Genomic DNA, 57671 nt, shown 5'->3' with positions numbered 1-57671 from the left:
ACCGACCCCTCTACCGTCCGATCGCTGAGAGCGCTTTCAATCCACCCCTCCATCCCCCACCCCGAGGTGGACCACTCATGAAGCACCGCCCTCTGCGCAGACCGGCCGCCGCCGTGACCGCGCTCGCCCTGGCCGCCGCGGCCGCCCTGACCGCCCTGACCGGGGCCGGCAGCGCCGCCGCGGCGGCGACCGTCCCGGTCGGACTCGGCGGCTACAGCGACAGCCGCCCGGCCGGCACCGTCGGCCCGAGCAACTCCGACGGCGCCCCCGTCACCCCCAAGGTCACCGCCCGGACGGCCGGCCGCGCCGCGCCCACCAACGACTGGTGGTCCTCGCTGATCTACCAGCGCTACGCGGGCAACCCGTACTCCGAGAACATGTACGCCCACCCGTTCACCTTCAAGGCGCAGGCCGCCGGACTGGAGGTCGGCTACCCGACCACGCCGACCGTCACCCCGGACGGCCGCCAGTACGACTTCACCCACACCCGGGACCTCACCCTCGGCGTGGCCGGGCTCAACTCCCCGGACACCAGGGTGGACGGCTGGTCCGACTGGACGGTCACCCCCTCCTGGTCGGACGGCGCGCACACCTTCACCGCGACCATCGGGCACGGCCTGCCCTACGTCTACGCCCACGCCACCGGCGGCGCCGCGCAGGTCACCGCGGCCGGCACCCCCACCGTCTTCGCGGACCAGGGCAACGTCCTCGGCATCACCGTCGGCGGCCACCACTACGGCCTGTTCGCGCCCACCGGCACCGACTGGACGGTCAACGGCACGACGCTGACCGCCGCCCTGGGGTCCAAGGACTACTACTCGGTGGCCGTCCTGCCCTCGCCGGGCGACCTCGCGCTGTACCGCGACTACGCCTACAGCTTCGTCACCGACACCAGGGTCGGCTGGCAGTACCAGGCCGCCGCGGGCACCCTCGCCACCACGTACACCGCCACCACGACCCCCCAGGAGGGCACCCGGACCGGCACCCTGCTGGCGCTCTACCGCCACCAGTGGACGGCCACCGCGGACCAGCTGACCGCGCTCACCTACACCTCCCCGCGCGGCCTGATGAAGGTCCGCCAGGGCGACGGCTTCACCACCGTGCAGAGCGTCAACGGCGTACTGCCCTCACTGCCGGACACCGGCGGGACCGACCGGGCGGCCCTGGGCGCCCTGGTCCGCCAGGCGGCCGACGCCGCCGACCCGTTCCAGGGCGCCACCGACACCTACTGGACCGGCAAGGCGCTCGGTCGGCTCGCCCAACTCGTACCGATCGCGGACCAGTTGGGTGACGCAGCGACCAGGGACAAGCTGCTCGGGCTGATCAAGGGCCGACTGCAGGCCTGGTTCAAGGGCGGCGGATCCACCGGCTTCGCCTACGACGCCGACTGGAAGACCCTGATCGGCTACCCGGCCTCCTACGGCACCGACGCCGAACTCAACGACCACCACTTCCACTACGGGTACTTCGTCCAGGCCGCCGCCACGGTGGCCCGCTACGACGCCGCGTGGGCCGCCGACGCGGCCTGGGGCGGGATGGTCAAGCTGCTGGCCAAGGACGCCGCCAACGCCGACCGCGCCGACACGCGCTTCCCGGTGCTGCGCAACTTCGACCCGTACGCCGGCCAGGGCTGGGCCTCCGGCCACGCCGCCTTCGCGGCGGGCAACAACGAGGAGTCCTCCTCGGAGTCGCTCAACTTCAGCTCCGGGCTGATCCTCTACGGCTCCGCCACCGGCGACACCGCCCTGCGCGACCTCGGCATCTACCTCTACACCACCGAGGCCAACGCGGTGCAGCAGTACTGGTTCGACGCCGACCACAGCGTCTTCCCGGCCTCCTTCGGGCACGACACCGTGGGCATGGTCTGGGGCAGCGGCGCGGCCTACTCGACCTGGTGGACCGCCGCCCCCGGCATGATCCACGGCATCAACGTGCTTCCGGTGACGGGCGGTTCGCTCTACCTGGCGCGCCGCAAGGACGTCGTCACCGCGAACCTGAACGAGCTGCGGGCCAACAACGGCGGCACCTTCACCGACTGGCGGGATCTGCTCTGGGAGTTCCAGGCGCTCGCCGACCCGGCCGCGGCCAAGGCCAACTGGGATTCGGGGAAGGACGGTTACACCCCGGAGGAGGGCGAGTCCAAGGCGCACACCGACCACTGGATCCGCAACCTCGCCGTGCTCGGCACCCTGGATCCGGCCACCACGGCGGACAGTCCGACCGCGGCGGTGTTCGCCAACGGCGGCGTCCGGACGCACGTGGCGCACAACTACGGCACCGCCGCCCGCACCGTGCGGTTCTCGGACGGGTACAGCCTGACGGTGCCGGCCCGTTCGACCGCCAGTGAGCGGGGCTCCTTCCAGGACGGCGGGACGGGCGGGGCCTCGCCCTCGCCGACGGGCTCGCCGACCGCCTCGCCGACCGCCTCGCCGACCGCCTCGCCTTCGCCGACCGCGACCCCGACGGTGCCGTCCTCCACCGGGAACACCTTCTACCTCCAGGCCTCCGGCGCGCTCACCACGGCGTACGGGTCCGGCGCGGCGGTGGACACCCTCCCCTCGGCGGGCGGCACCAACCACGACGGCACGCCCTACCAGGCCAGGAGCTACGAGATCCGCAATGTCACCGGCACCCTGCGGCCGGGCGCCGGCACCGACTTCGACCTCTTCGTCGACGCCGGCGGCGCCGTCGGGCTGGGCCAGCAGGCCCGGGTCTCCTACGACCTCGACGGTAACGGCACCTTCGACCGGGTCGAGACCTACCGCTACTTCGCCACCGACCCGGTGGACGGCTGGGAGCGGTACTCCGGGGCGGGCGCCGGGCCGGTGTCGGCCACCGGGACGGCGGGCAACCTCGTCCACGGCACGGTGCGGCTGGAGGTCTGGTCGGCGATCGGCAGCGCGCCGGCCCGGCTGAGGGTGGCGGCCACCCAGGCGCAGGGCAGCCAGTCCGTCCTGCGGATTCCTTACAACTGACCGGTAACCCAAGCCTGTTCGGGCCCCGGCCGATGACCTCGGCCGGGGCCCTTCGGGCGGGCGCCCCCGGCCCGGGCCGGGGGCGTGCTCACTCGAGGAGGGCCGCCCGCCTCAGGCCGAGCCGCGGTGCACCAGGTGCACCGGGGTGATCACCGAGGTGGGTCCGCCCACCCGCAGGCCGGGGCCGCCCGCCGCGGTGCCGTGCTCCTGAGCCAGTCGGCGCAGCAGCAGCCTGGCCATCAGACGGCCCATGCCCTCGATGTCCTGCCGGACGGTGGTGAGCGGGGGGTCGGTCCAGGCCGCGATCGACTCGACGTCGTCGAAGCCGACCACGGCCACGTCCTGCGGCACCCGGCGGCCGGCCCCCCGCAGCACCCGCAGCGCACCCGAGGCCATCGCGTCCGAGGCGGCGAACACCGCGTCCAGATCCGGCCTGCGGGTGAGCAGTTCGGCCATCGCGCGGCCGCCGCCGTCCGGGGTGAAGTCGCCCTCGGCGATCAGCGCCGGATCTCCGTCGGGCAGCAGGTCGCGGTAGCCGTCGAGGCGGTCCACCGAGGAGGTCTGGTCGAGCGGGCCGGTGATGGTGGCGATCCTCGTCCGGCCGAGCGAGGCCAGGTGCCCGACGGCCAGCCGCGCACCGCCGCGGTTGTCGCTGTCCACGTAGACCAGTTCGCGTTCGGACTCCGCGCCCGGCCAGCCGGGCCGCCCGCCCACCACGAACGGCAGGCCCACCCGGCGGGCCATCTCCGGCAGCGGGTCGGCCCGGTGCAGGGAGAACAGCAGCGCCCCGTCCACGTGGCCGCCGGCCAGGTAGCGGCCGACCCGGTCGTAGTCGCGCTGGTCCTCGATCAGCAGCAGCACCATCTGGTTGTCGGCGTCGGACAGTTCGCGGCCGATCCCGCGCAGGTGCTGGGCGAAGAACGGGTCGGAGAAGAGCCGGCTCTCCGGCTCCGCGACCACCACCGCGACCGCCTGGTTCCGCCGGGTCACCAGGGTGCGGGCGGCCAGGTTGGGCGCGTACCCCAGCTCGTCCACCGCCCGCTGGACCTTCTCCCGCAGCGACTCCCGGACCCCGGCCCCGCCGTTGACCACCCGGGACGCGGTGGCCCGGGAGACCCCGGCCCGTTCGGCCACCGACTCCAGTGTCGGCCGCGCCGTGTGCTCCGCCACCCTGGGCTCCTCTCCCGGAAACGCTTCGCCCCCAGAGCCTATCCGGATACCGGGCGCGGCGTGAGAGCGCTCCCAGAACTGTTTCGGGGAAACCGGCCGCGCTCCGCCCCCACGCCGGGCGGCACCGGCCGGTGCGGGGTGTCGGCCGCCCCCGCGCGCCCCTACACTGCTGAACCCGCACGGTATTACCGGCCGGTAAGGACGAGGGAGTTCGCATGGCTGACAAGCGGATCCACGCATTCGGCGACGACGCGCTGGGCGAGCACGACGCCGTGGCGCTGGCGGAGCTGGTGCGCACGGGCAAGGTCGCTCCCGGGGAGCTGGCCGCCGCCGCGGCGGAGCGGGCCCGGCAGGTCGAGGGGGAGCTGGCGCCGGTCGCGTACGCGGTCTACGAGCAGCCGCGCAGCGCCCCGGCCGGCGCGGGCGGTGCGCTGTTCGGCGTGCCCACCTATCTGAAGGACAACGTGGACCTCGCGGGCCTGCCGACCGGGCAGGGCAGCGCGGCGTTCCAGGCCCGCCCGGCGCGGCGCAACGCGGGGTTCGCGGACCAGTTCCTGAGCACCGGCCTGGTGGTGCTGGGCAAGACCAGGCTGCCGGAGTTCGGCCTCAACGCCTCGACGGAGTTCGCCGACGCGCCGCCGGTGCGCAACCCGTGGAAGCCCTCGCACTCGCCGGGGGCCTCCTCCGGCGGTGCGGCCGCCCTGGTCGCGGCCGGCGTGGTGCCGATCGCCCACGCCAACGACGGCGGCGGCTCGATCCGGATCCCGGCGGCCTGCTGCGGACTGGTCGGCCTGAAGCCGACCCGCGGGCGGACGGTGGCCAACGGCCAGGGCAAGCGGCTGCCGATCGACCTGATCACGGACGGCGTGGTCACCCGCTCCGTCCGCGACACCGCCGCCTTCCTCGCGGCGGCCGAGCGGCACTACCGCAATCCCGCACTGCCCCCGCTCGGACTGGTGGAGGGCCCGGGGGAGCGGCCGCTGCGGATCGGGCTGGTGCTGGACTCGCCGATGGCCACCACCGACGAGCAGACCCGCCGGGCCGTCGAGGAGACGGCGGCACGGCTGGAGGGGATGGGCCACCTCGTCACCCCCGCGGCGCTGCCGTTCGGGGCCGAGTTCGCCCGGGACTTCACGCTGTACTGGGGCTACCTCGCCTTCCTGATCGCCGCCACGGGCAAGCTGGTGCTGGACCGCGGCTTCCAGGCCCGGAAGCTGGACGGCCTGACCCTCGGGCTGCGCCGCCGCTTCCAGCGCGAGTTCCTCCGGACGCCGGGCGTGCTGCGCAGGCTGCGGCAGGCGGAGCAGACCTACGCGGGCCTGTTCCGCGAGCACGACGTGATCCTCTCGCCGGTGCTGGCGCACGTGGCCCCGCCGATCGGGCACCTGAGCCCGAACGTCGCCTTCGAGGAGCTGCTGGACCGGCTGAACCGCTATGTGGCCTTCACCCCCGTCAACAACGTGACGGGCGGCCCGGGGATCGCCCTGCCCGCGGGGGAGGCGGCGAACGGCCTGCCGATCGGCGTCCACCTCTCGGCGGCGAACGGGCGGGAGCGGATCCTGCTGGAGCTGGCCTTCGCGCTGGAGGCGGAGCGGCCGTGGCGGCGGATCCAGGACCTGCAGAACGCCCGGACCTGAGGCGCCCGGCCGGGGTCGCACCGGGGCATCCGCCGCCTCGCACCCGGCCGAGGCCTGCCGGCCGAGGCCCTACAGACAAACCGCGGCGCCCTTCGTATTCTCGCCCGCATGAGGCTATCGCGAGCGCGACGAATCGGAACAACTCTTGCCGCATTCATCGGAGTTGGCATGCTGTGGGCGGCCCCGCCGGCCTCCGCCACGGTCTCCGGGGCGAGCCTGTCCGTGGACCGGCACACGGCGGCGGCGGGCACCCTGGTGACCATCAGCCTGTCCCTGACCAATACCGAGTCGACCGACATCAACTTCGCCTACGAGTTCATCCAGCCGACCTGGCCCGAGAACGAGGCCCTGAACACCTACGCCATCGTCTCGTGCGACGGCGACACCGTCGACTGCACCCACACCGACAAGCAGGCGTCACTCCACCTCAACGCACCGATCCCCCCGGGTGCCACCCGGACGGTGACCCTGGGCGTGCAGATCGCCTCGGACCTGTCCTGCTCGGGGCAGCGCAACCTCAACTGGGCGCCGTACATCTACTACGAGTTCGACAACGCGACCCAGGTCAAGGACGAGATCTGGATGTACGGCCTGCCCTCGCTGCAGACCACGATCTCCTGCCCCGTCCCGTAGCCCTGGCACCGAGCCGGCTGCACGGACGGCGGCGTACGGGCCCGGGCCCGTACGCCGCCGTCCGCCGGTCGGGTCGGGGACGGGCTACCGGGAGCGCTGCCGTTCGATCAGCGCGGTTCCGGCGACCGCCGCCACCGCGCCGGCGGCCAGCAGGCTGCCCCGGGAGCGCCAGGACAGCATCGACCACCGCGACTGGGCGGAGAGGATCGAGCCGGTGCTCAGGAAGGAGCCGGCCGAGAGGAGGGAGAGCGCCGAGCCGACCGAGCCGATCGACAGGACGCTGCCGACCGACCCCACGGAGAGCACGGACCCGACCGATCCGATCGAGAGGGTGGAGCCCGCCGAGGCGATCGACAGCACGGCGTCCTTGGACCAGAGTGAGCGAAACGAGCCTGAATGCTGGGACATGGGTTGATCGTACGATGCGCCCCCGGGCTCCTGCCGGTCACCCGGGACGGGTGCTGACCGGCCCTCAGCTCTCCGGCCCCGACCGGTCCGGCGCCCGCCCGGCGCTCATCCGGAGCTCGTCCGGCGTCAGCCCGGGCCGGGTGCGGCGACCGCGCGGGCCGCCCGGACCTCGTCGCGCAGCGGCGCCAGCACGCCCGTCGGCTCGTCCGGCCCGTCCGCCTCCTCCGGTGCCCGGGCCAGGGTGCCGCTCGACCGCACCGCCTCGGCGAGCTCCCGCAACTCGCCCCCGATGACGGCGACCTCCTCGGCCCGCGGGGCGGGCGCGCCGTGGTCGACCCTGACCCGGGTGGCGGTGGTGGTGTCGACGATCCGCTCGACGGCGATGACCAGCGGCCACCAGGCCGCGGCGCGTGCCCCGGTCGGCGGCGGCTCGGTCAGCGCCCGCTGGAACTCGGAGCGCACGGTGGAGAGGTCGCGGTAGAGCCGGCGCCGGTACTTCAGCCGGGCCGTCTGGTCCGGCCGGGGCTCGAAGGCGAGGGCCACATAGGCCGCCGTGTCCGACACCGCGTCGGCGAGCCGGTCGCCGATCCGGGTGTGCCAGGACTCCGGCCACAGCAGGTAGCCCGCGACGAGCGAGATCGCACAGCCGATCAGCGAGTCGTAGAGCCGGGGCAGCACCAGGTCGAAGCCCTGGTGGTTGAGGAGGTCGGAGAGCAGCAGGATCACCGGGGTGATCGCCGCGGTCTGGAAGGCGTAGCCCTTCGCGGAGACGGCCGGGATCAGCGTCGCGAGCAGCATCATCACCGGCACGTCCCACCAGCCGTGCGGCACCGCCGCGAGGACGGGCATGGCGATCAGCAGACCGGCCGCGGTACCGAGGGCGCGTAGGACGGCCCGGGAGAAGACCGAGCCGAAGTCGGGCTTCATCACGAACGTGACGGTCAGGGTGACCCAGTAGGAGCGGGGGACGGCGATCACCGACACCAGGGCCTGGGCGAGGCCGATGCACAGCGCGAGCCGCAGCCCGTAGCGCCAGGACGCCCCGGACAGCATCACGGCCCGCAGCGCGCGCCGGGTCCGGATCCGCACGGGGGCGGGCCGGCCCAGCCGTTCGGCGACGCCGTGCAGGTCGGGCCCGGTCTCGTGGACGACGGTCGCCGCGTACCGCAGCGCGTGGTCCACCGCCCGCTCGGTCGGCCCCTCGGGCTCCGGCAGATCGAGACGCGCCGCTCCGGTGCGGCCGGCCCCGACGGCGGCGGCGAGCTCGCGGGCGGCCGCCGGGTAGGCGTCCGGCAGCGGTCCGAGCGAGGACGGGCGCAGCTTCGCCGAGGTGGCGGCCTCGACGACCGGGATGACGGCGTTCAACTGGGCGAGCAGCCGCACCAGCCCGGGGGAGCGCCCGTGCCGACGGGTGCGGTGCGCGAGCAGCAGGTCGTAGGACTCGTTGAGGGAGTGCGTGACGGACTGTCGCTTCTCGTCGTGCGCGGGCGTGCCGGCCGCGGCGAGGAACTCGGCGACGGCCCGGTACGTCCGGGCGACGGCGGTCCGCTCGGGGACGCCGCCGCGCAGCGGCCAGGCGAACAGGGCGAGGAGGAGCACCAGTACGCCGCCGAGGGTGAGCAGCAGGGGAGCCTTCCACCAAGGGGTGGGCATCGGCAGGCCGGCGCCGACCACCGCGTCGAGCAGGAGCAGCAGGCCGGAGGCGGAGGCGACCGCGCCGATCGAGGAGATCATGCCGGAGACCAGCGCGATCAAGGTCAGCACGGCGACGGCGACCCAGCCCTCCCCGAACACCAGGGTGCCGAGGGCCACCCCGAGCGCGCCGAACAGCTGGGGAACGGCGATGTTGAAGACCCGCATCCGGTAGGCGTCGGCGGTGTCGCCGATGACGGCGGAGAGCGCGCCCATCGAGACCAGCGCGCCGTACGAGGGCCGGTCGGTGGCGAACCCGACGGCCAGCGGCGCCGAGAGGGCGACCGAGGCGCGGGCGACGGCCGCCCAGGGGATCGGCGCCGACCGGGGGCGCAGGCCCGCGGCGAGCCAGCTGGGTGGTGCGAGCCGCGCGGCCCGAGCGCTCCGTGCCATGGGGCCAACGTACGGCCCCGGCGTCCGCTGGGCCCGGCACGCGGACGGCGCGGCGTCCGGGTTGCGCGGCGCGTCCGACCATAGGTGCGGCCAGCCTGGCCTCGACCGGCGAGATTCGGACACATGAAGGCTGAAATCGTGTTTCAGCTTCAAGTGCAAGGTTGGAATTAGATATTCCGCTCGAATCCATGGCAGTATCTGGGGCGTGAAGCGTGAAATGTCACATTGCTTCACGGTGTCATCCATTCCTACGAACGGGAAGCATTCGATGAACCGGCTCCTCGCCATCCTCGCCGGCACCGCCGTCCTGACCGCGGTCGGCGCGGCTCAGGCCACCGCTCGGCCCGCCTCCGAGACCGCCTCGTCCATCCCCACGAGGACCTGCGTCTCCGGCTACCAGGGCATCCTGCTCACCGAGCTCTGCGCCGACGTCGACGGCGACCTGATCACACTGACCGGCCACGCCGCCCCTGCCAGCATCACGTGGACGGAGCGGGCCGTGCCCTTCCGGCTCTCCGCCTCCGTGGCCGGCGGCGCCGAACTCGGCACCGACACCCCGAGCGCCGTCATCCCCAGGGGCGGCCGCTGGGTGGGCCGGGTCTCCGGCGCCGTCCCGTGCGGCTCGACCGTCGAGGGCACCTTCCTGGTGACGCAGTGGGGCTGGCCGCCGTCGACCGCCACCATCTCGGTACCCGTCCCCTGCTGACCCCCGCCCGACACGCGGCCCCCGGCCCGGCCCGCCCGGCCACGGCCCGGCTTTGATCGCGAGGCGTGACGTCGGTTGTTTGTGGGTTTGGGGGCCGCCCTGAACCGCGGACGGGCGATGTTGATGACGCACAGATGTATGACATGCCATCTGCATGCGTATCTCGTGCCGCCATCCGTCCACCCTCTGGTCGACTTCGGGCGGCTATCTCACCACGGGTGGTTACACCGCCTGGTTGGGCCCCAACCAGGGTAATTTCAGCCAGTGGGCCCGGGTTTACTGACCGGTCCGTGCCGGGCGGCCGAAATTCATTTCGGCCGCCCGGTCGCTATTGTTGTCGGATTGGCTGGGTAAGCCTGCGGTTTGTTGGATCCGAAAGTCCGCCACGGATTCCTGGTTCGACGACTCCGGGTTTCCGGTGAACACCCGAAGCACCTCAGTACACCGCGACCCTGGAGGGCTCCTGGACGGACCGGGCAGCGGCGGTCCCGCTGCGGGTGCCGGGACGCTAACCCCTGACCTGCGCGTCAGGGTCAAGGCGGCGGCCCGGAGCGGTGTCTGACGGCCGGTCGGCGCGGCGATCTCCTAGAGTCGCCTGCGGCGCGACCGTACGACCGTACGACCGATCCACCGCACATACGTACAGCACGAGAGGCAGCAGACCCATGAGCGAGCAGGCACCCGAGCCGTTCGAGCCGGTCAACGAGGACTGGCAGACCGCACTGGTGGTCGTCGCCCACCCCGACGACATGGAGTACGGCGGGGCCGCCGCGGTGGCCCGCTGGACGGCCCAGGGCAAGAAGGTGGTCTATCTGATGGTCACCAGCGGCGAGGCCGGGATCGACTCGATGAGCCCCGAGGAGTGCGGCCCGCTGCGCGAGGCGGAGCAGATCGCCTCCGCCGCCGTGGTCGGCGTCGACACCGTCGAGTTCCTCGGCCACCCGGACGGCGTGCTGGAGTACGGTCTGCCGCTGCGCCGCGACATCGCCCGGGCGGTCCGCCGGCACCGGCCGGACATCGTGATCACCAGCAACTTCCGCGAGACGTACGGCGGGACGTTCCTCAACCAGGCGGACCATATCGCGGTCGGCCGCGCCACCCTGGACGCCGTCCGGGACGCGGGCAACCGCTGGGTGTTCCGCGAGCTGACGGCCGAGGGCCACGAGCCGTGGAACGGGGTACAGGAGGTCTGGGCGGTCGCCTCGCCGGAGTCCCGGCACGCGGTGGACACCACCGAGCACTTTGACAAGGGCGTCGCCTCGCTGGAGGAGCACCGGGCCTACCTGGCCGGCCTCGGCGGGGCGATGGCCGACGCACGCGAGTTCCTGGAGGGCATGGGCCGGGGCGCCGGCAGCCGGCTCGGGGTGCGCTTCGCCGTGCCGTTCGAGGTGTTCCCCCTGCACTGACCCCCTGCGGAGGTCTTCTGTACCGACCCGCCGAAAGGGGGCCTGCCCGCGCACCGGGCAGGCCCCTGCGGGTGTGCGGACCGCGCGCCTAGGCGCGCCCGGTGCCGTTGCGGCGGCGGTGGCGTAGCAGCTGGCGCACGGCGAGTGCCGCGCAGAGTGCGCCGAGGCCGATCAGGAGCCACAGCTGGTAGCGGATCGCCGTCCGGTACACCGTGCCGATGTTGGCGCCGGCCAGGTAGCCGAAGGTCGACCAGACGCCGACCCACAGGGCGGCGCCGAGCAGGTTGAAGGGCTGGAAGCGGCGCCAGGGCATCTCGGTGGTGCCGGCGATGATGCCGTTGGTCTGGCGCAGCCCGTCCACGAAGCGGGCGACGGTGACGACCTTGCCGCCGTGCCGGGCGAAGAAGCCGTCCGCGCGCTCCATCCGGGCCGGGGTGAGCAGCACGTAGCGGCCCCAGCGGTGCACGAAGGCGCGGCCGCCGGTGCTGCCGATCAGGTAGCCGAGGCTGTTGCCGAGGACGGCCGCGCCGAAGGCGATCGCCACCACGGCCGCGAGGCTCAGGTGCCCGGTGCCGGCGTAGACGGCGGCCAGCACCAGCATGGTCTGGCCGGGCGCGGGGATGCCGCAGTTGTCGAGCAGGACGAACAGCGCCAGGGCCGGGTACCCGTAGTGGTCCAGCAGGGGCGCGAGCGCGGCGAGCGCGCCGGGGAGCGGGGTGCCGGGTGAGGAGGGGGCGGTGGAGAGGGAGGGGGCGGAGAGTGCGGACAACGCGACTCACCGCCGCGCGCGGGTCGGGCGCGGGGCGGCGGGTACGCGGGTCAGTGGGTCTTCTCGCCGGGTTCGACGATGCAGTCCGGGCCCGGGTAGATCAGGCCCTCGTGGCCGTCCTCGAAGCGGACCATGTACGGCGGCTCGCCCCCGGCGCCGCGCACCTCGATGATCTCGCCCTTCTGGTCGACCATGCCCACCGCCCTGCTGTGGATGTGGAGCTGGTCACCTACCGCTGCGTGCATGGGCTGCTCCTCCGGTAGTGGCGGCTTCGGTGGCTGCTGTGCTGGTTCCAGACTGTGCTGCTTCCACTGTGCTGCGGCGGCGGCGGGCTCGCAACGGCTCGCCCGGGTGCCCGCCGCGCCGACGTCCCCGTCAGCGCGGCGTGAGCGGTCCCCCGACCGGCCCGGTGAGCTGGTCGGCGAGGTAGCAGCGGACGAGGCGCTTGCACTCGGCGATCAGAGCCGGGTCGCCGTCCGGGTCGCTGCGGAAGGCGAGCTTGAGGACGGCGTCCGCCGCCTCCAGGGCGACCCGCAGCCCCAGCGTGAGCGCCGCCGGGTCGGACGCGGCGAAGACCTCGCCCCCGAGGGCCTGGAGGCGTAGGGCGACGGCGGTGTTGTTGTCCAGGTCGGTGTCCAGCAGATGCCGGTCGTCCCGGACCCCGGCGGGCACCAGCGCACCCGCCAGGCCGAAGTCCACCTGGCCGAATCCGGGGACGGCCCGCTTCATCGCGACGAACTCGTCCACCGCGAGGTCGGTGAACCCGGCCGGTCCGACCGGTGCCTCGGCGAACAGTCGGCGGTCCAGCCGCTGGAGGTAGAGCTCCAGGTTGCGGACGGCCAGCGCGGCGAGCAGGTCCTCCTTGCCGGAGAAGAACTGGTAGAGCGTGCCGATCGGCACCTGGGCGCGGTGCGCGACCTCCTTGGTCGTGAGTGCACCGGCCCCGACCGCGTCGAGCAGATTCGCGCAGGCGTCCAGGATCCGCTCGCACCGCTCCTGGCTGCGCTGCTGGACCGGCCGCCGCCGGGCCGCGCCCGGCCGTCCGACGGCCTGGTGACTCCTCGTGTCCGCGCTCATGGGCCCACTGTGCCGCATCCGGTGTTCCACCGGCGAATCATCCCGGTGAACTCTCCTGCCCGCAGGACGCCGACCCCGGCACGCCGGTCGCACGCCTCTCACCGCCGTACGGCACGGCGCCCGGCGGGCGTTGACCGGCGGCCGTTGACAGGCGGCGGGGCGGGTCGGTGTAATCCGGGGGCGATTGCGGCCGGCCGCGGGGGCCGTGCCCCGGAGGAAGGCAGGGCGGCATGGGTACGGATGTCGGGTCGACCGGGGTGGGGAGCGGCGCGATCGCCGGGCTCTACGAACGCGACCACACCTGCCGGACGCTGGGGATCGCCCTGGAGGAGGTGGCCCCCGGGCGGGCGCGGATGCGGATGACCGTCGCTGAGACGATGGTGAACGGCTTCGGGATCGCCCACGGCGGCTACCTGTTCCTGCTGGCCGACGCGGCGTTCTCGTACGCCTGCAACAGCCACGGCCCGGTGACCGTCGCCCAGGCCGCCCAGGTCACCTTCCTGTCCCCGGCCGCGGTCGGGGACGAGCTGGTGGCCGAGGCGCAGGAACGGTCGCGCTCCGGCCGGACCGGGATCTACGACGTGACGGTCCGCCAGGCGGGCGGGCAGGACGAGGGTGGGCAGGACGAGGGTGGAAAGGTCGTCGCGGAGTTCCGCGGGCAGAGCGTGATGCTGCCGGGGCGGCCGTTCGGGGACTGACCGCGCGGGACGCGCCGCCGGGGCGGGCGGCAGGTGCCACCCGCCCAGGCGGCGGTCAGGCGGCGGTCACGCCGGCGGGCGCTCGTCCAGCACCTGCTGGAGCTTGCCGGTCCGCGGGTTGGTGACCAGCTCGGAGCGCGGCACCCACTCGACGGTCAGGTGGTGGACGGCGCCGGCCGCCACCTCGGCCGGGTAGAGCGGCCGGGCCGCGTAGACGGCCTCGACGAGGCGCCCGCTCAGCTCCTCGGGCGGCTGCTCGGTGCAGCCCAGGCGCAGGATGAGGCCGTCCCGGCCGTCCCAGCGGCGCTGGACCAGTTGCATCCCGGAGATGTACCGGTCGGGGTCGGCGGCGATCAGCACGGCGCGGATCTCCTCGGTCGGCATCGCGACCGTCCCCACCCGGGCGCCCTCGACGGAGCGGCCGACCAGGCGGAACCGGCCGCGTGCGGGGTCGACCCACTCGGCGCGGTCACCCGTCGGGTAGCGCAGGATCGGCATCAGGGTGCGGAACAGGTTGGTGACCACGACCCGGCCGGGCACGCCGACGGCGGTGATCGGCTCGCCGGTCACGTCGTCCACCAGCTCCACCACCGTGCGGTGCGGGAAGGCCTCGTGGACGCGGACGTCGTCGCCCGGGACGGGGGCGCCGACCAGCCCGGCGTCGACCGAGGCGTAGCCGAGCGAGGACACCGCCGCCTTGGGGAACGCCCGGGTGAGGATCGGCCGCAGGTCGGCGAAGAGCAGGTCGCCGCCGAAGAGCAGCAGCTCGACCGAGTCGGCGCTCTCGCCGCGCTTGACCAGGCACTCGGCGACCGAGCTGAGCTTCATCGGCTCACCGGCCAGGACGTGCACCCCGAACCCGGCGATCAGGTCGGCCACGTAGTCGTCGGGCGCGGTGCCGCCGACCGGCAGCCGGACGTTCTCCACCGGCGCGTGGTGCAGGGCGTTCTCGATGTAGAGGAAGCCGCCGTAGAGCTCCCCGGCGCAGAACAGGTTGGCCACCCGGTGGCCCGGCCGCAGCCCGGCCTGCACCATGCCCGCGCCGAAGGCGCTCACCGAGTCGGCGTGCTCGGTGCGCGTCCAGGGGGAGAACTTGGGGACGCCGGTGGTGCCGCCGGTCTTGTAGACGCCCGCGTCGCTCAGCGGGCCGGTGAGCAGGCGGTTGTCCGGCCAGGTGTTGGCGGCCCAGAAGGCATTCTGGTCGATCAGGGGCAGCTCGGTGAGGTGCGAGATCGTCCGCGGCACGTCGCGGTACGTCTCCGCGTAGAAGGGGGAGTTGGTCCGGGCGAAGTCGACCAGGTCCTGTAGCGGTTTCGCGGGCACTGCTTCTCCTGCCTCTGGCTGTGGTCCGGTCGTCTAGCTGTGGTCCGGTCGGCCGATCCAGGTGCGGGCGAGCCGTTGCACGCCTGTGCCGTCCCGGTCGGTCAGTTTCTGGTCGAGGTACGCGGCGGCCCAGGGGCCGGTGGGGACGCGGAAGGGCGGCCGGTCGGCGCGCAGGGTGTCCACCACCACTTCGGCGACCTCCCGGGCCGACTGGCCGGCGGCCTCCCAGCCCTGCCCGCCGACCCAGTCGAGGTAGTCGCCGAAGGTCTGTGCGTAGGGGCCGGAGGCCGCTCGGATGGTGGTGCGGTCGATGTCGGGGAAGACCCCGAAGTCGGTGTCCGGTACGAAGCCGGGCACCACGACCGACACCCGGACGCCGTGCGCCCCGGCGACCGGGGCGAGGCTCTCCATGAACCCCTCGACGGCGAACTTGGCCGCGCAGTAGGCCTCGTTGAACGGCTGGCCGACGAGGCCGTGCACGCTGCCGATGGTGACCAGCCGGCCGCGGGCGGCGCGCAGCAGCGGCATGGCGGCCCGGCTGACCGCGATCACGCCGAAGAAGTTCACCTCCAGGTTGGCCCGCAGCGCCTCGGTGGTCGACATCTCCAGGGTGGGGTCGAAGTTGGAGACGCCGGCGTTGTTGACCACCGCGTCCAGCCGCCCGTAGGCCTGCCGCACACCGTCCAGGCAGGCCGTCACGGAGGCCTCGTCGGTGACGTCGAGGCGGTGGACGTCCACGGTGGCGCCGGCCCGGCGGACCGCGTCGAGGAGCGGTCCGGCCCGGCCGGGATCGCGCATCGTCGCCACCACGGTGTACCCGGCCCGGGCGGCCTCGACCGCGGTGGCCAGGCCGATGCCCGAGGACGTCCCGGTGATCAGCAGGACCGGGTGCTCCGCCGCGGTCACGGCGCGCTCTCCGCTAGTGCGGGGCCGTCGGTCGCGGAGCCGTCGGTCGCGGTGCCGTCGGTCGCGGTGCCCAATGCCGCCGGATCACCGTCGCTCCGCGGCTTCGGCTCGCGGGCGGCGGCGTCGAGCAGCGGCTGGATCCCCAGGGCCGGGACGAAGGAGAGCGCCGCCAGCAGCGTCCCGCCGGCCATCACCGCCCGGGCGGCGCCGAGGATGCCCAGCGGCCCGGTGAGCAGGGAGACGGCCACACCGCCGACCAGCGCGGCGAGCGGGATCACCCCCCAGGTGACGGTACGGAAGGCCGCGTGCATCACGCCCTGGTGCTGCGCCGACATCCGGGACTGCCGGGTGGGTGCGCTGCACACGTTGATGCAGGACATGAAGAAGCCGTAGCAGCCCATCGTCACCGCGATCACCGGCCCGGCCGGCAGCGCGGGTGCGGCGAGCACGCCCAGTCCGACCAGACAGTGCAGCAGCAGCGCCCAGGCCAGCGTCCGCCCCAGTCCGAGCCGTTCGCTGATCCTCGGCGCGACCACCGCGCCGATCAGCGCGCCCACCGCCGCGACCGACATGGCCGCGCCGAACACGCCGACGGAGACGCCGAGTCCGCGGTAGGCGAGCACCGGCAGCACGGTGACGAAGACCGGGCCGCCGCAGTTCAGCGTCACCGCCGCGACCACCACCCGCCGGAGCACCGGGTCGGCCCAGTTCAGCCGGAACCCGGCGGTCAGCCGCTCCCCGATGGAGCCGGGGACGACCGTCCGCTCGCCCCAGGGCGGCATGAAGCGGAAGCAGACCGCCGAGACCAGGTAGCTGGCCGCGTCCACCAGCAGGGCGGCCACGCCGAACGCGCTGTAGAGGCCGGCCGCGATGGACGGCCCGGCCACCTCGCACACCGAGCCGCTTCCCTCCAGTCGGGAGTAGGCGCGGACCAGGTCCTTCTCCGGGACGACGGCGGGGACGGCGACCAGGTACCCGACGTTGAAGAAGATCGTGGCGCCGCTGATCACCGCGACGCAGGCGAACAGCAGCGGGGTGGAGAGGAAGTCCTGCCAGTAGGCGAGCGGGATGACCGCCACCGCCGCCAGCCGGATCAGGTCGCAGGCGAGCATGGTCCACCGCTTGTCCCAGCGGTCCACCAGCACCCCGGCGACCGGTCCGAGCAGCGGGATGCCCAGGTACTGGGCCATCGCGACCACGCCGACCTGGAGCGCCGAGGCGTGCAGGGCGAAGATCATCAGGGTCGGTACCACGAAGAGGGTGACCCGGTCGCCCACCGTGCTGACGGTCTGTCCGGCCCAGAACAGGTCGAAGCCGCGCCCGAGCGGGGCCGGCCGGCGCGGCTTCACGCGTCCTCCCGGACCACGAAGGCGGCGGTCTTGCCGGTGCGGTCGTTGCTGACCAGCTCGTCCACCGTGCGGACCCGGAAGGACTCCGGGTCGTGCTGGAAGGCGGTGCTCAGCGTGAAGGTCGCGGAGAACAGCTCCTTGCGCAGCCGGTCGGTGTCCGGTGCCGAGTCCGGATCGGTCAGCAGCAGCACGTCCACGCCGGTCGCCCGGCCGCCCCGCTCGGTGACCAGGACCTGGGCCCTGGCCACCCCGGGCTCCTGCTCGACCCGGGCGACGATCTCGTCCACGTGCAGGCCCAGGCCGCGCAGTTGCACCACGGCGTCGCGGCGGCCCAGGACCCGCATGGCCCGGCCGGGCCGGCCGCACGGGCAGGCGGTGAGCTCCCCGGCGTCGCCGGTGCGGTAGCGCAGCACCGGGTTGAGCATCTCCGGGTTGAGCGTGGTGAAGTCCAGCAGGCCGTCCGGGCCGACGTGCACCAGCTGCTCGGGGAGGGTGTGGAAGGTGTCCGCCGGGCAGTCCGGGGTGTTGGTGCCGACCACCCACGTCTCGGTGCTGCCGAACATGCCCCAGCGCCGCGCGTTCGGCGCCACCGCGGCCATGTCCTCCTCCAGTTGGGGCTGCCAGGCCTCGCCGAGCCAGAGCACCTTGCGCAGCGCCGGCAGCCGTACCCCGGCGGCCCTGGCGTTCGCGAACCAGAGCCGCAGCACGCTCGGCGTCCCGCCGATCGCGGTGACCCCGCGGGCGGCGAAGAACGCCAGCCAGTCGGCGTACTCGTCCCGGGTGACCGAGCCCAGCGCGATGATCCGGCAGCCGCACAGGTCGGCCAGGGCCGCGGCGAGGAAGTGCGCGCCCCACATCCGGCCGGCGCCCCAGGCGTTGACGAAGACGTCGTCGCGGTCCAGCGGCCGCCAGTGCGCGTACACGCCCTCCATGTAGAAGCCGGTCGGCGCGTAGCCGACCTTGGGGGCGCCGGTGCTGCCGCCGCTCTGGAAGAGCCAGGTGGCGGCCTGTCCGGCCTGCGGTTCCAGGTGGGCCAGCGCCACGTTGAGGTCGTCCTTCACCAGCGGCGGCAGCGCGGCCAGGCCCTCCAGGGTGGCCGGTCCGCCATGTCCGTCGTAGCGCGGTGCCAGCTCGGGGACGGTTCGCAGCCGTTCCAGCGAGTGCCGGGCGACGTGCAGGTGCGGCTCGGCCGCCTCCGGGGGCAGCGAGAACACGTCCGTCATCGGGGTTCCGTTCCTGGGGTGGTCGGGGTGGTCGGGGTGGTGGGAAGGGTCGGGGCGGTGGCGAGCGAGGAGGTGTAGGGGCGGCCCGCGGCGGCGAACGGGTCCGCCGGGCGGGCCCCGTCGGCGAGCCACTTGGCGTGGCCGTCGCGGTAGGCGGTGAAGCGGGCGCGGGTGATGTCCCGCTGGAGGGTGCGGTCCGGGTCGTCGAAGTCCGGGGCGATCACCCCGTCCGGTTCGAGTTCGGAGAACCAGTACCGCTCGCCGTCGAAGAGGAAGTCGACGCAGAAGAACGGGATCGGCAGCCGTTCGGCGAAGTAGGCCGTCGCAGCGGCCAGTTCGGGTGGCACCGGCGGGAACTCCATGGCGCCGCCGCGGCTGGCGTTGGCCACCGGGGAGCCCGGCTCCGGGGTCCGCTTCATCACGGCCACGGGCTCGCCGTCGACCACGTACACCCGGTAGTCGACCGTGCCGTCGCCGAGGTACGGCTGGACCACCAGCGTGGTGTCGCCGCCCTGGGCCAGGCTGGCCAGCCCGCGGACGTCCTCGGGGCCGCGGGCCAGGTTGATCCCGCCGCCCCCGCACCAGCCGGACGGCTTGACGATCGCCGGGTAGGTCATGCCCCCCAGCGCCACCTCGTACAGGTGCTTGCTGATGTCCCGTCCGGTGCCGATCCGCACCGAGGGGATCGGCTGTACCGGGGAGCCCTCCAGGTAGAGCAGCGTGGCCAGCTTGTCGTTGCCCAGCAGCGAGACCTGCGGGGGGAACGGCAGGTAGAAGCCCGCCTGCTCCAGCACCGCGTACAGCGCGTACTGGTTGAAGACGTCCGCCGACTGGTAGGGCAGCGAGTAGAGCGCGGTGATGAAGAGGGTGTCCTCCGGGGTGACGAGCTCCTCGTCGACGTAGACCCGCGTGCGGCCGCGGACGGTGGCGTCCACCGTCACCGCGTCGGGCGCGTGCCTGGTCCAGCGCAGCCCGAGCTCGGCGGCGGCCTCCGCGTACAGCTCCCAGAAGAAGTGCTCCCACGTCGCGGTCATCCGGGTGGACTCCCGGTCGGGGAAGATCCAGCACATCCGGCGCAGCGGGCCGGTGTCGTTCGCGGGGGTGTCGTGTGTGGGGCTGGGGTTCACCACTGCTCCTTTCCGAGGCCTCTCCGGTCCGTCCGGGGCCTTTCCGCGGTCATGGGCGTGCCGGGGCCATGGGCGTGCTGGGGGCGCGGGCTGGGGCGTCCCGAGGTCATGGGCACCGGTCGGCGAAGCGCTCGGCCCACCGGCGGCGGCCGGGCTCGGGCAGGGTGTCCACCGGGTCGTAGTACGGGTGGCGCCGGTTGAGCACGTCGTCGAGGTCGCCGTCCTCCGCCTCCCGCGCCTCCAGGCCGGTGCGGTAGTTCTTCGTCCAGTACGAGATGCCGAGTTCGCGGTCGTAGGCCACCGCCTGGTGCACCCAGCGCTTGCCCAGGTTCGGGACGTCGCAGACGATCCGCGGGGTGGCGTAGCCGGGCAGGTAGCCCATGATCGCCTCCTGGAGCCGCTGCGCCTCGTGGACGGACGTCCGCCAGTGCTCGGCGTTCGGGATCATGTCGCAGAGGTAGAAGTAGTACGGCAGGACGTTCGCCTCGCCCTGGAGCGCGAAGCAGAGGTCCAGCAGGTCCTCCGGGGTGTCGTTGACCCCGCGCATCAGCACGCCCTGGTTGCGGACGTCCCGCACGCCCGCGTCCAGCAGCGCCCGGGCCGCCTCGGCGACCAGCGGCGTCACCGAGCGCACGTGGTTGGCGTGGGTGTGCACGGCCAGGTTGACCGAGCGGCGGGCCGCGACCGCGGCCACCCTGGCCACCCCCTCGACCACCCGAGGTTGCAGCCAGTGCTGCGGGAGGCCCACCACCGCCTTGCTGGCGAGGCGGATGTCGCGCACCGACTCCAGCTCCAGCAGCCGCAGCAGGAAGGCCTCCAGCCGGGGCCAGGGCACATTGGCCAGGTCGCCGCCGGAGACCACCACGTCGCGCACGGCCGGGCTGCGCTTGAGGTAGTCGAGGATCTGCTCCTGCCGGTCGGCCGGCCGCAGCGTCAGTCTGGCCTTGGCCACCTGGGGGGTGGAGTTGCCGACCAGGTCCATCCGGGTGCAGTGCCCGCAGTACTGCGGGCAGGTGGAGGTCAGCTCGGCCAGCACCTTGCCGGGGTAGCGGTGGGTCAGGCCCTCCACCACCCACATCTGCGCCTCGTGCAGCGAGTCGCGCTCGGCGTACGGGTGGCTCGGCCACCGCGGGTGCCGCTCCGAGCGGACCGGCAGCATGTAGCGGCGGACCGGGTCGGCCAGGAACGCGTCGGTGTACCCCTCCGGGTCGGTCGGGCCGTGCGGCGCCATGGTGTTGAGCATCTGCGGCGGCAGCAGCATCGACATCGTGGCGAACCCGGCCTGGTCGGCGGCGAGGTCCGCGTAGAACCGGTCGGTGAGCAGGCCGCCGACGACCTCCCGCAGCTGGCGGAGGTCCTTGACACAGTGCGCCCGCTGCCACCGGGCGTCGCGCCACTCGGCCGCGCTGACGTCGCGCCAGCCCGGCAGCCGCCGCCAGTCCGGCTCGGTCAGCGGGGTGCGCAGGTACTGGTACGGCTGCCGGATCGCGTGGTGTTCCATCGGGTGCTACTGGCCGGTGAAGAGGGTGGCGAAGCGGGTGCGCAGCTCGCGCTTGAGCACCTTGCCGGTGGGCCCGAGGGGGAGGTCCTCGGGCCTCCGGGCGATGCGGACCGCGGCGAGCGCGGCCAGCCCGGCCTGCGCCAGCGCCTTGTTGGCGGCCTCCTGGACCTCCTCGGCGCTGCTCGCCGCCGCCTCGGCCTGGAGGCGGACCACGGCGATCGGCCGCTGGCCCTCGCCGGGGCCGCCGGGCACGCCGACCACCGAGCAGTCCTGCACCAGGTCGGCGCAGTCGGCCAGCAGCACCTCCTCGAGCGGGAGGCTGTAGACCGGGCCGGCGGTGGTGTCGATGACGTCCACCGTCCGGTCGAGGTGGTGGAACCGGCCCTCGGCGTCGCGGCGGGCCACGTCGCCGGTGAGCCAGTACCCGGCCAGTTCGAAGCTCGCGGTGAGCCTGGCGTCGTTCCAGTAGCCGGGGGTGCGCGACGGGGTGACCACGCCCAGCATCCCGACCGTGCCGTCCGGCACCTCCTCGCCCTGCTCGTCCAGCACCGCCGCCTTGAGGACCACCTCCAGCGGCTTGCCGACGCAGCGGTCGTCGCGCGCGGTCTCCGGTGTGGTCACCTGGCCGAACAGCGCCATGCCCATCTCGGAGGAGCCCAGCCCGTCGATGAACTGCGAACCGGGGAGGGCGGGTTGCCCGGCCTTCTCGCTCGGCAGCAGCCACGGCCGGATCAGCCCGGCCGGGCGCTCGCCGAGCTGCACCAGTCGGCGGATGTGGCCGTAGTGGGCGCTGTCCCCGGTGTTGAACCAGGAGTGCACCCGGGCGGCCCCCCTGACCGGGAGCTCGCCGGTGGCCAGCTCGACGAACGTCCGCGGGAAGGAGGCGACCATGGTCGGCTGGAAGGCCTCCATCACCGGCTCCACGACCGTGCGCCGCCAGTCGGACATCACCACGGTCGGCAGGCCGAGCAGGGTGGCGGTGAGGAAGTAGCTGAGCCCGCCGGCGTGGGTGTGCGGCATCAGCGACATCAGCCGGTCCGAGGGCTCGGCGGGGAAGCGCACCATGCGGGGCTGCTTGCCGTCCCAGAACTGGCGGTGCGCCAGCATGGTGGACTTCGGGGTGCCGGTGGTGCCGGAGGAGTGGATCAGCGCGACCACGTCCTCGGCGGCGTGCCGGTACGGGTAGTCCTCCGGGAGCCCGGCGGCCCCGGCGTCGAAGGCCTGGACCTCGGCGGCCAGGGCGATGAAGCCGGGGCGGCGCTGCGGGTCCTCGCGGTAGGCGGCGGCCAGCCGGGTGGGGTCGTCCGCGACCACGCCGACCACGCCGACGTGGTTGAGGTAGCGGACCATGACGTCGTGCCGCATGGCGTCGTTGACCAGGGCCGGGACGGCGCCCAGCGCGGTGAGCGCGAGGAAGTGCAGCAGCGGCTCCAGGCCCTCGGCGACCACCACGCCGACCGGGTCGCCGGGGCGGACGCCGTTGGCCCGGTACCACTTGGCGTAGCGGTCGCGTAGGGCGGCGAGGTCCAGCAGGCTGTGCCCGCGCAGCACGACGGCGCCGCGGTGGTCGGTGTGGTGGGTGAAGGCGAAGGGCACGGCGCGGTTCGGGTTGACCGCGATGGCCTGGTCCAGGAAGTTGCCGGCGCCGAGGGCGGGCTCGGTCATCAGCTGTTCTCTGGCGGCGAGGGGGGCGATGGACGTCTGGTCGCTCATGGCGGACTCCCAGGGAAGGCGGCCCGGGCCGGGTTCTTGTGGAACCGGGGGCAGGTGAGAGGGGAACTGGTGTTCGATTCAAGGGGTGGCGGTGATGGCAGTGGTGCGGGCGGTGGTGGTGCGGGGGCGGGGCGGGTGTCCGCGCTACCGCCGGGCTGCCGCCGTCACGGCTGGCGCCCGGCCGTCACGGCCGGGGCGCCGCGGGGCCGTTCGGCGGCCCGGCGAGGACCTCCTCGACCACGCGGTGGCCCGAGCGGATCGCCCCCTCCATCAGTCCGAAGTACTCGGTGCTGGTCTCGGTGCCGGCCCAGTGCACCCGGCCGTGCGGTGCGGTCAGCGCCGGACCGAGCCGCAGCCAGTCCCCTGGGCCGAACAGCGCCGCGTAACAGCCCCTGCTGTACGGCTCGTTGACCCAGTCGGTGACGTGGAAGCCGATCGGCTCCGGGAGCATCGGGAACAGCCGCGCGGCCTGCCCGACCGCCGCCGCCCGCTGCCGGGCCGGGTCGAGGGCCGCGAACCGGTGCGCCTCGGCGCCGGTGACGAAGCCCGTGAGCACGCCCACACCGCCCTCGGCCGGCGAGTCGTCCACCGTGGACAGCAGCGGGCCCTCGGAGTTCACCGACCAGCCCGACAGCCCGTGCCCGCGCCAGACCGGCTCGGGGTAGACCAGGTTGACCTTCACCGCGCAGCCGCGGGCGGTCCGTCCGCCCGCCCGCCGCACGGGTGGCGCCGGGTCCTGCTCCAGGGCGTCGGCCAGCAGCGGCGGCAGCGCCACCACCGCGACGTCCGCCCGGTACGCGCCGTGGACCGAACGGACGGTGACCCCGTCGGCGTCCTGGTGCACCGCCTCGACCGGCTCGCCGAGCCGTACCCGGGGGCCCAGGCGCTCGGCCAGCCGCTCGCAGACCAGGTGCGCCCCGCCCGCGATCCGGTCCTGCTGCGCGCCGCCCTCGAAGGCGTTGAGGTAGCGCAGTCCGCCGCCGGAGCGGAGGTAGAACGCCATGTGCAGGACCGACAGTTCGGCCGGGTCGGCGGCCATCATCTCGCCCAGGAAGAGCGGGAGGAAGAGCCGGGCGTCCGGGTGGGTCAGCTGCTCCCCGGCCCACTCGGCGACGGTCGTGGTGTCCAGCCGCTCGGCCTCCGGGGTGAGCCAGGGCGCCTCGGGCCGGACGGCGGCGGTCAGTTCGTCCAGCAGCTCGAACAGGTCGCCCAGGGCGACCGCGTTGAGCGGGGGGAACCGCCCGTCCCGGGTGGCGTCCGCGCCGCCGAGTGCGAAGCGGCTGGCGCCGGACATCGTGGTCGGTGTGGTCTTGAGGTCCAACCGCGCCATCGTCGCGAGCAGTTCGGTGTGCCGGTCGCCCAGGTAGGCGGCGCCTGCGTCGATCCGGCGGCCGGGTGCGACCTCGATCCCGCGGGTGCGGCCGCCGACCCGGTCGCGGGCCTCCAGGACGGTGACGTCGATGCCGCGGGCCGCCAGTCCGGTCGCGGCGGTGAGGCCGGCCAGACCGGCCCCGACCACGACGGCGGAGGTGACGCCGCCTGATGTGCCCGCTGCGCGAGCGGTGGCCGGTGGCCGGGCGGGGGAGTCGTCGCGGCCGGTCATCGGGCGGTCGCGATTCTTGCGGCGAGCGCCCGTGGGGTCGGTGCGAGCAGGAAGTCCTCGAAGGCCAGCTCCACCCCGCTGCGGCGGGCGACCGCGCTCAACACCCGGGTGGCGACCAGGGAGTCGCCGCCGAGCAGGAAGAAGTCCGAGTCGGCCGTGACGTCCTGGCACTCCAGCACCCGGCCGAAGATCGCCACCACGTCCTCGACGGCGGCGCCGGGGTGTGCGGCGGCGGGGTCGGTGGCGGCTTCGGTGCCGGTTCCGCTGCCGGTTTCGGTGCCGGTGGTGTCAACGCTCATCGAAGGTCTCCTTTGACCTGGGCGTCGGGCGAGTGCCGCCGGTGCGAGCCCGCCCGGTCGACTTTTCCGCTCGCGGTGTGCACGAGCTGCGGGACGACGGTGATCCGGCTGGGTACGAGGTGGCCCGGCACCCGCTCGCGCAGGTACGACCGGACGTCGGCGTCCAGCGCGCCGGGGGCGGCGCCGGTCCGCGCCACCACGTAGGCGACCAGGGCGGCGCGGCCGGCCACCGTCGCGCCGACCACGGCCACCGCGTTCACCTCGGGGTGGCCGGCGATATGGGCCTCGACCTCGGCCGGGTCCACCCGGATGCCGCGGACCTTGAGTTCGTGGTCCAGCCGGCCGCGGTGGGTGAGCAGGCCGTCCGGCGCGCGGCTCACCCGGTCGCCGGTACGGAAGCAGCGCTCGCCGTCGACGACGGTGAACCGGGCCTCGGTGGCCTCCGGCAGGCCGTGGTAGCCCAGTGCCACCGAGGGGCCGCCGATCAGCAACTCGCCCTGCCCGTCGATCCGTTCGTCGACGTGCGGAAGGGCGCGGCCGATCGGCGCCGGCGCGCCGCCGGACCAGTCGGGCGCGGGTGGGAGCGCCGCCGGGCCGTGCAGGTCGACGGCGTGGGTGATCAGGGTGGTCTCGGTGCAGCCGTAGGTGTTGAGCAGCCGGATCCGCCCGGTGTCCAGGCCCGCCCAGTCGGCCAGCCGGGCCGGGTTCGCCGCCTCGCCGCCGATGACCAGCAGGCGGACGCAGTCCGGCAGCGGCCGACCGTCCTCGACGAGGTGGAGCACCAACTCGTGCCAGTAGGCGGTGGGGAGGTCGAGGACGGTGATCCGCTCCCGCTCGACCATCCGCAGGAAGCGGGGGAACGACCCGGAGTGCGCCTCGGCGTCGAAGACGAGCGCGGCACCGGTGGTGAGGGTCGGCAGGATCTCCTCGAAGCAGGTGTCCCAGTTCAGCGAGGCGAACTGGAGCACCCGGTCCTCGGGGGTGAGGTCGAACAGGTCGCGCAGCGAGTGCACGACGGCGGAGACGGCCCTACGGGGCGTCACGACGGGTTTCGGCTGCCCGGTCGAACCCGACGTGAAGAGAATGTAGGCCGGATTGTCGGGATCCACCCCGACATGCGCTCCGTTGTGCGGTGCGGCGCGCTGTTCGTTGCGCCGGCCGTCGCGCTGTTCGTTGTGTCGGCCGTTGTGTCGTCCGTTGTGCGGCGGACTCCCGGAAAGCTCCGATAAATGGCGTAACCGCATTGATTCCACGGCTGGTTGGGATTCCGGACCGGCCTCGGAGAGGACCATTGCGCGGCAGTCGACCGCCGTGAGCATCGCCTGTCTGCGCTCCGGCGGGAATGCCGGATCGACCGGGCAGTAGACGCCTCCGGCGGCCAGCACCCCGAGGAGTGCGACGACGGTTTCCGGCGTGTGCGCGGCCTGGACCGCGACCACGCCGGGATCGGTGCCCAGCTGCCTGGCCAGTGCGTTCGCCAGCTCGTGGAGCCGGCGGTAGCCCATGGTGTGTCCGTGGTGGACCAGCGCCGGGCGGTCCGGAAAACGCCGGGCGATTTCCGTGAACGCGTCAAGTAGATCGGACGCCGGTGGGTTGGTGCCGTGGTTTGACATGCCCGCCCCAAAAGAATGCCTGCGAGCACTGCTCCGCGCTCGGCGAACCGGGACTCTACCTTCGAACATGCTTTGCCACAATGGATGTTGAGGCGACTCGTCCGGGGAGCCGCGGGAGAAATAGCGAGCCCTTCCCGGCCGCCGGTCGGCGGGGGGGTTGTCCGGTTCCGGACATTGCCCTGGCGGGGGGCATGTCACCCGCCTTGAAAGCAGGCGCGGCCCGACGGGGCGTGGTTTGTCGCACCGTCGGGCCGGGCACGGAGATCTGCGCGTGGTGCGGTACGGGCCTCCCGGGGCGGGTGGGGCCCGACCGCCCGCGCCTGCCGTCACGGTCGGCAGGGGAGCGGCATCCGCCCGGTCAGGCCTGGCAGATGCAGAAGGGATGGCCGGCCGGGTCGGTGAGCACCCGCGCCCTGGCGGCGTCGTGGGGCTGGTGCTCCGGCTTGCCCGCACCCAGCTCCAACAGCAGGGCCTCGGCCTCGTCCAGATCGGCGACGTCGAAGCAGAGGTGCACCTGCTGGGGCACGGTCTGCTCGGGCCAGCGCGGAGCCCGGTAGCCGTCGACCCGTTGAAAACCGATGAAGAGCCCGTCCTCGCGGTCGAGCCCCGCGAAGTCGGCGTCCGACCTCGGGTGCGGTGCGAAGCCGGTGGCCTGCTGGTAGAACGCCGCCAGGGCCGGCGGATCAGGGCAGTCTAGTGTGATCGCAACCAGCTTCATCTGCAGGGGCATTGGCACCTCCGGGCCTCCGACCAGTGGACTCGCGTGATCACCACTCTAGGCCGGGCTCCCGACCGCGCCCCTGCCCTTTTCACGGGGAGGGCTCGTGACCCTCCCCCGTGAACCGTGCGCCGCCGGCGGGTGAACGGGCCGCACCGCCGGGTGTCATCGACTGTCGTGCGGTTCCCCGGCCGTCCAGTTCCAGCCGGTGAGCGTGGCTCGCATCAGACGGGCGGCGGGGGACAGCTGGTCGTCGGCGCCCCAGTACAGGGTGAGTGTCCGGCGGCAGTCGGGACTGTCGACGGTGACCCGGGTGAGGGGGACGCGGACGGCGGCGCGCCAGGCGGCGGCCGGGACGAGGCCGACGCCCAGTCCCGCGCTGATCAGCTCGGCGACGGTGGCGAGTTCGTCGCTCTCGCAGACGATCCTCGGCGTGAGGCCGCGGCCCGCGAAGAGCCGGTCGAGAAGCCGGCGCTGCCAGTGCCCGGTGCGAGCGGTGATGAAGGGTTGGCCGGCGAGTTCGTCGATGCTCACCGAGGCCCGTCCCGCCAGCGGGTGGCCGAGCGGCGTGGCCAGATACACCTCCTCGTCGAGCAGCTCGACCGCGTCCAGACCTGCGGTGGGGACCGGTTGCGAGGCGACGCACAGGTCGACGTCCCGGGCCCGCAGTCGGCGGGCCATCTCCTCGGCGGACAGTTGGTGGAGTTCGATCTCCACCAGGGGATGGGTCCGCTTGAACGCCGCGAGCGGCCCGGTGAAGGTGAGGAAGGTCTCCGACGCCAGCCGCACGCTGCCGAACCCCTCGCCGGCGGCCTCGGCGACGGCCCGCCGCCCGGCGTCGAGCTCGCCGAGGCAGCGCTCGACGTAGCCGAGGAAGAGCCGCCCGACGTCGTTCAGCCGCAGCCGGCCGCCCCGGTCGAACAGCGGGGTACCGAGTTCGTTCTCCAGTCGGGCGATGGTGCGGCTCAACGACGGCTGGGCGACGCGGAGTTCGTCGGCCGCGCGGCTCAGGTGTTCCAGCCGTGCCACCGCCCGGAACTGGGTGAGGGTGTTCAGATCCACGGCCGTACCTCCGGCAGCGCCACGGTCATGCCTCCATCGGTATAACGGCATAGCGATATTGATCTTAGACAGGATAGCCAGCGGGTCATAGCTTCGTGGCTGGTCGCGCATCGACAGCAGCGCGAGCGAGCACCACAACGAGGAGAGTGACTCATGGCCACCGCCGCCAACGGGTTCCGCCCGGACACCCGGACCCGGTCCGGCCCCGGGGAGCGGACCGGGCCCGCAGGGTGGGTCCTGCGGGCCCTCGTCAGCGCGCACGTGGTCGTGATCCTCGGCCAGCCCGTCTTCGCCGGCGTCTACCTGAGCGGCGACTTCGACGGCCTGCGCTGGCACGCGCTCGGCGCGAACATCGTCACCTCCATCGGATACGTGCAGGTGATCGCGGCGGCCACGGTCTGGTTCCGGCTGCGCCGGCTCTGGCCCCTGTCGGCCACGCTGGCCGTGGTGGCGGCCGAGACGGTGCAGTACTTCGCCGGGCTCGCCGGGGCGCTGTGGCTGCACCTGCCGCTGGGAGTGGCGACCGTCGCCGGACTCGTCGTGCTGTCCATCGTCGTATGGATCCGGCCGATGCCGCGACGGCCGCGCCCCGCGTCCGCCGGGGTGCCGGGTGCGCAGGAGGGGGAGGGCCATGCGTGAGCCGCACGAAGGCGACCGGTCCGGCTTCCTCGGGGGGCTGCCGAGGCGTCGGCTGCTCGGTATCGGCGGGGCGTTCGGACTGCTGACGGCCGCCGGTCTGGCGTCCTCGGCCGCCCTGGCGCGCCGCCCGGCGAGTACCGGTGCCCACCTGCGCAGCGCCGTGCCGCTGCCGCCCGCCTTCCAGGTCCCGCTGCCGGTCCCCGCCGTACTGGCACCGGTCGGCACCTCGGGCGGCGTCGACCGCTACGAGATCACCCAGCGCGAAACGACCGCGGAGATCCTGCCCGGCGTCAGAACGCCGCTGTGGACCTACGAGGGCACCTTCCCCGGGCCGACCATCGAGTCGCGCCGAGGCCGGCCGGTCACCGTGACACACCGCAACGAACTGCCGGTGCCGACCGTCGTGCACCTGCACGGCGGGCGGACCCCGGCGGACTCCGACGGATACCCGACCGACCTCCTGCTGCCCGAGGGATGGCCGAGCGCCGCCCACGGCTCGGGCGCGGGGCACGACGGGGCCCGCGTGCACGGCGGCACGGCAGCTATGGACGGCATGAGCGGCATGTCCGATCCGCGCGCGGTAGAGGCCAGGCTGACGCGGGACTACACGTTCCCGCTGGACCAGCGCCCGACGCTGCTCTGGTACCACGACCACCGGATGGACTTCACCGCCCCCGCGATCTGGCGCGGCCTCGCCGGCCTGCACATCGTGCGCGACGATGCCGAGGAGGCGCTCGGTCTGCCCTCGGGCCGGCGTGAGCTGCCCCTCATGATCGTGGACCGTGTGTTCTCCGCCGACGGCACCCTCGCCTACCCCAGCCTCGATCCCACCCTGCGCGAGCGGCCCGGCGTCCGTGAGCCCTACCTCGCCGGGGTCCTCGGCGACGTGATCCTGGTCAACGGTGCCCCGTGGCCGGTGCACGAGGTCGACGCGGCCCGGTACCGGCTGCGCATCCTGAACGCCTCGAACGCCCGGCACTACGAACTCGAAGCGGTCGACGACGACGGGCGCCGGCTCGACCTGGTCCAGGTCGGCGCCGACCAGGGCCTGCTCGCGGCCCCGGTCGTCCACCGCCGCCTGCCGATCGCGCCGGCCGAACGCTACGACGTGGTCGTCGACTTCGCGGCCGTCCCGGTCGGCGGCCTCGTCCGGATCGTCAACCGGCTCGGCACCGGGCGCACCCGCGAGGTGATGGCCTTCCGGGTCGCCCGCAAGGCGGCCGACGACAGCCGGATCCCCCGCACGCTCTCGGACGACCTGCCGGTCTGGCGCCGCACGGACGCCGTCCGGGTGCGCGACTTCTCCTTCCGCGCCGGCCGGATGAACGGCGGACACGGCTGGCTGATCGGCGGACTGCCGTTCGATCCCGCCCGTACCGACGTAACCGTCCGGCTCGGTGACGTGGAAGTGTGGCGGCTGGTCGCCGACGTCCATCACCCCGTCCACCTGCACCTCGTCGGCTTCCAGGTGCTCTCGCGAGGTGGTCGGCCACCGCTGCCGCACGACGCGGGCCTCAAGGACACCGTCTCCCTGCGGCCGGGCGAGTCGGCGGAGATCATCACCCGCTTCGACGGCTACCGGGGTCGCTACCTCTTCCACTGCCACAACGCCGAACACGAGGACATGGGGATGATGGCCAACCTCGAACTCGTCTGACCTCGAACTCGTCTGACCTCGAATTCGTCCGGTGCCCGCGAAACGTCCGGCGCCCCGCCCCCGGCCGTCCGTCAGGCCGCCGGCGGAGCGGGCAGCGGGCCGTCGGCCAGGCGGGCGGCGACGAGGCTCGTGCCGGGGGCCAGGCGTCCGCCCGGGCCGGGGAGGAAGCGGACGGTGTCGTGGGTGAGTTCGTCACCGCAGTGGTGGCAGGTGACGGTCGGGACGGTGGGGTGTCCACAGGAGGTGTGCTCCGGTACGAGGGGCGCCCCGGCGTCCTGGGCGCGGTACTTGTCGCCCCAGGCGAGCAGGGCCAGGACGATCCCGTACAGATCCCGCCCGGCCGCCGTGAGGTGGTACTCGTGCCGGGGCGGGTGGTCCGTGTAGCGGCGGCGCTCGGCGATGCCCTCGGCGACCAGGTGGTCGAGGCGGGCCGTGAGGATGTTGGTGGCGATGCCGAGGTCCTGGCGCAGTTCCTCGAACCGGTGCAGCCCGAGGAACAGATCGCGCAGCACCAGCAGTGTCCAGGGGTCGGCGATCGCGCCGGCGGCGCGCGAGACCGAGCAGGGGATCGTCGCGAAGCGGTTTCTGTCCACCCCGCCAGTCTAGTGCCTTGCGAATTGCAAGTGACCTGGTTACGGTCGAACGGGACGCATGCTCCGGCCTGCCGGAGCCGAGGAGGTTGCGATGTACCACGCGATCACGCGCGCGCGAGTCCGGTCGTTGTGGCGGCGGATCGGCGCGGGTGACTACGGCGCGGCGGTGTCCACCGCCGCACCCGGCCTGAGGTTCCGCTTCGTCGGTGACACGCCGATCAGTACGGAACTCACGGGCCGTGACGCGTTCGAGGTGTGGTTCCGGGAGCTTTTCGACCGCTTCCCGGGGCTGCGCTTCACCGCCCGGGACGTGGTGGTGCGCGGCTGGCCGTGGGACACCACCGTCGTGGTCCGGCTCGACGTGGCGGCCACGCTCTCCGACGGGACGCCCTACCGCAACGAGACGATCCAGTGGATCAGGCTGCGCTGGGGGCGGATGGTGAGCGACGAGATCCTGGAGGACACCAAGCGGCTGGACGAGGCGTGCCGACGGCAGGAGGAGTTCGCCGGCCGACAGTGAGCACCTCGTCCGGCTCGCGGTACAGGCCCCGGAGGAATCGAGCCCGTGACGCCCGTCCGGAGCGCCTTCGGGGGCGCTTGCCCGGTCGCGGCGTCCGTTCCCCGCACCCCTCCTGTCTCCTGAGGTGTCTGCGTGATCACGTAATGGCGTGATCACGTGGTGGCCTGCTGCGACCTTTCGCGGCGGCATCTGGTGCTTTGACGGAGAGCCACTAACATGAGTCATCCTCATGTATTTGAGCCTCCGCCCATCGCCACCGCGAGTAAGGAGCAGGCCGTGCCGAACCGACTCGACCTTCCGGCGGGCTTCCGCTGGGGCGTCTCCACCGCCGCCTACCAGATCGAGGGGGCCGTCGAGGAGGACGGGCGTGGGCTGTCCATCTGGGACGTCTTCGCAAGCCGCCCCGGCGCCGTCCGCGACGGGCACACGGGCGCGGTGGCCTGCGACCACTACCACCGCTATCCCGAGGACATCGCGCTGATGAAGGACCTCGGACTGGACGGCTACCGATTCTCGATCGCCTGGCCCCGGATCCAGCCCGCCGGCGCGGGCGCGGCGAACCCCGCCGGACTCGCCTTCTACGACCGCCTGACCGATGCCCTGCTGGAAGCCGGCATCACCCCGCTGCCCACCCTCTTCCACTGGGACCTGCCGCAGGCCCTGGAGGATGCCGGAGGCTGGCTGAACCGCGACACCGCGTACCGCTTCGCGGAGTATGCGGGAGTGGTCACGGATCGCCTGGGCGACCGGATCCCCGCCTGGATCACCCTCAACGAGCCCTTCGTGCACATGGTCTACGGCTACGCGTTGGGCATCCACGCCCCTGGCCGCGCCCTGATGCTCGACGCCCTGCCCGCCGCCCACCACCAGCTCCTCGGCCACGGCCTCGCCGCCTCCGCGCTGCGCGAGCGCGGCCTCCAGGTGCTGATCGCGAACAACCTCACCCCCGTCCGGCCCGCCTCAGGGGAGTCGGCCGACCTCGCTGCCGCGCAGGCCTATGACGCCCTCCACAACCGCCTGTTCACCGATCCGCTGCTCCTGGGCCGCTACCCCGACCTCTCCGCCTACGGGGTTGCCGCCGACCTCGGTGGTGCCGTCCGCCCCGGCGACCTCGACCTGATCTCCGAGCCCCGCCTCGACGGCCTCGGCGTCAACTACTACAACCCCACCCGCATCGCCGCCCCGACCGACCCGGGGCTCCCCTTCACCGAGGCTCCGATCGAAGGCGTCCCCCGTACCGCCTTCGACTGGCCCGTCGTCCCCGACGGCCTGCGCGAACTCCTCGTCGGCCTGCGGGAGAGCTACGGCGACGCGCTTCCGCCGATCACCATCACCGAGAACGGCTGCTCCGTCGCCGACGAGGTCCACCCCGACGGCACCGTCCCCGACCAGTCCCGCATCGACTACCTGGCCGGCCACCTCGACTCCCTCGCCGCCGCCGTTGCCGAGGGCGTCGACGTTCGCGGGTACTACACATGGTCACTGATCGACAACTATGAATGGGCTGAGGGCTACCACCAGCGCTTCGGGCTGGTGCACGTCGAATTCGAAACCCAGCGTCGTACGCCGAAGGCGTCGTATGCCTGGTACCGCGACCTCATTGCCGAGCACCGGGATTGCCACGCGCGGTAGTTGGGATTCGGTGTGGGGCTGGAGCCCTGGTGTGCTCGATGCGCTCCTGTTGCCCGATGCGGACAGAACTGCTCGCGATCGAGCTCCGTAGGCGGGCCATATGGCAGAGCGTTTAGCAGGTCTGAAAGATGTCGCCAGATGTCCAGGTTGCTCGTATGCCCAGTGGTTGCGGCCCGTGGTTGTTGGAATCCACGCCGAGTTGGCCGTGGCCGAGCGGGAGTGGAACGAGTGGATCACCGTTCGTTCCACTCCCGATCGCGCGTCGGCGAGGTGCTGGCCCCGGATGGTGACGCCGTCGCCGGCACGGGGTACGGCCGACTCGCCGTTCGCTACGGAGGCGACAGTGCTGCTCGCAGCCATCGATGAGCAGCTGTGACCAGCAGGTTCGAAGCAGTCCCTAGCCGACCGGGACGAGGTGGCTTCCGGCGGCCAGTTGGTGGAGTAGTCCGATGGTCTCTTCCTCGTGTGACGCGAAGACTCCGTGGTCGCTGTGCCAGGTGATCGCGCGGGTTGCGCGTGTGGCGAAGTGGCGTTGCAGGTCCGGGTGCATGGCGCGGTCCTCGGTGCAGATCACGTAGGTGCTGGGCCGCTGGTGCCAGGCGGCGCTGGTCGTCGGCTGATGGCCGGAGGCCATCCTCTGGGGGACGAGCTCGGCGGTGTGGCGGGCACGTTCCTCTTCGCCGAGTTGGGCATGGAACAGTCCTCCCGCAGCCTTCGGGTCGATCGTCGTGGTTCCGGCAGGGTCACCGATCATGCCGGCCCTCAGATCGGTGGGCGGTGCACTGGCGAGAAGGCCGAGGGCGGTCTCGCCGCGGTCGGGCATCATCGCGGTGAGGTACACGAGGTGGTCGATCTTGTGCGGCGGAAGGCCGGTGATGACAGCGCCGCCGTAGGAATGACCGCACGCTATGGCGGGGCCGCCCTCGGGCAGCTGGTCCAGTGCGGTCTCGGCCGCGGCTATGTCGGCTGCCAGCGACCCGCGGTGCAGCTCGGCGACGGTCACGGCGACACCACGTGCCCGCAGCCCGGCCGCGACGCCCTCCCAGGCATGACCGGTATGCCATGCGCCGTGCACCAGCAGCACTCCTCGGGACGCGATGGAGGGTGAGGGAAGGATCATGAGGGGCCTCTCGGTGTTCGATCGGTCGATTGCGGCACAGGGGGGCGGCATGCGGACGGCACCCGCAGGACTGCCACGCAACTGCACACCGGCAGCGCAATGGCCACCATCCCGACGACGGCCACGGCTGCCGAACCTCCTCCAGTACGCCCTCCCAGCCGTTCGACCATAAGAGCCACCAGCCGGGAGAAGGATTCAGCCTCCGCCGGGAAATCCTCCACAGGGGGTCTGTGCGGTTCGTCGACGTCCTCGGCCTGATCCGGTTCGTCGAGCGCCTGCTTCCGCCGAGCGGCGGTGTGTAGCCCCCTCTGCCGGTCGGCCTGGTACCGCGGCCTGATCGCCGCCCACCGCGTCGAGTACGGCGGGTAGTTGAGGGGCGAGGGCGAAGCGCCGTCAGGCGGTCTCGGCGCCCTTCCGACACGCACCGGCCCCCGTCGGGACGGGGGCCGGTGGACTCGGGCGGCTGTCAGCAGTTCTCGTCGATCTTGTACTGGAGCGCCCTCGGGTAGTCGTGTCGGCTGAGCCGGACGCGGGCCAGGATCGGCGCGTGGTTGAGGTCGTTGCCGGGATCGGCGATGTCCAGCAGGAGTGAGTCGAGCTCGGTGTGGGTGGCGAGCTCGAACCCGTGCATCCGGTCCTTCTCCGTGCCGAAGACCTCGGCCAGCTTCTCGTACCGCCACGGGTGCAGCACGTTGTAGAAGTCGGCCCCGTTGGACGGTTTCTCCTTGTAGTAGCAGGGGCTGACCAGCATCTGCTCGATGCCGTAGAAGCCCTCGTTGTCCAGGACGAAGACCACCGGCCGCAGGTGGTGGCGCACCTGGGTGGACAGCTCCTGGCAGATCTCCTGGAACGAGCCGTCCCCGACGAACACGAGCGGGCGCTTCATCGGCTGCTGCCGGCCCAGTGCCACGCCGGTGGCCGCCCCGACGGAGTAGCCGATGGACAGCCAGCTGTTCTGTGCCAGGAAGCCGGCCCGCTCGGTGATCCGCAGGTTCATCGAGCCGAGCAGCGCGAACGCCGCGTCCGAGACCACCGTGAACGGCGAAGGGGCCTGTGGGTCCCCACCGGTGGCCTGGTGCTCCAGGAAGGAGTTGATGCGCTGGAAGAAGCTGTCGTACGTCAGCTCCGTGGGGTACTCGTCGGCGCTCAACGAGTCCAGGAAGTCGGACGTGCTGGCCGGGACGTCCAGGCCCGCCGCGTGCGCCAGCGCGAAGTGGTCGGCCGGGAAGGTCTGTCCCGCCAGTGCGTTGCGCAACGCCGCGATGAACCGGCCGAGTTGGACCTCGGGAAAGTACCTGGCGCCCACGCTGACGCCGTCGCGGGCCGCCACGATCCAGTCGTCGCCGATCGACTGGTCGCCGCCGAGGTTCTTGGACGTGGACCAGGTGCCCAGGCCGATCCGGCACCCCGCGTTCCTGAACGTCTTCCGGATCTCCGGCAGGCTCGCCTTGCCGTTGTAGACGCCGGCGAACAGCGGGTGCCGTTCGGACACCACGGACTTCGCGCCGACCGTGGTGCAGAACTGCATCCGCGTGGCCTGCACGAACTCCAGGAGCTCGTCCTCCAGCCGCCGGCGGACCAGCTCCTCGCCGGCCCAGACGATGGGTGTGCCGAACTCCCTGATCAGCTCCACCGCCGCCGTGACGGCCTTGTCCAGCATCTCCTTGTTCCGCTGGGTGAACGGGCGCTCGTGAGCGCGGAGTTCGCCCTGCGGCGGGGCGCACGGCGCATGCCAGAGGTCCTCCATCACCTCCAGGTAGACGGGCTTGCGTTCGGTCAGGCACGCGGTGATCGCGCTGTCGATCTGCGAAGGCGCGAGCCCGGGGTTGGAGAGCACCTGCGCATCCACCGTGACCTGCCGGTAGACGTCCAGGTTGCTCTCCCGGCGCGGGCTCATGTGCGAGGTGAGCAGGCCGACCGCCTGCTGGTTGAGCCACTGCTCGTAGGACGGTGCCGCGTTGATCGCGATCAGCGGTACGTCCTCGACGTACGCGCCGCCGATGGTGTTGAGCAGGCTGAAGGCGCCCACTCCGTAGGTCACCGCAACGGCTCCGACGCCCGGTTCGCCTCGGTCCGGGTCGGCGTCGGCGGCCCGCACCCTGGCGTAGGCGTCCGCGGCGTAGCCGCCGCCCATCTCGGTCGGGGTGCCGATCCAACGGATGCCGGTGGTGTCCTGCATGATCGTCAGGAACGGTCCGAGGAAGTCCCCCGGCACCCCGAACAGGTACCGGATGCCCAACTGCTCAAGCCTGGTGGCCAGGTAGCGGGCCACCGTCCAGTCGTCACCGCTCATTTGCGCAGGGCCTCCTGTCGGCTCTCCGGCCGGAGCCGGACCTCGGGCCGGATCTCCGGTTCCACCGGGGTCGGCGGTGGCGCTTCGTGTACGGCGATGGCCGCCCGGACGGCGGTCTCCACCGCACCCTCGATCCAGGCGTGCTTGAGCGAGACGTGCTCGCCGGCGAAGTGCACCGGGCCCTCCGGCTTGACCACGTCGAGGTGGAAGCTGGTCATCTGGTGCGGGGTGTACACCGCCGCCTCACCGAAGGCGTACGGGTCGCGCAACCAGCTCTGGGTCTTGCCGTAGCCGGTGTAGAACACCTCGATCCGTCGGCCGTGCACCGACTGGAGGTTGCGCAGCGCATACACGTACCGCTCGTCGTCCTCCATGGAGTCCCAGCGCACCGCGTCGTCCGACCAGCTGTAGCTGGCCAGCACCACCCCGCCACCCTCGGCGTCGGGCACCGGGTGGGAGGGGTAGTACATGAAGCGGTTCGGGTTGTCGGTGGTCGAGCCTCCGCCGACGCAGTCGGTGGCGGGGCGCACGCTCGCCCGGAGCAGCGGGGTGTGCTGGTACACCTCCCGCTGGGCCTGGCTGATCCGGCGCTCGTCCACGCTCGCGTGTGCGCCGAGCAGCATGTCCGGCAGGTTGTGCGGGGGCCGGTGGCCGTTGTGGGCGGCGGCCATGGCCGCCTCGGCGTCATCCTCGCCCGCCCGCTGGTAGTACTCGTACAGGCCGGGTGCGATGGAGTCGAGTTCGGCCTTCCAGTCCGCCTCGGTGAACTCCCACCACCGGCGGGAGAACTCCAGTAGCACCTTGGTGGCCTGGTCGTAGTGGGTCTCGATGATCGCCCGGCGCTTCTTGTAGGAGAACGGCGGCGTCACCTGGACGAACCGCAGGGCGGAGAACGGCACCGTGACGATCGCGAAGTCCCCCTTCCAGATGGTGGGTTCGGCGTTCGGGTCGTCCTCGGGGACGGTCTCGACGGCGACCTGCGGCCCGATCGGGCCGACGTTCCGCGCTCCTCCGCCGTCCCGGCGCGGGTCCCAGTGCTCCATCCGGATCATCCGCTCGCCCATCCGCAGCTCCTCCCGGAGCTCGTCGGCGAGCTCGGCGGGCAGCTTCCAGCTGCCGCCCGCGATCTCCCAGTAGGTGGCGCTGGGGTTGATGTCGCTGCGGCCCAGGAAGGTGTGGAAGAAGGCCAGGTGCAGGCGCGAGGTCATGTTCTCGATCGTGCCGATCGCCTCGATGGCCTCGTCGCTGAAGCCCGCGTACTCGCGCAGGAAGCGGCCCATGGAGTAGCCGTCGAAGTCGCGGATCACCCGGGCCCAGCCGTCCAGCCACTCGGCGAACGGCTTGTTCACCCGCTTGCCGTCCCTGATCTCCGAGTAGTAGTCGCGGACCGGTTCCAGAGCCTGGTTGACCATGTCGCCGGCGGTGATCCGCGCCTCGTCGCCGGTGAGGTGGAAGCCCTCGTTGACGCAGCTCGGGTCGGCGGCGTACTCCTTGCGGCGGGCTTGGAGTCGGTTGGTGCGGATCCAGGAGTTGAAGCGCTTGACCGGCTCGCGGAAGTCGGGGCTGTCCGCGCCGTACTTCCAGACCTTGCCGGGCTCGAAGGACTCGTAGACCACCGGCGGGACGGGCGCGTCCTGGCTGCCGGTGTCCGGATCGACGTCGACGTTGAAGAACAGCTGCCGGTTCAGGCCGAGTCGGTCGACCAGGGCGAGGGTGAGCGGGTGGAAGCTGGGCAGCCGCATGGCGCCGGCCTCCGCGTACTGCCGCGGGTCGTGGAACGGCCCGTCGGCCGCGTCGTCGGTGGAACGGAAGGTCTTGATCCGGCCGCCCACCCGGCTGGCGTTGGCCTCCAGGATGGTGACGTTGTGTCCGGCGTCCTTGAGCAGCTTCCCGGCGACCAGGCCGGCGATGCCCGCGCCGACGATCAGCACGTTCTTGGGCCTGTCCGTCTCCGGGATGCCGTCCTTGATCAGGACGTCGAGGTAGCGCAGCTTCAGGTCCTTGTCGTCCGGACCGACCAGCAGCAGCTCGCGCGCCAGCTGCTGACAGGTCTGCCAGCGGGCGCGTTCACCGGCTCTGCCTTCGATGACGGGGTTCTCCATGGTGTCTCCTCGGGGCGCTCGGCAGTCAGGGGCCGAACGGATGGTTGGGGAGGCCCTTGCCCTCGGCGAGGAGGCGCGGCGTGCTGATCGAGGGGGTGAAACCGTGGAGCGCGCCCGCCGTGCGCAGCTCCGGCCGGGGCGGCTGTTCGATGAACCGTACGGCGGTGGGACGGCTGGGGACCGCGGTCACGCTCGGACTCCTCGCGGTGGGGCAGCGGGCAGGGTTCGTCACGGAATGTGATGTTCCACGTACTCAACGTAGCTTCGTGGTCGAAGGTCCTGCCACCCGGAGGTCGGCCTCCCGGCGGATGGACCCGCCCTCGACCGCGAAACTGTCCGAGCAGGAGCTGTTCGCGCGGCTGCCGGCGGCGGCATTCGCGCTCACCGCCGAGCACGTTGGGCCAGTCGGCCGGGTCTTCGCCTGGCACCCCCCGAGGCCGGCGCGATGCCGGCCGCCGCCCGGGGCGTGTGGGGGCTCCGCGTCATTCGGGACGTGGGCGACCTCGCGCGGATGGACGACCGCAGAGGGGGAAGTCCACAGGCTGGCGCTGGACCAGGCCGTCCGGCCCGCCTCGGCCGCCCGCACCCGTACGGGCATGACCCGTTCGCCCGTCCGTTCCGGCCGGCCGTTGGACGTCGTTCCGGTCCTGCCGTGGGGGAGTCGGCGCCGGGGCTGGGGCCCTGCGGTCGCTCGCCCTGGCCGGCGCTTCCCATCGGGCCGATCTTCACCGGCGATCCGCTGCCGTCCGTGACGGGCAGCGAGCCGGTGCCCGGCCAGGGCAGGGTGACCGCTTGGGTCTCGTCCGGCGGGGTCACCACCAGGCCGGCGATCCGGACGCCGGAGCCGCCCGCGAGGTGTTGGCCGGGTGACTGATACCGAAGTACGTCGACTTGCCGTTCGGCACGACGCCCGTGACGACCGGCTCGCCTGAGCGCTTCGCGGACAGCGTGCCCGCGGAGGCCTTGAGGTCGACGCCCGCGTACCCGGAGAGCGTGCAGTCCGTGCCGCTGTGGTTCCTCAGCTCGACCACGACGGTGTTGTCGGCGTCGCCGGTGATGGTGCGGTCCGCGGCGGTGATGGTGCGGTCCGCGGTCCGGTACTTGGCGGTCCTCCCGGCTCCGGTGGAGCCGGCCGGCGCGGCGGTGGACGGCGCGTTGCCCTTCGCCGGCCCGCCCGAGGTCGCCCGCCCGAGGTCGGCCCGCCGCCGGGGAGGCACTGGTGGACGCGGTCGGGGCGGCGGTCGGGGCGGGGCTGTGCGGGGGACCGGAGGGCGCCCGACACGGGGCCGTCAGCGCTGGAACTGGCGGCGGTAGGTCGAGGGGCTGATGCTCATCGTCTCCCGGAAGTGGTGGCGGAAGCCGGCGACGGTCAGGCCCACACGGCCGGCCACCGTGTCGATCGGCTGGTCCGTGGATTCCAGCAGTACGGCGCCGGCCCGGATCCGCTGGTCGGTGATCCAGCGTCCCGGCGGCAGACCGGCCGCCTCGACGAAGCGGCGTTCGAACTGCCGCACCGACAGGTGCGCGACGGCGGCCAGTTCGTCGACGGTGAGCCGCCGGTGCAGGTGGTCCAGCGCGTACCGCATGGCCCGGCCGATCGGGTCGTCGGACGGCGCTCTGCCCACCGGATGCTCCGCGAACTGGGCCTGACCGCCCTCGCGGTGCGCGGCCACGACCATGCGGCGGGCCACCCGGGCGGCGATGTCGGCGCCGTGGTCCTTGCGGACGAGGTGCAGGCAGGCGTCGATTCCGGCGGCGGTGCCGGCGGCGGTGATGACGGATCCGTGGTCGACGTAGAGCACCGACGCGTTGACCTTCACCTCCGGATGGCGTTCCTGGAGCAGCGGGGCGTGCCGCCAGTGCGTGGTCGCCTCCTTGCCGTCCAGCAGACCCGCGGCCGCCAGAGCGAATGCGCCGCTGCAGATGGAAACCATCCGTGCTCCTCGCGCGGAGGCGTCCCGCAGCGAGGCCAGGACCGGCGGGGCGACGTCGCGGCGCACGTCCGGAACCCCCGGGACGATGACGGTGTCGGCGTGGCGGAGCCGGTCCAGTCCGTGGTGCACGACGATGTCGAAGCCGCCCACGACCCGGTGCGGCCCAGGCACCTCGGCGCACAGCTCGAACCGGTACCACCACCCCACGTCCAGTTCCGGACGGGAGACCGCGAACACCTCGGCCACCGTGGCGAGCTCGAACGGGGCCATCCCGTCGAAGGCGAGGCAGGCGATCCGGTGGTGGGCCATGGCGGAATCCTAGCGGTGAGCGCCGTTTCCGGCACTGTCGCAGGGTGTCCGCGAGGCCCGAACCTTGTGGGCATGGCACCTGATACCACTGCTCCGATGACGTTCGGAATGCTCGTCTTCGACGAGGTCGAAGTCCTCGACATGGGAGGCCCTTTCGAGGTCTTCAGCACCGCCGGCCGGCTGGCCCGCACCGCCGCCGACGAGCCCCTGCTGCGCGTCCTGACGGTGGCGGCGACCGGCCGGCCGGTCCGCGCCCGCGGCGGACTGAAGGTCGTGGCCGATCACACTCTCGACGAGGATCCCCCGTTCGACGTGCTGGTGATCCCCGGCGGCGTCACCACGGCGGTCGAGACGGACACGGACGTCATCGACTGGCTGGCCCGGCGCCGGAAGACCTCCGTGCTGACGTTCAGCATCTGCACCGGGGCCTTCCTGCTGGCCGCCACCGGGGGCCTGAACGGCCGTCCGGCCACGACCCACTGGGAGGACCAGGACGAACTGGCCCGGCGCTGGCCGGACATCCGGGTGTGCACTGACCTCCGGTGGGTCGACGACGGCGACATCGTCACCTCTGCCGGGATCAGCGCCGGCATCGACGCCAGCCTGCACATCGTGAGCCGGCTCTTCGGCGAGCAGCTCGCACATCGCACCGCCCGTCAGATGGAATACACGTGGACGACCGCGCCACGCCTGGGCCGGGGAGCGGCAGGCGACCGCGGCGTCGGGTGAAACGCAGGCCGGTGTCGGTCACCGGAGTCAGGGATCGGCACAGGCCGCCGGTGCTGGACAGTGGGGGACCGGAGCACCCAGCCTGCTTACCCCTCGGAACATGTGATCACGAGTCAGGTCTCGACCTAATTCGCCGACGACCTGCTACGCCGGTGGCCCGGATCCGCGCTCAAATTGGCTTGCCGACCCGGCGGGTGTGTGCCACTGTTCGGCCTGAATGTCTGGCATGTTGGCCGCCCTCTTCAGCTGCCTGCTGAAGAGGCGCAGGAATGAGAAGTGGTGCCATGGAAAGTCAGTACGCAGATGAGTGCCGCCGGTCGCTGGCCGGAGAGCAGGCGAAGAGCCTTGCCGAGACCAACAACTGGGAGCACGTGGACAGAGGCCAGGTCCATCAGGACTGGGACGTGCTCTATAAGGAGATCGCGGCTTGCCTGGACGGCTCCCTGCCCGGAGATCCGAAGACTCAGGAGCTCGTTCTCAGGCACTTTGACATAGCCTGCCGATTTTACACCCCCACCAGCAGGGCTTACATCGGCATGGCGCTCTTCTATGCGGAAGACGATGCCATGAGGGAGTTCCATAATTCCTACCACCCTGGGATGGTGGAATTCCTGGGTGATGCAATGATTATATTTGCTGAACGGGGAGTCGGGTTCGCTTCACCGGCGGGATCCGGGGCTTCGGCGGGATCCGGGGCTTCGGCGTAGCTGTCTGGCGCCCGGTTCGTGGAGGGTGGGGGCGCACTCGCATGGTGCTTGCCGCATGTGGTGCCATCACGGTGAGGTCGGCGGGCGGCCGCGCCGGGGCGGGCCAGGGCGATGGCCCGGCCCCGGGGGCTCCTAGGTCCTAGAGGTCGAGCTGGTACTCGAACGTCGTGTGCGTCGGTGCGTAGCCGAGGGCGTCGTTGATGTGGCGCATGTACGGGTTGTTGTCGGCGGTGTCGGTGAGCAGGCCGCCGAGGTCGGGGTGCCGCTCGCGGGCGTGTCGGATCGACGCGGCCTTCATCCAGCGGCCGAGGCCGTGCCCGCGGTGCTCGGGGAGGACGCCGGTGCCGTAGTGCTGGCCGTCACCCTTGCCGTCGCCGGGGACGACCAGTTCGGTGAACCCGGCGATCGAGCCGTCCGACTCGTCGATGGCGACAACGGTGTGCAGCAGGTTGCCACGCTTCTCGACGGCCGCCGCCGCGGCCCGGACCCGGTCCAGGTCCCAGGTCACCGTGCCGAAGTCGGTGCCGCCCATCGGCATGTCGTCCATGGCGTGGCGCGACGCGACGAACGTCTCGGCGAGGCTGTCGGGGACGGTGCCCTCCCAGGACGCCAGCCGGTAGCCGGGGTGTGCCTGTTCGGTGATCCCGGTGAGGGCGGTGATGTCCGCCTCGGCCAACGGCAGCCGGGTGAAGGTCAGGGTCAGGACCGTGCGGAAGCCCCGGGTCGGCAGGAACCGGTCGGCGGGGGAGCCGGCCTCGGCCTGGGTGATGACACAGCGCCGGCCGTCCCGGCGCGCGGCGGCGACGGCCGCGTCCAGGAGTGTGGAGCCGACGCGGTTGCGCCGCTCGGCCGGATGGACCTGGAGGTCCAGTTCGGCGAGGTGCTCCTGCCCGGGCCTGGTGAAGAGGCGCAGGAACGCCGACCCGAGGGGGATTCCGTCGGCGTCGGATGCCAGCCACGCCAGACGGTGGCCGGACGGGCCGGTCTCGGGGTCGGTCAGTGCGGTGATGCGAACGGACAAGGTGTCTCCGTCGTAGAGATAGGGATGAACTGGGCTGTGCCTGCGGGCAGTCGGGCAGTCGGGCGGCCGGGGAGTCAGGCGCCTGTCGGCGGTACCCATTCGGTGAGCTGGACGACCACTCCGTTGGGGTCGGTCACCCGCACCACCAGCTCGCCCCATGGCTCTTGCTGGAGGGTCACGGCCAGGCCGGCCCCTTCGTTCCGCAGCCGCTCGTACTCGGCCGCGATGCCGGTGACCGCGAACGACACGATCACGTCGGTCGGCCCTTGGCCCGACCCGTGCTGTTCGAGGTCGCGCCGCACCAGGATGAGGTCGACGGCCGCGTCGTCACGGCAGAGCTCCACGACGTCCTCGTCGACCACGACCTCACGGAACCCCAGGTGGGTGGTGAAGAATCGGCTGGAGGCGGCGGGGTCGGTGACCGTGAGGGACACCGCGGAGGACACGACGTTCATCGCGCACCCCTCTCTCGTGCTCGATCGTTGGGATGGATCAAGCTTCGGGCGCGCCGGTACGGGGATCAACTGCGACTTTCGCAACGGTCGTTAACCCCGGTGTTGGCGATCCCCACTCCCACGCGGCACTGCAGCCGGAGACGCGGCCCATCGGCACGCCTCAGTCGGGCAGGGGCCCCAGGTCGCGTACGACGCGGGCGAAGGAGCGGATCATCTCGTTCTCCGACTCGGTGCGCCACACCAGCGAGTACGAAAGCAGCTCCAGGCCCTTGACCGGCAGGTAGGCGATGTCCGGGCGAGGGTAGTAGCGGGCCACGTGCACCGGGAAGAGGGCCACGGCATCCTGCATGCCCACCGTCATGAAGATCTCCTCGATGTTGTTCACGACGGCGCCCCGGTCGATGAACCGGCCCTGGGGAGTGTGCTGCGGAACGTAGTGGTCCATCCAGTAGTCGGGCGACGGGTTGACGCTCACGTGCTGGAAGTCGCTCATCTCCTCCAGGGTCACCGTGGACCACCGCGCGAGCGGATGCCCGTGGTCCACGGCCAGCGCTCTCGGCTCGGAGAAGAGGGTGGGCCCCACGGTCAGATCCGGCTCGTGGACGGCGGGCCAGGTGACCAGGATGTCGGCCTCCCCGTTGCGCAGCTGGCCGAAGGGATCGGCGTAGGCCGACATCCGCAGCCGCAGGTCCCACTGCGGGTGGCGGGTGCGAAAGGTCTCGAAGTACCGGCGCAGCTCCTGGATGTTGGCAGGGAACAGGCTCACCCGGAGCGTGCCCGTCTTGCCCCGGGCGGCCAGCCGGGCCCGCGCCAGACTCTGGGTCAGCCCCTGGTGCACCACCCGCAGGTCGTCCCGCAGCTGCTCACCGATCGGCGTCAGCCGGACGTTGCGGCTGTCCCGGGCGAACAGCTCCGCGCCGATCGAGCGCTCCTGCTTCTTGATCGCCTGGCTGACCCGTGCCCCGGAGACGTGCAGCCGCTCCGCGGTCCGGCCGAAGTGCAGTTCCTCGGCCAGGGTCAGAAAGATCTCGATGTCACGCAGTTCCACATGCCCCCACTTACCCCGTGACGTCCGCGCGGCGGACCGCCACGGCCCATCCTTCCAGGTCCGAGGCCCCGACCCGACACGGACCCCGGTCGGGCCGGACACCCTCGGCACCACCCGGCGCCCGGAAGGTCACCGTCCGTCAGTCCAGGAGCTCGACGTACCCGTCGGTTCCGTGCACGCGGATCCGCTGCCCGTCCCGGATCAGCCGGGTGGCCTGATCCACGCCCACGACGGCCGGCAGGCCGTACTCCCGCGCGATCACCGCGCCATGGGTCATCAGGCCGCCCACCTCCGTCACCAGGCCCGCGACGGCGACGAACAGCGGTGACCAGCTGGGGTCCGTGTGGGCCGTGACCAGGATGTCGCCCGCTTCGAGATCGGCCTGCGCCATGTCGAGGATGATGCGGGCCCTTCCCTCGATGGTCCCGGCGGAGACCGGTAGGCCGACCAGGGCGCCGGCCGGCACGCCGTCGCGCCGGTACGCGCCGGCGACGGCCTCGCCGTCCGAGGTGAGCACCCGGGGCGGGGTGAGCGCCTCGTACGAGCGGAACGCCTCCTTGCGCTCCTGGATGAGCCGGCCGTCCACCTGCCCGGTGCGCACGGCGTCGTGGAACTCCTGGAACGTGAGGTGGAAGGCGTCCTCCGGCTCATCGAGCACGCCGGCCCGCACGAGGCGCTCGGCCTCCTCCAGCAGGGACTGCTTGTAGACGAAGTAGCGGCTGACGATGTGGTACTTCGGGTACTCCCGGTACCCGATGAAGGTCCGGACCCGGTCGATCATCCGTTTGGTCTCGTCGGCCTTCCGCTCGCCGTCCGGCAGGGCCCGCAGGCGCGACAGTACGTCCTGTTCCTTCCGCAGCGCCTCCTGCCGCCCGTGCTCGAAGCGCCGCCCGGCCGCGCCCGGCGCGAAGAGCCTGACGTTGTCGAGGATCAGGGGCACGAGTGTGCCGGGGCGCTCGCGCCACCGCGGCCGAGTGATGTCGATCTCGCCGACGCAGCGCATGCCGTACCGGTCGAGGTAGGCCTCGACGGCGTCGCGCGCCTCGGGTCCGCCCGCGAGCTTCGCCAGCCCGTCCAGGAAGTCCCCGCCCGGGGAGTCCTCGTGCTGGACGCCCTCGCCCGGGCTGCCCTTGCCCGGGACGCCCTCGTGCTGGACGCCTTGCAGGAACGCCACCACCTCCGGATGCGGGCGGATCACGTCGGCGACGTCGAGCAGCGCCAGCCCCATCTCCGAGGTGACGTTGTCGGGGGCGGACAGCGTGAGCGTGTCGGCCGCGCTCTTCTCGCCCAGCCACTCCTGCAGCCTGTCGTTGAGCCACCAGGTGGCCTCCATCCCCGCCATGATCGCCTGCATGTTCAGCGGATCACCGAGGTCTCGTCTGTGCTCCTCGAAGGCGCCCAGCAGGAAGTCGAACAGTGCCGGTCCGGTCTTCGTCCGGATGTCGCGCCGCAGGGCGGCGAGGGACGCCTCGCTGCGCGCGATCAGCTCGGCGACGATGGCCGGATCGGTCTCGATCGGAGCGGACGCGCCGTCCCCCGGCGGCCTCCCGGGCCCTGCGGGACCGGCGTCCGGGAGCGACGGAACGAAGTCGCCGCGGTCCAGGACGGTCTCCAACGCGTCCCTGACCAGCGGATCGCCTCGCCCCACGAGGTCCAGCAGGCCGGCGCGGCTCGCGGGCGAGGCCAGGCGTCCGGTGACGTCGACGAACAGCCTCCCGCCGGCCTCGTGCATCGGCACCATCGCCGTCAGCTGCCACATGGACAGCCCCAGCGGCTTCATGGGGTCGGTCATCATCTGCTGATGGCCGACGGAGACGTAGACGTGGTTCTCCTGGTCGGCGGCCTGGGGGACGGGGAACAGCGTGGTGATCGGCCGGCTCTGGACGATCCGGAAGTCGTCGTCGACCAGGCACCATTCGATGTCCTGCGGGCGGCCGAGGTGCGCCTCGATCCGTCGCCCGAGCTGCACCAGCCGCACCACCTGGGCATCGGTCAGGGCCGGCTGCTCCTGCCGCCGCAGGTCGATCGCCACCTCGTGCGTACCGCCGGCCGGGCGGGGGTGGAGGGCGCGCGGTTTGGTGGCGATCGTCCTGGCGATCACCTCTCCGTCGCGAACCTTGAAGACGTCCGGGTTCACCAGGCCGGAGACCAGGGCCTCGCCGAGGCCGAAGCCGGCGTCCACGGTGGCGGTCCGCCGGTTGCCCGTGACGGGGTCGGCCGTGAACAGGACGCCGGCCGCATCGGGGAAGACCATCCGCTGGACGATCACGGCCATCCGGACCGTGCGGTGGTCGATGCCGTTGCGCCGGCGGTAGGCCACGGCCCGCTCGGTGAACAGCGAGGCCCAGCACCGGCTGACGTGCCTGAGGACCGCCGCCGGCCCCACGACGTTCAGATAGGTGTCCTGCTGGCCGGCGAAGGAGGCCGTCGGCAGGTCCTCCGCCGTCGCGCTGGACCGGACGGCGCAGGCGGCCTGCCCGCCGAGCCGGGCGAGCGCGTCGGTGACCGCCGTCGCGAGATCGCCCGGGACGGCGATCGCCTCGATGGTCCGGCGGATCTCCGCGCTGAGCGTGCGGACCGCCTCCAGGTCGTCCGGGTCCAGGCGGGACAGCCGGTCGAGCCGATCGTCGATCGACGGCGCCTGCGCCATGATCCGCCGGAAGGCCTCCGTCGTCACGCAGAAGCCGGCCGGCACACTGGTGCCTTCGATCCGGGACAGCTCGCCCAGGTGCGCGCCCTTGCCGCCGACGATCGCGACCTGCGTCCGGTCGACCTCCCGAAGGTCGAGCACGTACTGCCCGGTCATCGCGCTACCTCCGCGGCCGTGGTGTCCCGGCGCACCCCACCGGCCGATTGCACTGCCGGTCCCATCATCGGACCGGCTGACACCGGACCGGCTGACACCGGACCGGTGTCACCGCGTCCCCCGTGTGTCGACAACAGCACCCGCACGTCGTGCCCTCATTTCCGCAGGTTGTGGCCTCGGCCAAGGATTCTGCGCGGTGACCGGGGTCTTGCCGCAAGCCCCCCGGTGGGTTATACGTTGAGAGTGGCAAGGAGAGACGTATCTCCTTGCCTTTCCTTTTTTCTGCCGGTTGTCGTCCGCGCTGGAACCGCCAAGCCCCCCGCCGAGCGGCGGCGCGCCGCTTGCTGCGACACGCGCCACCTACGCCACACGCGCCCCCTGCAGCCACACTGCGCCGCCGGCCCCTCCGGGCCGCGCGGCCGGTCGGGCAGGCCTTGACGCGGCGTACACGCGTTGTTGATCACCTCTCTCTACGTTCGTGCGAGCCCGCGGCCGTCTCGGCCCGGATTGTTCTGCATGTTCCTGTGAAGGTGAGGTTCCCGACGCCCATGCGCCGGGATTTCTTCGGTTCCAGACTCCGGTCCCTGGTGGCCGCGACGATTTCGGGGGTGATGACGCTGCCTCTGCTGGGCGCCGTCGCGCCGGCCGCGCAGGCGGTCGAGGCACCGCCGTACCTGCATCCGTGCCTCGACACGAGCACGAAGCTCCCCCAATTCGTGTATCGCGGGGTGGGGCTGAACCTGCGGAGCGACAAGACCGACGGGAACGCTCCTGAAGAGGGTTGGAGAGCCGAAGGGGTCGACCCGGAGACGATCTTCCGCGACGGCTTCACCGCGAAGGGCGCGGCGGTGGGCGTGTCGGACTACTCCGTGCCGCGCCATGTCACGGGCGACTCGGCATCCGGGCACAGCACCACCAATTCCGGCTACGTGAGCACCACGTCCGAGATGAGTGTGGCGAAGCGCTTCGCCGCGCTGCACAGCGGATTCTCCCAGGTCGGCACCGACGACGGGCCCAGCACGGCGGAGAAGACGGGTTGGGTCTACGTCATACGCCCTGACAGGCGCTTCTTCGACATCTCCTCCCAGTACCAGAACGTCCCCTCCAGCGCTCTGGGGGAGTACGAATGGGCCGCGGTCGGAAAGATACCGGGCAGTTTCATCGTGTCCGCGACGAAGGTGACCCAGAAGTTCGTCCGTACGGCCAACGGCATGGAGGCATCTGGAGCGATGCAGATGCTGGAGACCGTTCCGAACAGGAGCGCGGTCGATCCGCCCCGGGACTCCCTGCCGGGCCTGCTGGAATTCGGTTGGGGCCCGCAGGCGCGGGTCGTGGTCATCGCGCCCCAAGCGGCGGACCGGGAGGCGTGCCTCAAGAAGCCCCCGACCGAGGAGCCGAGCTGCCCGGCGAAGCCCACCACGGCGGCGGCGGCCGTGCCGGGTGCCGTGCGGTCGCTCGCGCTGGCCGGCACGACCGGCGCGGTGACGCGGACGGCGTCGACGGACCCGCCGTCCGGCGGCGGCACGACTCCCGCCGCCGCGCCCGGCACCTCCGGCGGCAGCCCGCGGCCGCTCGACGGCGCGACGTACCAGCTGACCGCCTCGGCCTCGGCCTACAGCCCGACCTTCAACCTGGACGTGCGCGGCGGCGTGCCGTCGAGCGGCACGGCGGTCCAGGCGTTCTCGCGCAACTGCACCGTTTCGCAGGACTGGCGGCTGCGCGAGGTGTCGACCGGCCTGTTCGCGCTGGAGAGCGCGCTCGCCCCGGGCCTCGTTCTGCAGCAGGATCCGTACAGCCACAACACCACCGTGTCGTCGCTGCGGAACGACGCCGCGGGCAGGCCGAACGGCAGCGCCGACCAGCAGTGGACGTTCAAGAACGCCGACGACGGCGGGTTCAGCCTCGTCAGTGCGGCCGACCAGCAGTGCCTGACCATGGCGGGGCAGCAGTCCACCGGACTGGGCGCCAGGCCGTGTGACGGCGGCGTCGCGCAGAAGTGGAACCTGTCCGTGCCCTGCGCGCCCGCGGACCCGGTGGTTCCGGGCGCCGGTCGTACCGTTCCCGGCTACCAGGGCCTGCCGTGGCCGACCGTCAAGGGCCACCCCGAGCTGACCTGGCCCGCGCTTCCCGGCGGCAACACCGGCGGCGGTGGCGGCTCGCAGCCGGACAACTGCGGAAGCCAGCCGCAGGGCGCCGAGCAGCGGGGCGGCTGGATGTGGAAGGGCTGGAACCTCTGCCGCGGCGCCGCGATCACCAGCGGCAACGCCGACCAGTGGACCACCCTGCAGATGAAGGGCGACGGCACGCTGGAGCTCGTCTACAGCTGGGTCAGCGACTGGACCGGCCAGACGAGTTCGGCCGTGGCGTGGACGGCACCGGGCAGCACCGGGTGCGGCCGGCGGGCCACCATGCAGCAGGACGGCAACTTCGTCGTCTACGGCGACGGCGGCCGGGTCTGCTGGGGCTCCGGAACCGAGGGCCACACCGCAGCCTGGCTGGAGGTCAACCCGTCCGGAACCCTGACGATCTGGTGGGTCGACGACCGCGCCCTGGCGGCGGCCGGCATTCCGCTCAACCTCGCGCAGGCCTCGCTCGACCTCATCCTGGCGCTGGCCGCCTCCATCCCGCGTCTGCAGTGGCAGCAGGGGGTCCAGCACAGGATCCCGACGCCGAACTGCCAGAAGATCCAGTGCACCTGACCCCACCAGGAGGCCACTTCCCCGGGGAGTGATCGAGTAGACCAGGGCCGGGTGGTCCGACGTACCCGTCGGGCCGCCCGGCCCTTTTTCGAGCTTGGACCACCGTTGGGGACGGCCGGGGTGGGGGTGTAGGGGCGGGAAATGGTCTGGGCTCGGCGGGATTCATATGATGGCAAGTCATTAGTTATTTGTCGGTGCCATGATCTGCGGACGGCGCCCCGGACCAGGGCGCGCCCAGGGAACCGGGCCGGTCCGCGGATGCGCACCGGTCCTCGGGCTTGATTCAGGGAGAACCATGCGTGGCACCGTACTCGGCGACCGCTACCGGCTGGTGGACTGGCTGGGCAGCGGGTCGATGGGCGACGTATGGCTCGCCGAGGACGAGGTCCTGGGCCGCCGGGTGGCGGTCAAGGTGGTGAAGCCGGCCCTGCTGGACGAGCCCGGCTTCGCCGAGCGCTTCCACGCCGAGGCGCGCGTCATGGCGCAGCTGCGGCACCCGGGCATCGTCGGTGTGTACGACTACGGGCACAGCGCCGCGGACGGGCTGCGCTCGGTCGGCTACCTGGTCATGGAGCTGATCGACGGGGAGCCGCTGAGCGCCGTGCTGGAACGCCGCGGCGCCCTGCCGGTGGCGGAGACCCTCCGGATGGCGCTGCAGGTGCTGGAGGCGCTGGAGGCCGCGCACGAGTCCGGCGTGGTCCACCGGGACATCAAGCCGGCCAACCTGATGGTCCGCGCCGACCGGACGGTGATCGCGGACTTCGGCATAGCCCGGCCCGGCTGCGACGCCCGGCTGACCGTACCGGGGATGGTGCTCGGCACCGCCGCCTACCAGGCGCCGGAACAGGCCTCCACCGGGACGGTCACCGCCTCGGCGGACCTCTACGCGCTGGGCGTCGTCCTCTACGAATGCCTCGCCGGACGGCTGCCGTTCGAGGGGGAGACCGCCCTCGAGGTGATCCTCAAGCACCTGACGACGCCCGTGCCGCCGCGTCCCGAGGGCGTGCCCGCGCCGGTGTGGGCGCTGGTCGAGCGGGCGATGGCCAAGGAGCCCGGCCAGCGCTGGTCCGACGCGGCGACGATGGCCGCGGCGGTGGAGAAGGCCATCGTCCGGGCGGGGGAGCCGGTGCCCGCGGCCCCGGTCCGGCCCCGGCCGTCCGCCGGACGCGCCGCGCGGGCCCGGCTGCGCCTGCGCGGGCTGGTCGGGGTGACGGCGTTGTCGCTGGTCTGCGTGGCCGGGGCGGCCGGAGCGACGGTGATCCCGCCCGACCGGGACGGCGCACCGGACATCGTCGCCGCGCCGCCGGTCGGCCTCGCGGGCCCGGGGGTACCCGTGCAGGCGGCGACCGACCGCAGGCTCGCCGGACAGCAGCCCGTCCAGGCGGCGGCTTCGGCGCCGTCGGCCGGACCGGGCGCGGGCGAGAGCCCCACACCCGGGCCCGGGCCCGATCCGTCGGCCGGACCGACCCCGGCCGCGCCCGTCCGGCCGGGGGACCCGTCGTCCGCCGGGTCCGCCGGGGGCCAGGACACCGCGGCGCCCGCGCCGTCCGCGGTCGTGCCCGTCCGGCCGGGTGCGCCGGATCCCTCCTCCGCCGGGTCCGCCGGCGGCCCGGACGCCGCGCCGCCCGCGCCGCCCGTGGTCGCGCCCGTCCGGCCGGGCGCGCCGGATCCCTCCCCCGCCGCGCCGGCCGGGGGGCAGGAGACCGGCACGCCTGCGTCGACCCCCAGCCCCTCGGCCCAGCCCACCCCGCACGAGACGGCCACGCCCACGCCGTCCGCGACGGCGACGCAGCCCACCCAGCCGCCGAAGCCGCAGCTGCCCTCCCTGGTGCAGATCACCGGTACCGGCGGCGCGCTGGACAACTCCAGCTCCGCGGACCGGGACGGCAACCTGGTCGGCACCTACCTCATCAACGGCACGCTGGCCCAGACCTGGCGGCTGGACAAGGTCGCCGAGGGCAAGTACTACCTGCGCAACGCCTCCAGCAACTTCACCAAGGTGCTGGACCTGGACTGGCGCACCGGGTCCGTGCAGATCTGGTCGAACCCGCCGGGCGCCGAGAACCAGATCTGGTCCTTCGTGCCGGTGCCGGGCGGCCACCACATCGTCAACGCCTTCACCAAGGGGTGCCTGACGTCCGACGGGATCGCCCAGTGGGCCCGGATGTCGGCCTGCTCGGACGCGGACAACCAGGTGTGGACGCTGTCCTGAGCAGCCGTCGGAGCGCCGGTTGAGCCTGGTCACCCGGGCAGTTGGAGGGAGCCCCCGCCCGGCGGTCAGGCCGGGAGCCCGCCCGGCGGTCAGGCCGGGAGCCAGGACGGCCACTGCCGGCGGGGCCGGCCGGCGGGCCCGCCGAGGCCGATCAGGGCGTGCAGCCGGTCGGCCTCGGGGGAGCCGATGGAGGCCAGGATGTCGTAGGCCTCCGACCGGCAGGCCCGGGCCGCCTCCTCGGTGGCGCCGCCGTCGGCGAGCGCGTCACCGAGCGCCGCCAGGGCCAGCCCCCGCCCCCGGCGGTCGCCGTCGAGCGTCAGCACCTCGACCGCCCGGTCGGCCGCCTCCACCGCCTCCGCGCTGCGGCCGACGGCTCGAAGCGACTCGGTGAGCCGCAGCAGCGTGCGGCCCGTCCGGCGCCGGTCGTCCGGCCGCAACAGGGCCAGGGCGCGACGGTGGTGGCGCAGGGCCAGCTCGAACTCGCCGCGGTCGTGGGCGATCGTCCCCAGCGAGTCGAGGGCGAGCGCCTGGAGCTCGTGGTCGGCGAGTTGGTGGCAGATCAGCAGGGACTGATCGACCACGCGGACCGCCGCTTCGAACCGGCCGAGCTCGGTGAACGCGCCCGCCAGGTTGAGCAGTTCGACCGCCACCGAGCGCCGGTCGCCGAGCCGCTCCCAGACCGGGATCGCCGCCGTGAAGGCGTCGACGGCATCGCCCGGCCGGCCGACCTGGACGAACAGGGCGGCCAGCGAGGCGTGGGACAGCGCGAGCAGCGGCCCCGGCAGGTCGTGGGCGGTGCACAGGTCGCGGGCCCTGAACAGCTCGCCGAGCGCGGCCGGTTCGGAGCCGACCTCGGTGAGCAGCCGGCCGAGCACCAGCCGGGCCCTGGCCTCGGACGTCCGGTCGCCCTGCCGGACGGCGGCCTGGAGCAGGACCTTGGCCGCGTGCCCGAGCGGCCGGGTGGCCTGGCCGGTCTCGCACAACAGGCTGCACCCGAGCAGCAGTTCGGCCACCAGATCGAGCCGGTCCGGCGCGGGGAGCCCGGCGTACTGGCCGACCAGGGCGCCGATGCCGGGGAACTCGCCGCGACCGCGCGCCACCGCGCGGGCGTCGGGGGCCTGCGGCGCACCGGCTCCGGACAGGGCCGCGCGGGTGGCGGACGGGCCGAGGGCCGCGACGGTGCCGGCGTGGTGGTGGACCGCCAGACGGGTGAGGACGGCGGCCGGGCGGTCCGCCACCGCATCCGGGTCCGCCACCGCATCCGGGTACGAGCCCGCCCCCGAGCCCGCCCCTCCCGAGCCCGCCGCCGGATCCGGGGTGAGCCGCTGGGCGAAGGTGCGCAGCAGGTCGTGGTACCGGTAGCGGTCCGGGGGCGCGGTCTCCAGCATCGAGCAGTCGACCAGCGACTCGGCCAGCTCCTCGGCCTCGTGCTCGGGCAGGCCGAGCACCGCCGCCACCGCGCCCGGCGACAGATCGGGCACGTCCGGCACCGCCAGCAGACCGAAGGCGCGGGCCTGGTCGGGCGTCAGCTGGTCGTAGCCGAAGCGGAACGCCGATTCGACGGCGAGGTCCCCGGTGCGCAGCACGTCCAGGCGGCGGCGGTTCTCGGACAACTTGTCGAGCAGCTGGGCCATGGTCCAGTCCGGCCGGCAGGCGAGGCGGGCGGCGAGGATGCGCACGGCCAGCGGCAGGTGGCCGCAGAGCCGGACGAGCTCCCCGGCGGTGTCCGCCTCGGCCTGCAGCCGCTGCCCGCCGACCACCTGGCCGAGCAGGTCGAGGGCCTCCTCCGGGGCGAAGGCCGGCAGCACGACGACGTGGGCGTTGGGCAGCGAACCGAGCCTGGCCCGGCTGGTGACGAGCACGGCGCAGCCGGGCCGGCCGGGCAGCAGCGGCCTGATCTGTTCGGCGTCCCGGGCGTTGTCGAGGACGACCAGCACGCGGCGGCCGGAGAGCAGCGAGCGGAACTGGGCGGAGCGTTCGGCGAGCCCGGCGGGCAGCGCGTCCGCCGGCACGCCGAGGGCGCGGAGGAAGGCGCTCAGCACCTCCTCGGGCAGGGCGGGGCGGCCGTCCGTCCCGTGCAGGTCGACGTAGAGCTGGCCGTCGGGGAAGTCGGCGGCCAGCCCGTGCGCGACATGGACGACCAGGGCCGTCTTGCCCACACCGCCCAGGCCGGACACGGTCGCCACGGGCACGGTGTGCGGGGCGAGCAGGGCGGTCCGCAGCGCCTCGGCCTGCGCCTCGCGGCCGGTGAAGTCGGCGAGGTCGGCCGGTACCTGGGTCGGCCGCACCGGCGCCCGGGCCGGCCGGACCGGTGTCTGGTGCGGCAGGCGGCCCGCGGCGCCACCGGGCCGGGGCGGCGGGGGCGGGGGCGCCGCGAGGGTGGCGTCGGCCACCAGGATCCGGCGCTGCAACTCGCGCAGGCCCGGTCCGGCGGCGACGCCGAGCTGGGCCCGCAGCAACCGGTCCGTGGCGCGGTACACGCCCAGGGCCTCGGCCTGCCGTCCGGTGCGGTAGAGGGCGAGCATCAGCAGCTCGGAGAACCGCTCCCGGTGCGGGTGTTCGGCCGTGACCGCGGTCAGTTCGGCGACGGCCTCGCCGGACGGTCCGGCCTCGACCTCGGCCTCCAGGCACGACTCCAGGACGGTCACCCGGCGTTCGGCCCACTCGCCGCGCTGGCGCTCCGCATAGGGGCCGGAGAGCCCGGACATCGGCTCGCCCTGCCAGAGGGCCAGCGCGGAGCGGAGGGTGGCTGCGGCGCCGGCGTGCTCCCCGGCGGCGCGGAGCTCCTTCGCCGCGCCGACGAGCTCCTCGCAGCGGTGGATGTCCAGCCCGGTGGGATCCATGGTGAGCAGGTAACCGCCGGCGAGCGAGGTCAGCGGGGCGGGCCCGAGGATGCGGCGCAGGCGGTGGACGTACGTCCGGATCACGCCCGTGGCCTTGGCGGGCGGCTCCTCGCCCCACAGGTCGTCGACGAGTTGACCGGCCGACACGGGGTGGTTGGCCCTCAGCAGCAGCGAGAGCAGCAGGCTCCGCTGTTGCGGCGAGCCCAGCGCGAGCTCGCCGCCGTCCCGCCACCCCCGTACCGGTCCCAGTACCGCGAACCGCAAACCACCCACCGACCGTCCCCCTCCGGACGCAGACGAACCCCCGGCCGCATGATACCGACCGCCTCACGGCCGGCCGGAGGTTGCCGCTCGGAGGGTAGGCGGGGTGCCTCAGGTCGCCGACAGGTATCCGGGGGCGGTCCACGCGACGTCGTCGACCGCGAGCCAGGGCGCGGCCGCCACGGCCCCGGGCGTCACCCCGGCGAATTCCAGCACCTCCCGGTGGAGGTGGGACTGGTCGGCGTAGCCGGTCTCGGCGGCCACCAGGGCGGGGCTGTGCCCGGCCGCGAGACGGTGGGCGGCATGGTCGAAACGGACGAGCCGGGCCGCCTGCTTGGGGGTGAGGCCGATCTGGGCGCGGAACCGCGACCACAGCCGCTTACGGCTCCAGCCGACTTCGCCGAACAGCCCGTCGCCCAGGTCGACGGCCACCGTGACGGCCGGGTACGGGACCACGCCCAGCTCGACGAAGTCGGCGGTCCGGGAGCGGAATCCGGCCATGGCGACCCCCGGCAGCCGACCGGGCCGCGACGGGGTGGCGATGTCCCACAACGCCGTGGCGTCCTGGGCGGAACCGGCGTACCGCATATCGGCAGGCTACGCGAGGTCCGTCCGCGGCACTACGGCGTGGGCACGACGACAACCGGACAGGCCGCTGTGGCGTGGTCGGGCGAAGGCGGTCAGCTGGAGGCCCGGACGACGAGCTCGGGGCGGACGAGGGCGTGGGCCGCCGGCCGGGCCGGGTCGGCGAGTTGGGCGACTACCTGTTCCACCGAGAGGGCGCCCAGGAGGTTCTTGTCGATGTGGAGCGTGGTCAGCGGCGGGCTGGTGATCTCGGCGAGGGTGAGGCCGTCGCAGCCGACGACGGCGCAGTCCTGCGGGGCGCTCAGGTTCCGGCGTTCGAGTTCGAGGAGGGCGCCGACCGCCATGACGTCGTTGTAGGTGATGACGGCCGTGGTGTCGGGGTGGGCGTCGAGGAGGCGGCCCATCGCCTCCTGCCCGCCCGCGATCGAGTTGCCCGAGCCGACGATCCGGGTGGTGTGGTCCCCGGGGGTGAGGGGCGCCGCGAGTTCGCCGAAGAGCAGGCCGCGCGGGCTGCGGGGCCGGTCCCTGCCCAGGTCGAGCATGCCGATCCGGGTGTGGCCGCGGGCGGTGAGGTGCGCCAGGATCTGCCCGGCGCCGTCCCGGAAGTCGATGTCGACGCGGTTGAAGGGCCCGGTCTCCGGGGGGAGTTCGGCCTCCCAGCCGAAGACGGAGAACGGTATGCCCAGCCGCCGGGCCTTGGCGAGTGCGGCGGGGTGGTGGAGGTAGCCGACGAAGCCGTCGGTCTGCCGGTCGATGAGGTCGAGGGCGGCGAGTTCGCCCTCCTCGGTGGCCCGGGTCGCGACCATGACGACGTGGGCGCCCGCCGCCTCGGCCGAGTGCATGACGCCGTCGGCGACCTCGGGGAAGAACGGGTTGGTCAGGTTGGGGAGGATCATGCCCAGGGTGAGCGTGTCGCGGCGCATCATGCCGCGGGCGAAGCGGTTCGGCCGGTAGTCGAGCGCGCGGGCCGCCTCCAGGACGCGTTCCCTGGTCCGGGGGTCGATTTCGCCCTTGTCGTTGATGGCGCGGGAGACCGTCTGCCGGGAGACTCCCGCGGCCCGCGCGACGTCCTCGATGGTGGGCCGTTTGGCGGACGACGGGGACATTCGCGCTCTCCTCGCTGAAGGTCGGTTTCGCCGCGATTGCCGCAGCGTCGGACAGTTTATCCGTGCCCTCACCGGTGGGTTTACCGGCGCGAAATGGAGCCTTGACTTTGCTTGCGGCGATCGACGAGCATGACCCGTGACAGCTCACGTGAGCGCTCACGGGACAAGGGATTGGAGCCGCATGACCGAGGTGTGGGAACCGTACGCCCCGGCTGTCGCCGACGTGCCGCACGAGATCCGGGTGGGGGATCTGGACCTGCGGATCATCGGAACCGAGTCCGGGCCCGTGGACGTGGGGAACGGAGTACTCGAACTGGAGGTCCGCGGCGAGGGGGAGGTCCGGGTCGAGTGGCGGATCCCCTGCACCGGGGCCACCGCCTACTGGACGCCGACGAACAA

46 protein-coding genes and 1 pseudogene (1 of these 47 only partly in view) are annotated in these 57671 nt (G+C 72.8%); 15 read left to right on the top strand and 32 right to left on the bottom strand.

Annotated features, from left to right (window positions below):
* Positions 1-77: 77 nt before the first annotated feature.
* Entirely contained in the window at positions 78-2975 is a 2898-nt protein-coding gene (locus ACIGZJ_RS21620; protein WP_396458727.1) for a glycosyl hydrolase, read from the top strand.
* Positions 2976-3086: 111 nt separating this feature from the next.
* Here the strand turns inward: ACIGZJ_RS21620 and ACIGZJ_RS21615 are convergent, their stop codons facing one another.
* Complete coding sequence (locus ACIGZJ_RS21615; RefSeq protein ID WP_396458726.1) at positions 3087-4145, bottom strand: LacI family DNA-binding transcriptional regulator; 1059 nt, start codon at positions 4143-4145, stop codon at positions 3087-3089.
* Between the two features lie 215 nt (positions 4146-4360).
* On the opposite strand from ACIGZJ_RS21615, the gene ACIGZJ_RS21610 reads away from it, so the two are divergent.
* Together ACIGZJ_RS21610 and ACIGZJ_RS21605 are read left to right on the top strand one after the other, a co-directional pair.
* On the top strand, positions 4361-5782 hold the full coding sequence (locus ACIGZJ_RS21610) for an amidase (protein ID WP_396458725.1): 1422 nt from the start codon (positions 4361-4363) through the stop codon (positions 5780-5782).
* Between the two features lie 168 nt (positions 5783-5950).
* Entirely contained in the window at positions 5951-6415 is a 465-nt protein-coding gene (locus ACIGZJ_RS21605; RefSeq protein WP_396458724.1) for a hypothetical protein, read from the top strand.
* A gap of 84 nt (positions 6416-6499) precedes the next feature.
* Here the strand turns inward: ACIGZJ_RS21605 and ACIGZJ_RS21600 are convergent, their stop codons facing one another.
* Positions 6500-6823: a hypothetical protein gene (locus tag ACIGZJ_RS21600; protein ID WP_392937967.1), complete on the bottom strand. Its 324-nt coding sequence runs from the start codon at positions 6821-6823 to the stop codon at positions 6500-6502.
* Positions 6824-6949: 126 nt separating this feature from the next.
* Entirely contained in the window at positions 6950-8908 is a 1959-nt protein-coding gene (locus tag ACIGZJ_RS21595; protein ID WP_396458723.1) for an FUSC family protein, read from the bottom strand.
* 268 nt (positions 8909-9176) lie between these two features.
* On the opposite strand from ACIGZJ_RS21595, the gene ACIGZJ_RS21590 reads away from it, so the two are divergent.
* A complete protein-coding gene (locus ACIGZJ_RS21590) occupies positions 9177-9614 on the top strand; it encodes a hypothetical protein (protein ID WP_396458722.1) in 438 nt (145 codons plus the stop codon).
* A gap of 665 nt (positions 9615-10279) precedes the next feature.
* On the top strand, positions 10280-11020 hold the full coding sequence (locus tag ACIGZJ_RS21585; RefSeq protein ID WP_396458721.1) for a PIG-L deacetylase family protein: 741 nt from the start codon (positions 10280-10282) through the stop codon (positions 11018-11020).
* A gap of 88 nt (positions 11021-11108) precedes the next feature.
* On the opposite strand, the gene ACIGZJ_RS21580 is transcribed toward ACIGZJ_RS21585, so the two are convergent.
* The 3 genes from ACIGZJ_RS21580 to ACIGZJ_RS21570 all read right to left on the bottom strand — a co-directional run bounded on the left by ACIGZJ_RS21580 (position 11109) and on the right by ACIGZJ_RS21570 (position 12866).
* The gene (locus ACIGZJ_RS21580) at positions 11109-11789 is read right to left on the bottom strand and encodes a DedA family protein (protein WP_396458720.1); all 681 of its coding nucleotides are present in this window, start codon (positions 11787-11789) and stop codon (positions 11109-11111) included.
* Between the two features lie 50 nt (positions 11790-11839).
* A complete protein-coding gene (locus ACIGZJ_RS21575; protein WP_392937941.1) occupies positions 11840-12034 on the bottom strand; it encodes a DUF1918 domain-containing protein in 195 nt (64 codons plus the stop codon).
* A gap of 130 nt (positions 12035-12164) precedes the next feature.
* Complete coding sequence (locus tag ACIGZJ_RS21570) at positions 12165-12866, bottom strand: TetR/AcrR family transcriptional regulator (RefSeq protein WP_396458719.1); 702 nt, start codon at positions 12864-12866, stop codon at positions 12165-12167.
* Between the two features lie 230 nt (positions 12867-13096).
* Between ACIGZJ_RS21570 and paaI the strand changes: the two genes are divergently transcribed.
* Positions 13097-13564: a hydroxyphenylacetyl-CoA thioesterase PaaI gene (gene paaI / locus ACIGZJ_RS21565; RefSeq protein WP_396458718.1), complete on the top strand. Its 468-nt coding sequence runs from the start codon at positions 13097-13099 to the stop codon at positions 13562-13564.
* A 66-nt stretch (positions 13565-13630) separates the two neighbouring features.
* Here the strand turns inward: paaI and ACIGZJ_RS21560 are convergent, their stop codons facing one another.
* From ACIGZJ_RS21560 to ACIGZJ_RS21505, 12 genes are all read right to left on the bottom strand, one after another.
* Positions 13631-14887, bottom strand: a complete 1257-nt coding sequence (locus ACIGZJ_RS21560; protein ID WP_396458717.1) for a phenylacetate--CoA ligase family protein — start codon at positions 14885-14887, stop codon at positions 13631-13633.
* A gap of 33 nt (positions 14888-14920) precedes the next feature.
* Entirely contained in the window at positions 14921-15793 is an 873-nt protein-coding gene (locus ACIGZJ_RS21555; RefSeq protein ID WP_396458716.1) for an SDR family oxidoreductase, read from the bottom strand.
* Complete coding sequence (locus tag ACIGZJ_RS21550; RefSeq protein WP_396458715.1) at positions 15790-17142, bottom strand: MFS transporter; 1353 nt, start codon at positions 17140-17142, stop codon at positions 15790-15792. The genes ACIGZJ_RS21555 and ACIGZJ_RS21550 overlap by 4 nt, the downstream gene beginning before the upstream one ends.
* Positions 17139-18365 (bottom strand): AMP-binding protein, encoded by a 1227-nt coding sequence (locus ACIGZJ_RS21545; RefSeq protein ID WP_396458714.1) that lies wholly within the window; start codon positions 18363-18365, stop codon positions 17139-17141. Before ACIGZJ_RS21545 ends, ACIGZJ_RS21550 begins: the two co-directional genes overlap by 4 nt.
* Positions 18362-19492, bottom strand: a complete 1131-nt coding sequence (locus ACIGZJ_RS21540; protein ID WP_396458713.1) for a RimK family alpha-L-glutamate ligase — start codon at positions 19490-19492, stop codon at positions 18362-18364. Before ACIGZJ_RS21540 ends, ACIGZJ_RS21545 begins: the two co-directional genes overlap by 4 nt.
* A 106-nt stretch (positions 19493-19598) precedes the next feature.
* Positions 19599-20993 (bottom strand): KamA family radical SAM protein, encoded by a 1395-nt coding sequence (locus ACIGZJ_RS21535; protein ID WP_396458712.1) that lies wholly within the window; start codon positions 20991-20993, stop codon positions 19599-19601.
* A 6-nt stretch (positions 20994-20999) separates the two neighbouring features.
* Positions 21000-22706, bottom strand: a complete 1707-nt coding sequence (locus ACIGZJ_RS21530; RefSeq protein WP_396458711.1) for a class I adenylate-forming enzyme family protein — start codon at positions 22704-22706, stop codon at positions 21000-21002.
* Positions 22707-22890: 184 nt separating this feature from the next.
* The gene (locus ACIGZJ_RS21525; RefSeq protein WP_396458710.1) at positions 22891-24309 is read right to left on the bottom strand and encodes a flavin monoamine oxidase family protein; all 1419 of its coding nucleotides are present in this window, start codon (positions 24307-24309) and stop codon (positions 22891-22893) included.
* Positions 24306-24608, bottom strand: a complete 303-nt coding sequence (locus tag ACIGZJ_RS21520) for an acyl carrier protein (protein ID WP_396458709.1) — start codon at positions 24606-24608, stop codon at positions 24306-24308. The genes ACIGZJ_RS21525 and ACIGZJ_RS21520 overlap by 4 nt, the downstream gene beginning before the upstream one ends.
* Positions 24605-26221 carry an amino acid adenylation domain-containing protein gene (locus tag ACIGZJ_RS21515; RefSeq protein WP_396458708.1) on the bottom strand — a complete coding sequence of 539 codons (1617 nt, stop codon included), beginning with the start codon at positions 26219-26221 and terminating at the stop codon, positions 24605-24607. The genes ACIGZJ_RS21520 and ACIGZJ_RS21515 overlap by 4 nt, the downstream gene beginning before the upstream one ends.
* A 358-nt stretch (positions 26222-26579) precedes the next feature.
* Positions 26580-26951, bottom strand: coding sequence for a VOC family protein (locus ACIGZJ_RS21510; protein WP_396458707.1), 372 nt, complete (start codon positions 26949-26951; stop codon positions 26580-26582).
* A 153-nt stretch (positions 26952-27104) separates the two neighbouring features.
* A complete protein-coding gene (locus ACIGZJ_RS21505; protein ID WP_396458706.1) occupies positions 27105-28001 on the bottom strand; it encodes a LysR family transcriptional regulator in 897 nt (298 codons plus the stop codon).
* Between the two features lie 153 nt (positions 28002-28154).
* Between ACIGZJ_RS21505 and ACIGZJ_RS21500 the strand changes: the two genes are divergently transcribed.
* Both ACIGZJ_RS21500 and ACIGZJ_RS21495 read left to right on the top strand, forming a co-directional pair.
* The gene (locus ACIGZJ_RS21500; protein ID WP_396458705.1) at positions 28155-28640 is read left to right on the top strand and encodes a hypothetical protein; all 486 of its coding nucleotides are present in this window, start codon (positions 28155-28157) and stop codon (positions 28638-28640) included.
* Positions 28633-30297, top strand: coding sequence for a multicopper oxidase family protein (locus ACIGZJ_RS21495; protein WP_396458704.1), 1665 nt, complete (start codon positions 28633-28635; stop codon positions 30295-30297). Before ACIGZJ_RS21500 ends, ACIGZJ_RS21495 begins: the two co-directional genes overlap by 8 nt.
* 71 nt (positions 30298-30368) lie before the next feature.
* Here ACIGZJ_RS21495 and ACIGZJ_RS21490 read toward each other — a convergent pair whose 3' ends face one another.
* A complete protein-coding gene (locus ACIGZJ_RS21490; RefSeq protein WP_396458703.1) occupies positions 30369-30890 on the bottom strand; it encodes a winged helix-turn-helix transcriptional regulator in 522 nt (173 codons plus the stop codon).
* Positions 30891-30981: 91 nt separating this feature from the next.
* Between ACIGZJ_RS21490 and ACIGZJ_RS21485 the strand changes: the two genes are divergently transcribed.
* Positions 30982-31410, top strand: coding sequence for a nuclear transport factor 2 family protein (locus ACIGZJ_RS21485; protein ID WP_396458702.1), 429 nt, complete (start codon positions 30982-30984; stop codon positions 31408-31410).
* A gap of 276 nt (positions 31411-31686) precedes the next feature.
* On the top strand, positions 31687-33042 hold the full coding sequence (locus ACIGZJ_RS21480) for a GH1 family beta-glucosidase (protein WP_396458701.1): 1356 nt from the start codon (positions 31687-31689) through the stop codon (positions 33040-33042).
* Between the two features lie 397 nt (positions 33043-33439).
* Here the strand turns inward: ACIGZJ_RS21480 and ACIGZJ_RS21475 are convergent, their stop codons facing one another.
* The 6 genes from ACIGZJ_RS21475 to ACIGZJ_RS21450 form a co-directional block, all read right to left on the bottom strand.
* Entirely contained in the window at positions 33440-34126 is a 687-nt protein-coding gene (locus ACIGZJ_RS21475; protein ID WP_396458700.1) for an alpha/beta hydrolase, read from the bottom strand.
* A 502-nt stretch (positions 34127-34628) separates the two neighbouring features.
* The gene (locus tag ACIGZJ_RS21470) at positions 34629-36455 is read right to left on the bottom strand and encodes an alpha-keto acid decarboxylase family protein (RefSeq protein WP_396458699.1); all 1827 of its coding nucleotides are present in this window, start codon (positions 36453-36455) and stop codon (positions 34629-34631) included.
* Positions 36452-38557, bottom strand: coding sequence for a flavin monoamine oxidase family protein (locus ACIGZJ_RS21465; protein ID WP_396458698.1), 2106 nt, complete (start codon positions 38555-38557; stop codon positions 36452-36454). Before ACIGZJ_RS21465 ends, ACIGZJ_RS21470 begins: the two co-directional genes overlap by 4 nt.
* 25 nt (positions 38558-38582) lie before the next feature.
* A complete protein-coding gene (locus ACIGZJ_RS21460) occupies positions 38583-38747 on the bottom strand; it encodes a hypothetical protein (RefSeq protein ID WP_396458697.1) in 165 nt (54 codons plus the stop codon).
* Positions 38748-39369: 622 nt separating this feature from the next.
* Positions 39370-39774, bottom strand: a complete 405-nt coding sequence (locus tag ACIGZJ_RS21455; RefSeq protein ID WP_396458696.1) for a DUF4232 domain-containing protein — start codon at positions 39772-39774, stop codon at positions 39370-39372.
* 72 nt (positions 39775-39846) lie between these two features.
* A complete protein-coding gene (locus tag ACIGZJ_RS21450) occupies positions 39847-40800 on the bottom strand; it encodes a helix-turn-helix domain-containing protein (RefSeq protein WP_396458695.1) in 954 nt (317 codons plus the stop codon).
* Positions 40801-40896: 96 nt separating this feature from the next.
* On the opposite strand from ACIGZJ_RS21450, the gene ACIGZJ_RS21445 reads away from it, so the two are divergent.
* Together ACIGZJ_RS21445 and ACIGZJ_RS21440 are read left to right on the top strand one after the other, a co-directional pair.
* On the top strand, positions 40897-41529 hold the full coding sequence (locus tag ACIGZJ_RS21445; RefSeq protein ID WP_396458694.1) for a DJ-1/PfpI family protein: 633 nt from the start codon (positions 40897-40899) through the stop codon (positions 41527-41529).
* Positions 41530-41813: 284 nt separating this feature from the next.
* The gene (locus tag ACIGZJ_RS21440) at positions 41814-42236 is read left to right on the top strand and encodes a TipAS antibiotic-recognition domain-containing protein (RefSeq protein ID WP_396458693.1); all 423 of its coding nucleotides are present in this window, start codon (positions 41814-41816) and stop codon (positions 42234-42236) included.
* 139 nt (positions 42237-42375) lie between these two features.
* Here ACIGZJ_RS21440 and ACIGZJ_RS21435 read toward each other — a convergent pair whose 3' ends face one another.
* From ACIGZJ_RS21435 to rph, 4 genes are all read right to left on the bottom strand, one after another.
* A complete protein-coding gene (locus ACIGZJ_RS21435) occupies positions 42376-43257 on the bottom strand; it encodes a GNAT family N-acetyltransferase (RefSeq protein ID WP_396458692.1) in 882 nt (293 codons plus the stop codon).
* 74 nt (positions 43258-43331) lie between these two features.
* Positions 43332-43712: a VOC family protein gene (locus tag ACIGZJ_RS21430; protein ID WP_396458691.1), complete on the bottom strand. Its 381-nt coding sequence runs from the start codon at positions 43710-43712 to the stop codon at positions 43332-43334.
* Positions 43713-43872: 160 nt separating this feature from the next.
* Positions 43873-44760: a LysR family transcriptional regulator gene (locus ACIGZJ_RS21425; RefSeq protein WP_396458690.1), complete on the bottom strand. Its 888-nt coding sequence runs from the start codon at positions 44758-44760 to the stop codon at positions 43873-43875.
* Positions 44761-44899: 139 nt separating this feature from the next.
* The gene (gene rph / locus ACIGZJ_RS21420) at positions 44900-47566 is read right to left on the bottom strand and encodes a rifamycin-inactivating phosphotransferase (protein ID WP_396458689.1); all 2667 of its coding nucleotides are present in this window, start codon (positions 47564-47566) and stop codon (positions 44900-44902) included.
* Positions 47567-48177: 611 nt separating this feature from the next.
* Here rph and ACIGZJ_RS21415 point away from each other — a divergent pair.
* A complete protein-coding gene (locus ACIGZJ_RS21415; protein WP_396458842.1) occupies positions 48178-50265 on the top strand; it encodes an RICIN domain-containing protein in 2088 nt (695 codons plus the stop codon).
* 295 nt (positions 50266-50560) lie between these two features.
* Complete coding sequence (locus ACIGZJ_RS21410; RefSeq protein WP_396458688.1) at positions 50561-52477, top strand: protein kinase; 1917 nt, start codon at positions 50561-50563, stop codon at positions 52475-52477.
* Between the two features lie 89 nt (positions 52478-52566).
* On the opposite strand, the gene ACIGZJ_RS21405 is transcribed toward ACIGZJ_RS21410, so the two are convergent.
* The 3 genes and pseudogenes from ACIGZJ_RS21405 to ACIGZJ_RS21395 form a co-directional block, all read right to left on the bottom strand.
* Positions 52567-55593: an AfsR/SARP family transcriptional regulator gene (locus ACIGZJ_RS21405; RefSeq protein ID WP_396458687.1), complete on the bottom strand. Its 3027-nt coding sequence runs from the start codon at positions 55591-55593 to the stop codon at positions 52567-52569.
* A 99-nt stretch (positions 55594-55692) separates the two neighbouring features.
* Positions 55693-55995 (bottom strand): annotated as a pseudogene (locus tag ACIGZJ_RS21400) (helix-turn-helix domain-containing protein); the annotation flags it as partial.
* A gap of 266 nt (positions 55996-56261) precedes the next feature.
* Positions 56262-57272, bottom strand: a complete 1011-nt coding sequence (locus tag ACIGZJ_RS21395) for a LacI family DNA-binding transcriptional regulator (RefSeq protein WP_396458686.1) — start codon at positions 57270-57272, stop codon at positions 56262-56264.
* 181 nt (positions 57273-57453) lie between these two features.
* Between ACIGZJ_RS21395 and ACIGZJ_RS21390 the strand changes: the two genes are divergently transcribed.
* Positions 57454-57671, top strand: the 5' portion of a protein-coding gene (locus tag ACIGZJ_RS21390; RefSeq protein ID WP_396458685.1) for a glycoside hydrolase family 36 protein. The gene runs 1507 nt beyond the window's last position; only the first 218 of its 1725 coding nucleotides appear in the window; it begins with the start codon at positions 57454-57456; its stop codon lies off the right edge, out of view.

The sequence above is a fragment of the Kitasatospora sp. NPDC052868 genome, assembly GCF_044547105.1.
GTDB lineage: Bacteria > Actinomycetota > Actinomycetes > Streptomycetales > Streptomycetaceae > Kitasatospora.
This window is presented reverse-complemented; position numbering and strand designations above follow the sequence as displayed.

What these genes read in the sequence shown, in the direction of transcription:
- ACIGZJ_RS21545 (WP_396458714.1), bottom strand. Translation starts at nt 18,365, where the DNA reads ATGACGGACGTGTTCTCGCTGCCCCCGGAGGCGGCCGAGCCGCACCTG.
- ACIGZJ_RS21445 (WP_396458694.1), top strand. Translation starts at nt 40,897, where the DNA reads ATGACGTTCGGAATGCTCGTCTTCGACGAGGTCGAAGTCCTCGACATG.
- ACIGZJ_RS21495 (WP_396458704.1), top strand. Translation starts at nt 28,633, where the DNA reads ATGCGTGAGCCGCACGAAGGCGACCGGTCCGGCTTCCTCGGGGGGCTG.
- ACIGZJ_RS21530 (WP_396458711.1), bottom strand. Translation starts at nt 22,706, where the DNA reads ATGAGCGACCAGACGTCCATCGCCCCCCTCGCCGCCAGAGAACAGCTG.
- ACIGZJ_RS21535 (WP_396458712.1), bottom strand. Translation starts at nt 20,993, where the DNA reads ATGGAACACCACGCGATCCGGCAGCCGTACCAGTACCTGCGCACCCCG.
- ACIGZJ_RS21610 (WP_396458725.1), top strand. Translation starts at nt 4,361, where the DNA reads ATGGCTGACAAGCGGATCCACGCATTCGGCGACGACGCGCTGGGCGAG.
- ACIGZJ_RS21465 (WP_396458698.1), bottom strand. Translation starts at nt 38,557, where the DNA reads ATGGAGAACCCCGTCATCGAAGGCAGAGCCGGTGAACGCGCCCGCTGG.
- ACIGZJ_RS21585 (WP_396458721.1), top strand. Translation starts at nt 10,280, where the DNA reads ATGAGCGAGCAGGCACCCGAGCCGTTCGAGCCGGTCAACGAGGACTGG.
- rph (WP_396458689.1), bottom strand. Translation starts at nt 47,566, where the DNA reads ATGACCGGGCAGTACGTGCTCGACCTTCGGGAGGTCGACCGGACGCAG.
- ACIGZJ_RS21600 (WP_392937967.1), bottom strand. Translation starts at nt 6,823, where the DNA reads ATGTCCCAGCATTCAGGCTCGTTTCGCTCACTCTGGTCCAAGGACGCC.
- ACIGZJ_RS21510 (WP_396458707.1), bottom strand. Translation starts at nt 26,951, where the DNA reads ATGCCCCTGCAGATGAAGCTGGTTGCGATCACACTAGACTGCCCTGAT.
- ACIGZJ_RS21525 (WP_396458710.1), bottom strand. Translation starts at nt 24,309, where the DNA reads ATGACCGGCCGCGACGACTCCCCCGCCCGGCCACCGGCCACCGCTCGC.
- ACIGZJ_RS21500 (WP_396458705.1), top strand. Translation starts at nt 28,155, where the DNA reads ATGGCCACCGCCGCCAACGGGTTCCGCCCGGACACCCGGACCCGGTCC.
- ACIGZJ_RS21520 (WP_396458709.1), bottom strand. Translation starts at nt 24,608, where the DNA reads ATGAGCGTTGACACCACCGGCACCGAAACCGGCAGCGGAACCGGCACC.
- ACIGZJ_RS21440 (WP_396458693.1), top strand. Translation starts at nt 41,814, where the DNA reads ATGGAAAGTCAGTACGCAGATGAGTGCCGCCGGTCGCTGGCCGGAGAG.
- ACIGZJ_RS21430 (WP_396458691.1), bottom strand. Translation starts at nt 43,712, where the DNA reads ATGAACGTCGTGTCCTCCGCGGTGTCCCTCACGGTCACCGACCCCGCC.
- paaI (WP_396458718.1), top strand. Translation starts at nt 13,097, where the DNA reads ATGGGTACGGATGTCGGGTCGACCGGGGTGGGGAGCGGCGCGATCGCC.
- ACIGZJ_RS21570 (WP_396458719.1), bottom strand. Translation starts at nt 12,866, where the DNA reads ATGAGCGCGGACACGAGGAGTCACCAGGCCGTCGGACGGCCGGGCGCG.
- ACIGZJ_RS21470 (WP_396458699.1), bottom strand. Translation starts at nt 36,455, where the DNA reads ATGAGCGGTGACGACTGGACGGTGGCCCGCTACCTGGCCACCAGGCTT.
- ACIGZJ_RS21410 (WP_396458688.1), top strand. Translation starts at nt 50,561, where the DNA reads ATGCGTGGCACCGTACTCGGCGACCGCTACCGGCTGGTGGACTGGCTG.
- ACIGZJ_RS21415 (WP_396458842.1), top strand. Translation starts at nt 48,178, where the DNA reads ATGACGCTGCCTCTGCTGGGCGCCGTCGCGCCGGCCGCGCAGGCGGTC.
- ACIGZJ_RS21485 (WP_396458702.1), top strand. Translation starts at nt 30,982, where the DNA reads ATGTACCACGCGATCACGCGCGCGCGAGTCCGGTCGTTGTGGCGGCGG.
- ACIGZJ_RS21605 (WP_396458724.1), top strand. Translation starts at nt 5,951, where the DNA reads ATGCTGTGGGCGGCCCCGCCGGCCTCCGCCACGGTCTCCGGGGCGAGC.
- ACIGZJ_RS21595 (WP_396458723.1), bottom strand. Translation starts at nt 8,908, where the DNA reads ATGGCACGGAGCGCTCGGGCCGCGCGGCTCGCACCACCCAGCTGGCTC.
- ACIGZJ_RS21515 (WP_396458708.1), bottom strand. Translation starts at nt 26,221, where the DNA reads ATGTCAAACCACGGCACCAACCCACCGGCGTCCGATCTACTTGACGCG.
- ACIGZJ_RS21590 (WP_396458722.1), top strand. Translation starts at nt 9,177, where the DNA reads ATGAACCGGCTCCTCGCCATCCTCGCCGGCACCGCCGTCCTGACCGCG.
- ACIGZJ_RS21450 (WP_396458695.1), bottom strand. Translation starts at nt 40,800, where the DNA reads ATGGCCCACCACCGGATCGCCTGCCTCGCCTTCGACGGGATGGCCCCG.
- ACIGZJ_RS21395 (WP_396458686.1), bottom strand. Translation starts at nt 57,272, where the DNA reads ATGTCCCCGTCGTCCGCCAAACGGCCCACCATCGAGGACGTCGCGCGG.
- ACIGZJ_RS21575 (WP_392937941.1), bottom strand. Translation starts at nt 12,034, where the DNA reads ATGCACGCAGCGGTAGGTGACCAGCTCCACATCCACAGCAGGGCGGTG.
- ACIGZJ_RS21620 (WP_396458727.1), top strand. Translation starts at nt 78, where the DNA reads ATGAAGCACCGCCCTCTGCGCAGACCGGCCGCCGCCGTGACCGCGCTC.